Here is a 57,671-nt window from a genome sequence, read left to right as displayed (position 1 = left end):
ACAAGGCGCTGTTCCCAATCTGTTACAGCAATTAAAACGGGTAGCACAAGCGGATTATGATGTTTTGATTATTGGGCGGGGTGGTGGTTCGATTGAAGACCTCTGGGCCTTTAATGATGAACAATTAGCACGGCAATTAGTACAAATGCCCATGCCAGTAATTAGCTCGGTGGGGCATGAAACAGACACGACGATTGCTGATTTTATTGCCGATCAGCGTGCTGCGACACCGACCGCTGCAGCTGAAATTGCGACGCCGGTCTTATTACAGGATCTCTGGAATGACTTAAACCAGATACAGGTGCGTATGATTAATAGTTTAAGCAATCGGTTAAATTATTTGGATGAACGTTTAACTCGTGTACAACAGAGTGCGGTCTTACAACAACCAACGCGTTTATATGAAGGTTTAAGTCGGCGAGTTGATTTAGCCCAAGATCGTTTGGAGCAAGTATTTAAGACACAATTAACGCAAAATCAGCATCATTTGGCCTTAATAACGCCACGTTTAAATAATGCGATGCAACGGCAACTCGAACAAAAGCAAACACGTTACGCCCGAGCAGTCCATGGTTTAGAACTAATGAGCCCCTTAGCTGTTTTAGCCCGAGGTTATAGTGTTACAACCAATCAAAATCAGCAAGTGGTGCGACAGGTTAGCGATGTTGCGACTGGCGATCAGGTATATATTCAATTGAATGACGGACAAATCTTGGCCCAGGTTACGGAGACAAAAAAAGAAAATGACTAATGAAAAAGAACAAACATTTGAAGAAAAATTAACAACATTAGAATCAATTGTGACGCAATTAGAAAAAGGTGAAATTCCGCTTGAACAAGCAATTGAAGTCTTTCAAAAGGGGGTGACTTTGTCCAAAGATCTTCAAAAAAGTTTACAAACGGCTGAACAAAGCCTGACAAAGATTGTACAAGATGATGGTCAAATTCAAGATTTTCAATCTGAGGATAAATGAACATGAACTTTAATCAATTTACGAAAGAAATGCGTCCACAAATCGAGGAAACTTTAACCAAAGAGTTAGCGACAGTGGCGTCCAATCCTGAGCTGCAAGCGGCTTTGGAGTATTCAACCTTGGCTGGCGGGAAGCGGCTCCGTCCGTTATTAACATTGGCTGTCTTACAAAGTTATCATGTGGATTTGCAGGCATATTTAAAAGCGGTCAGCGCTGTGGAATTAATTCATAGCTATAGCTTGATTCACGATGATTTACCCATTATGGATGATGATGATTTACGACGGGGTAAACCCACAACTCATCGTAAATTTGGGGCTGCAGTCGCCTTGTTAGCAGGGGATGCTTTACAGCCTTTAGCTTTTGAATGGTTGTTAAGTGTGGGACCTTTAAGTTCTCGCCAAAAGCTCGCGTTAGCCCAGAATTTAGCGCAAGCAGCCGGAGCAGCTGGCATGGTGGGAGGCCAAGTTGAAGATTGGCAGATGACTGGTCGCACGCCCCAAGTTGCAGAATTAGACCAGATTCATCAAAAAAAGACGGGCGCTTTGATTATTTATGCATGTCAGTCTGGTGGCATTATGGTCGATGCCAGCCCAGATGAAATGCAAGCTTTAACTCGTTTTGGTCAAGCTTTTGGCTTTGCCTTTCAATTAAAAGATGATTTGCATGACTGGCGACAAGACCAAGGTGAAGATAAAAATGCTTATCCTGCTTTAATTGGTTTCAAAGCTACGCAAGAACGCCTAAAAGCAACGGTTGAGCAGGCACAACAGGCTGTCGCTGATTTAGAGCAAGTCAGTCGACTAGATTGGGAATTATTAGCAACGAGTTTGGCATATTTTGAAGATGTGATGGAGAGTTAGGAATTCATGGCGAAATTGGAAAAAGAGCGGGTTGATATTTTAGCGGTGCAACAAGGCTTATTTACTTCGCGGGAGCAAGCGAAGCGAGCCATTATGGCCGGAGAAATTTTAGGCGAAAATGAGCAACGCATGGATAAACCAGGTGAAAAAATTGCGGTTACCACCGAATTGCATTTAAAAGGGGCGCCGATGCCCTATGTGTCACGTGGCGGTTTTAAGTTAGAGAAAATGCGCGATGTTTTTAAGCTAGATTTTAGCGGTAAGACGGTGCTCGATATTGGCTCATCGACGGGCGGCTTTACTGATGTTGCCTTACAAAGTGGGGCTAAATTAGTCTATGCGTTGGATGTTGGGACAAACCAGCTCGTTTGGAAATTACGTTCAGATGAGCGCGTTGTAGTGATGGAGAACACTAACTTTCGGTATAGTAAGTTAGATGATTTTAAAATGGGACAGCCAGAATCGGCCACAATTGATGTTTCATTTATTTCCTTGAATTTAATTCTAGCGCCCTTGGCTCAAATTTTAGTGCCAGGGGGGTCAGTGGCGACCCTGATTAAGCCTCAATTTGAAGCTGGGCGGACTGCAGTAGGTAAGCATGGGATTGTGAAATCTGCTGAAACGCATCTTCAAGTGCTTAATCAAGTCGCTGAATATGCAAAACAAGCTGGCTTTAGCATGGTGGCGCTGGATTATTCTCCAATTAAAGGTGGATCTGGTAATATTGAATTTATTGCGCACTTGAAGTTAGATGGTGGGCAAGATACGATTGATTTAGCAGCGCGACAAGCCATGGTGCAAGCCGCACATGAGCAATTAAATGCACATCAGGAGTAGACGGATGGTCAGGAATAAAATGGCGCGGCAGGCCGAAATTAGGCAAATTATTAAACAACAGCGGGTTCAGACGCAAGAAGAGCTAGCGAGGATTTTAAATGATCGTGGTTGGAATGTGACCCAAGCAACCGTTTCACGCGATATTAGTAGTATGCAGTTGGTGAAAGTCCCCCTAAGTGAGGGCGGATTTGCGTATGACTTACTGCGGGATGCTGATTATGAAACGCAGGTTAAGGCGATTTTGCAAGAAGCCCAAACGCAGATGCAGGCGCAGGGTAATTTGATTATGGTAAAAGTGTTGCCAGGAACTGGTCCAGCCTTAAAAACTGCCTTAGAAGCCCTAGATTTAGATGAAATTTTTGGGATTGTCGGGGATGATAATGGCGCATTGATTATTGTCAAAGCCGGTTATCATGCTGCGGGATTGATGGATAAGTTGGCCCAACTACCATGAATAAGGAGTGAACAATGTTACAGGAATTATCAATTAAAGATTTTGCGATTATTTCAGAGCTGAATCTCAGCTTTGACGACGGGATGACCGTTTTAACAGGGGAGACTGGCGCGGGAAAGTCGATTATTATTGATGCTGTAGGATTGTTGGCTGGTGGGCGAAGTTCCACAGATTATCTGCGCGAAGGGACTAAAAAAGCCGTTTTACAAGGGCTTTTTACTTTAGAAAACACTGAGCTGATTACTCCAGTATTAGATAAATATAATATTGAATTAGATGAACAACAATTATTGATTCATCGTGAAATTCAGCAAAGTGGACGCAATGTCATCCGTGTGAATGGACAATTAGTTAATACGACCGGCCTACGCGAGATTGGGCAATACTTAGTTGACATTCATGGCCAAAATGAACATCAGGAATTAATGAAAGTTGAGCGGCATGAGGCCCTATTAGATCAGTATGCGGGGGTTGAGCTAGCACCAGCGCGGCAAGTATACACGGAAGCCTTTAAGCAGTATCAAAGTCTTGCTAAGCGCTATCGGCAACGTCAGGCTGATAAACAAGCTTTTGCGCAGCGCTTAGATATGTTGACTTTTCAGGTAAATGAGTTACAAGAAGCTCAGTTGAAGACTGGGGAAGAAGAGGAATTAGATCGTGAGTATCAGGAATTATCTAATTTCCAAGATGTTTTAGAAGCGTTGTCAGGCGCTTACACTTCCCTTGACGGCGATTGGGAAGGGAACGGCTTAACGATTGTGGGCGAAGCTTTGAGTTCGATGGAGAGCATTGAAGAATTTGGAAGCCGTTATCAAAAATTGACGGAAACCATTCGTGATTCTTATTATGAGTTGCAAGAAGCGGCGTCAGAATTAGCCGCGGTTCGGGACGGGTTAGAATTTGATGGCGGTCGGCTACAAGAAGTAACTGATCGCTTGAATTTAATTCATACTTTGGAAAATAAATATGGTGCAACCGTTGAGGAAATCCTAAGTTATCAAAACCAGATTGAACAAGAATTGAGCTTGATGAAAGGCGAAGGCACGGAATTATCGGACTTGAAAGAACAAGTGGTTCAAGCCCAACATGCCACCCATGTTGCGGCTCAAAAACTAACTGATTTGCGCAAACAAACGGCGGGAAAATTGACCCAAGCGATTCATGAACAATTAGCTGATTTGTATATGGATAAAGCTGTTTTTTCAGTACATATGGAAAAAACAAAAACGTTGCATGCTACAGGACAAGATCAAATTGAATTTTATATTCAAACTAATCCGGGTGAAGCGGCCAAGCCCTTGGCCAAAATTGCGTCCGGAGGAGAATTGAGTCGGATGATGTTAGCGATGAAAACTATTTTTGCGCAAGATCAAGGGGTGACCGCCATTATTTTTGATGAAGTAGATACTGGTGTGTCAGGACGGGTCGCGCAGGCTATTGCCAATAAGATTTCGAAAATAGCTAAACACTCGCAAGTTTTGACGATTACGCATCTCCCACAAGTGGCTGCTATTGCAAAACATCAATTATATATTGAGAAAAAAATTGTTGATAATCGGACATTGACGACTGTGACACCATTGGCTGTAAAGGCGCGGATTGATGAAATTGCGCGGATGTTATCTGGAAATCAATTAACTGATGCCGCCCGACAGAATGCGCAGGATTTGCTCGCTCAAAATCAAGGTTAGGTGGAAGTACTTGCGTTGAATTATTTATAAAAATATAAGGGTGATTGCTGATGTTTTCTAAGTTCGGTATGCTTGGATTAGTGGTTGAATAAAACTTGAAAAACAGGTAAGATAAGAGTTATTATTACAAAGATGTAAAAGGGGTACATAGGACATGAAGCGTGGGGTTTTAATTGTTTTGTCTGGTCCATCTGGCGTTGGTAAAGGAACGGTACGGAAGGCCTTGTTTGAAGAGCCAGATATTGACTTCACGTATTCGATTTCAATGACGACACGTAAGCCACGGGATGGTGAAGTCCATGGTGAAGACTATTTTTTCGTGAGTCGTGATGAATTTGAAGCTAATATTAAAGCAAATAACATGTTAGAATATGCTGAATATGTTGGTAATTATTATGGAACTCCTAAAAGTTTTATCGATGAAACTTTGGCAGCCGGGCATGACGTTTTTTTGGAAATTGATGTCCAAGGAGCTTTGCAGGTCAAAGAAAAAATGCCTGAAGGAGCTTACATCTTTTTGACGCCACCTGATTTAAAGGCTTTAAAAGAGCGGCTTCAAGGTCGTGGTACTGACGCACCAGAGGTGATTGAGCGCCGGGTGGCTGCTGCTTCATCTGAGATTCGTATGATGGCTAATTATGATTATGCCGTGGTCAATGATGAAGTCGATGCTGCCGTGGCCCGGATTAAGAACATTGTGCAAGTTGAGCGGTTACGTGTGAACCATATTTTACCAGAATATATTGCTATGATTGAGGAGTTTGAGAAATGATTTTATATCCATCTGTTGATAAGTTATTAGAACAAGTAAATTCACGTTATAAGTTAATTGCGCTGGGTTCAAAGCGAGCACATGAATTGGAACAAGGAAGTTTACCAACCATCGCGAAATTTGATTCAGTTAAGCCAATTGGGCAAGCTTTGGAAGAAATTGAAGCCGGTAACGTGATTGTTGATCCAGATGAAACAGAAATGGATTAATTAAATGAGCACTTGAGTGGGTGACGGCAGCGTTTTCCCGCTTTTTTTAGAGCTAAAAAAGTGCCTCAATCAAAAATTTAGTATGATTGTTTAGGAGATAAGTGAGAACTGATGGAACAAGCAGCGACGAAGGTGACGATTTTAGTGGCAGCCCATAAGCCCTATTCGATGCCGGATAATTCAATCTATCGGCCAATTCTGGTGGGGGCAGCCCAGCATGTGAATGTGCTAAATGAACATTGGCTCAAAGATGATACAGGCCGTAATATTTCTCAAGAAAATGCTCATTATAATGAATTAACGGCGTTATATTGGGCTAAATATAATTTACAAGATCAAGATGTAATTGGATTAGCACATTATCGGCGCTTTTTAGGTCGCAAGATGAGTCATCAGTACACGGCTTTACTGACACAAAGTGAGATTGAGCAGGGCTTGGAGCAAACAGATATTTTGCTGCCTAGGGCGCGCAATTATTGGATTGAGACGCAAGCCCAACATTATTTAAATGCGCATGCCAAACGACCCTTTGAAGTGATGTCAGCTGTGATTGCTGAGGATTATCCTAAATACAAAGCGGCTTGGGAGCAGGTTCAAGCATCAAAAAAGGCTCATTTATTTAATATGAGTATTATGCGGCAAGCAGATTTTCAGGCTTATACTGATTTTATGTTTGGCGTGTTAAAATTAGTAGAAACCCAGTTAGATTATGCGCAATTAACTGGGGAAGATCAGCGGGCGCTCGGCTTTTTAGGTGAGCGTTTGATGGATGTTTGGTTGATTGCAAATGAGAAACAATATTTGGAATATCCATTGGTAACATTGGAAAAAACAAATTGGTTGAATAAAGGATGGCATTTTTTGAGCCGTCATTTTAGTGATTCTCAAAATAAAAAAACGCATTTCTAAGGAGAAAAATTTATGACGACGAGTGCGGTAGTCGTGACTTTTAACCGATTAACAATGTTAAAAGAAGTCATTGCGGCTTTGCAAAATTCACAAACAAAAGTGAATCATATTATTGTTGTTGATAATCATTCAGATCAGGATACATATGAGTATTTAACTGGTTTAGGATCGCAAATTGAATATGTGCGTTTAGATGAAAACTTAGGTGGCGCGGGTGGTTTTAATCGTGGAGTGCGTTATTTTATGGAACATACCCAAGATGAATTTGTTTGGTTGATGGACGATGACACCGTGCCACACCCAGAGACCCTGACTAATTTATTACGATTTGCGCAAAAAACACCCCAGTTTGGCTTTTTAGCTTCAGACGTACGTTGGACGGATGGCCATCGTGCGAAGATGAATAATCCGGCACCGAAAAACCGGCTGCATAAAATTCCCGAAAATACGACTAAAAATGAAGAATTGATGAACGCGACTTTTGTGAGCCTATTAATGGCCCGTCCTGTAATTGCACACATTGGGCTACCCATCACTGAATTCTTTATTTGGGGGGATGACATCGAGTATACCGAACGAGCTGGTCGCGTGGCACCCGGGTATTTTGTGGCTGATGCTCGCGTAACCCACAAGATGAAGAGCAATGTCGGATCTGATATCTTGACTGATACTTTGGATCGATTACCCCGTTATTTTTATTCATATCGGAATAAAGTGTATTACGGAGCGAAGCGGAATTTCTTGGGGCGGTTGAAATCAGACGCGCGTATCTTGTATGAATTTTTAAAATTATGTTTGAAACCAGGTATTCAAAATCGACGGCAACGAATTCATGTCTTAGTAAGCGGCGTGCAAGCTGGACGACACTTCCAGCCGGTGATTGAATATGTCAAAGAGATAAAATCTAAATAATTCAAACTTAATATTCAGGTCCCGGCGGATAATACAGATGATAAAAAATTTTAAATTTGGTATACAGGTGATTTATTATATTTTATAATGTGAAACAGAACTTACTTTGGTTGGAACCAAGGTGAGAGATAAAATGAGGAATAAGCAATGACATTAAATGATAAAAAATATGATTATTTGATTGTGGGGGCTGGGCCATACGGTTCAATTTTTGCGTATGAAGCAGCTAAGCGGGGTAAGCGTTCTCTTATCGTCGAGAAGCGACCACATATTGGTGGGAACATGTACACACATACTGAACACGGAATTACCGTGCATGATTTTGGAGCACATATTTTCCACACGGATAATAAAGAAGTTTGGGACTATATCCGTCAATTCGCTGATTTTAATGGTTACCAAAATCAAGTTGTTGCTAACTATAAAGGTTCACTTTATAATTTGCCCTTCAATATGAACACCTTTTATGAAATGTGGGGGACGAAGACGCCCGATGAAGCGAAGGCTAAAATTGATGAGCAAAAGGCTGAAGCAGTAGCTGCGATGGATGGAAAATCTCCGCGCAATTTGGAAGAACAAGCCATCTCTTTGATTGGGACTGAGATTTATGAAAAGCTCATTAAGGGGTACACTGAAAAGCAATGGGGCCGAAAAGCAACTGATTTGCCGGCCTTTATTATTAAGCGCTTGCCGGTTCGTTTTATTTATGATAATAATTATTTCAATCATCGTTACCAAGGAATTCCCGTTGGTGGTTATACCCAAATTTTTGAACGCTTGATTATGAATAATGATTTAATCGATGTTCAAGTTAATACTGACTTCTTTGCCCACCGGGATGAGTACTTAGACGAATTCCCACGGATTATTTATACGGGAATGATTGACCAGTTCTTTGATTATAAGTTTGGTGAATTAGAGTATCGTTCACTGCGTTTTGAAACAGAGACGGTTGATTCTGATAATTACCAAGGGAATGCGGTAATTAATTATACAGATGCCGAGACCCCATATACACGAGTAATGGAATGGCGGCATTTTGATGGCTTAGCAGATGAAGGTAAGTCTGTGATTACCCGTGAGTATCCACAAACCTGGGATCGCACTAAGGAAGCTTATTATCCAGTTAATGATGATAAGAATATGGCGATGTACAAGCAATATGCTAAAACTGCGCGTGAAGAGCATCCTGAAGTGCTCTTTGGGGGACGGCTAGGTCAATATCGCTACTTCGATATGGATCAAGTGATTAATGCGGTGTTTAATGATTTACGGCATGAATTTGATTTGTCCACCGACTTTAATTTTGCGCATGATGAAGCAAATTAATTAATCAATCTGTTAAAAGGACTTACACCTCATTGGCGTGGGTCCTTTTCTGATAAACTTTCTTTTCCGGGTTGATGTTGGCTAATATGAAGATGTAACGACTAATTTATGGATAGGTTAGCTTAGCTTTAGATTTTTTAGTATAATGGAGTATGGCTGTATTCGGTCAAACAAACCGGCTACAACATCTCAAAGAGCATAGTCTCTGGAGTAGGAGAGAATAAAATGATTGAAAATTGGCAGAATTTTTTACGCCCGTATGAACAAGCAGTGGCTGAATTAAAAGTTAAGTTTCGCGCTTTACGGGAAGAATATATTCAAACTGGGGTTGAAACGCCAATTGAATTTGTGACGGGACGCGTTAAAAGTGTCGATGCAATTAAAGAGAAATTAGTACGACGGCACGTTGATGAGAATCGAATTGAGCAAGATATGCAAGATTTAGCAGGAATTCGGATTATGACGCAGTTTACCAATGACATTTATACTGTGGTTGATTTAATTCGTGCGCGGAATGACATGGTGGTTTTGGAAGAGCGCGATTATGTAACTAATTCTAAGCCATCTGGTTATCGTTCATATCATATTGTGATTGAATATCCAATTGAAACGACACAGGGAGAACGGAAAATTTTAGCTGAAATTCAAATTCGGACCATGCAAATGAACGTTTGGGCTACGATTGAACATGCCATGAATTACAAATATGACGGGACCTATCCTGAAGATATGGAAGATAAATTACGTGAAGTCGCGGAATTGACCTTTAAGGTGGACGATTTATTCCAAGAAATGCATCAAGAAATTAGTGAATCACAACATGCTTTACGGAATCACACGAAACGAGATGATGTACAGGATGAGAATAACAATTTATAAGAATCAAGGTTCGCGGTCCAAAGCGGTCGGGAATATTTTGCAGATGTTATTAAAAAAGCATCCCCAGGAATTCATCTTTGATGATTACCACCCGGAAGTAGTAATTAGTGTTGGTGGGGATGGGACATTATTAGCTGCTTTTCAAAAATATAAAAATGAAGTGGAACAAGTTCGTTTTATTGGGGTGCATACAGGTCATCTCGGCTTTTATGCCGATTGGCAGGAATTTGAATTAGATCAATTAGTAACCTCTTTGTTAAACTCACAAGGTCAAACGGTCCAGTATCCATTATTGGCCACGCAAACGCATTATCATGATGGACATGAAGTCACGAATTTTGCTTTAAATGAAGCCTCGATTAAACAAGTGACGGGGACTTTGGCGGTTGATGTTTACCTGGATGGTGAACTGTTTGAACGCTTTCGGGGCGATGGTCTAACGGCTGCTACGCCAACAGGGTCGACGGCATATAATAAAGCGATTGGGGGCGCCGTGTTGCATCCCAGCTTAGCCAGTATTCAATTAGCTGAAATTGCCTCGATTAATAACCGGGTTTTTCGAACGTTAGGGTCGCCTTTAGTTGTAGGGCCGGACGAGACCATCCGGATTGTTCCGCTCAAAGCACAACAGTCAGTTATTCTTACACATGATCTTTTGAATGAAACAAGCGATCAGGTGGATTGGATTGAATTTAAAGTGGCAAGAGAACGCATATCGTTTGTGAGCTATCGTCATACCCCATTCTGGCATCGGGTGAGAAATAGTTTTATTGGAGATGAGGTCGTAGATTAATGGCAAGTTTTAGTTGGATTAAGCAAGAAGCAGGTCAAACCAAGCTCAAGACCTTTTTAGCTGAGCGTGGAGTATCTCATCGCATGTTTAGCATTATTAAGCGTGGTGGTGGTCGCCTTTTATTAGATGGTCGGCCCGTTAAGACGGTCGATTTAATTGATGAAGGTCAACGGGTGACGGTGATTATGCCCCCCGAGGTTAGTAATGAAACGTTAGAAGCTTCGAACTTACCACTGCCCATTCTTTTTGAAGATGATAACTTTTTGGTGGTGAATAAACCCGCTGGCGTAACTTCCGTGCCGGGGAAAGCTGACCGAGAAACGACGATGGTTAACCGAGTTAAGGGATATTTAATGCAGGGAGGGGCTCAAGATTTGGTGCCCCACGTCGTGACTCGACTGGACCGCTTTACATCAGGGGTAGCGTTGTTAGCTAAGCATCGGTTTGCTCATGGTTTGTTAGATAAAGCTTTGAAGGAACATACCGTTGATAAGCGTTATTTGGCCCTTGTGGATGGCAACTTAGCGGATGATCATGGCTTGGTTGATTTACCGATTGGGCGAATGGATGATGACTTTATTCGGCGGGAAGTACGTGATGATGGGAAGCCATCTATGACGGAATATTGGGTCGTGCGCAGGTATGGAAATCAAACTTTAGTCAAAGTGCAACTGCATACGGGAAGAACGCATCAAATTCGGGTGCATTTTAAAGCTTTAGGACATCCCTTGGTGGGGGATGAGATTTATGGTGGACCATTGGATCGAGGAATCAGTCGCCAAATGTTGCATGCTTATTGGCTTCAATGGTTTGATCCGTTTGCGCAACATCAACGGCATTGCCAAGCTGATATTCCAGAAGATATGCAAGCGGTCTTAGGGGATTTTAACTTGCAAGAAATCATGGATTAAATTCAGGTGAACGTTAAATCATTTTAAAAATGACTTAACGTTGGCATACATAATTTGATGATATAGAAATAGGGGTGAATGGCATGGAAACAACTGAATTACGTGATGAGATTATTCCAGTTTATCAACAATTGTTTCACGCTTTAGAACGTGGGCAAGAGCAGGCTTTTCACACGATTTTTGATGATTTGCATAACTATGACCAAGCGCAAATTTTCCAAGAATTAAGCGCCCAGCAACGACGCCAATTAATTGAGTGGGTCGATCCCGTGAGTTTGGCGGACGTCTTTGATTTGATTGAGCCCGAGACGATTGATGAACAGGATTATTTGTCAGAAATGACTCCGCAATATGCTGCGAAACTTTTAAATGCGATGTATGTCGATAATGCGGTTGATTTATTAGGAATTATGCCTGATGGGCAGCGCCAACGTTATTTGCAGCAATTGGCTCCGGATGATGCCAAAGAGATGCGCGAGTTGCTGGGCTATGCGGATCAAACGGCGGGATCGTTGATGTCGACGGAATATGTTGCCATTGATCTGGCTTTGACAATTGGCGAGGCCTTGGTGGAAGTTAAACGGCAGGCAGCGGAGTCAGAGCAGATTGTCTATATTTACGTGCTAAATCATAAAAAATTAGCGGGGGTTATTTCGTTAAAAAGTTTAATTGTGCATGCTGATGATGAGCAAGTCGCTGAAATTATGACGCAAAATTTGGTGACAGCTTTACCCAATGAAGATCAAGAAAAGGTCGCCCGTTTAATGGCAGATTATGACTTGGTGGCGCTACCTGTCGTGACTCAAGATGATCAGATGTTGGGAATTATTATGATTGATGACATTTTGGACGTGATTGAAGCAGAAAGCGCGGAAGATTATGAACGTTTTGCCGGAGTGCATAATGTTGACTTTGAGGAAAGCCCCTTTCAATCGGTGGCTAAACGGCTCCCTTGGTTGTTAATTTTAGTCTTTTTGGGCTTAGGAACGGCTTCAATCATCAAACATTATGATCTCGTTGTGCAACAATTACCGCTTTTAGCTGTTTTCATTACGTTGATTACTGGAACGGCTGGAAATGCAGGAACGCAAGCTTTAGCGGTGGCGATTCGACGGATTACCTTGCATGAGCACCCTGGTGTTTGGCGGATGATTGGGGTCGAATTATTTATTGGATTATTAATTGGATTATTAGCTGGTAGCACGATTTTTCTAGTGGTTTGGTTGTGGACTAAAATGTGGCTCTTTGGCTTAGCAGTTGGTTTAGCAATGGCCTGTGCGATTACGGTCGCTAATTTGGCTGGGACGGTGGTGCCTTGGTTGATGAGTAAGGTCAAGATTGATCCGGCAGTGGCTTCAGGACCTTTTATCTCAACGTTAAGTGATTTGACGTCGGTGATTATTTATTTTAGTATCGCAGAATGGTTGTTAGGCTTGTATTTTTAATGCTAGCTCGAAACAAATTAAAACAATTAAAAGGTTAGATTGAGTGACAGCTTTTGATGAAAGGGAGTATAACAAATTGTGGCAAACCAAAAGAAATTTAATTATTTTCAGATTATATTATTGGGGGTTCTGAGTGCCTTTGCTGTTTTTTCAATGGATTTTTATTTGCCAGGGCTCCCGGAGTTACAACGTGATTTTCACACCACGACTTCTTTGGCTCAGCTTACAATTACGTCATCTTTAATTGGTCTTGGGGTTGGACAATTATTTGTGGGCCCCTGGTCAGATAAAATTGGGCGGCGTCAACCACTTTTAATGGGAACTTTCATCTTTGCTTTAACCTCATTTTTAATCAGTATTACCACGAATGTTAGTTGGATGATTGCTTTACGTTTTTTGCAAGGTTTGTCAGGCTCAGTTGGCATTGTTTTATCATTAGCGATTATTACGGATTCGTTTAATGGTCCAAACTTAACACGCCAGATTGCCATTAATCAGGCCATTAATGGAACTTTTCCAATTATTGCGCCTGTGTTGGGTGGTATGGTAGTGGCACTGAGTGATTGGCAGATGACTTTTGTGATTATGATGACGATTGGGCTATTATTATTTGTGGCAGTACTGTTTGAGTTACCCGAAACGAAACAAAGAGTGCCGCAAGATCAGTCGGTAGCATTCGGGAAGTCCATTACGCTTAGCGCAGCTTTGAAGCATCAGGGACGTGAGTATTTGAAATTAGCGCACCAAAAAAACTTCATGACTTACTTGTGGGTTCAAACTTTTATGATGGCGGCTCTTTTTGCGTATATTTCTGGTTCGGCCTTCGTTTTGGAAAACATCTTTCATTTAAATGTCACCCTGTTCGGAATGGTATATGCCCTTAATGGGGTCGGGATGACGGTGATGACAGCCTTAGCTGGAAGCTTGGCACCAAAATATGGTGAACGGCGGGTTTTAGGTTGGTTTATCATTTACGGTCTGCTGGGGGGCATTATTTTGTTGGCAACGACCTTAGTAGGGGCCCGATTAAGTTGGGTGTTGCTAGCTTTTTTCATGATTACGTCGGCAGTCGGTGGAGTGCAGGGGATGGCTACTTCCCTATCGATGCAGGGGCAACAAGCTCATTCTGGTAGTGCATCAGCCTTGTTGGGGACTTCGCGCTATGCGATTGGCGGTTTGATGTCACCCCTTGTTGGTATGTTTGGGACGCAGACCATGTTGCCATTAGCAATTTTAATTTTTGGCGTCCAATTGTTGGCTGGTGTTTGTTTTTGGAGTTCACAAGAAAATCAAAAAGTTTGAAATAAAATTAAGAAGAAATATGTTATACTTTTATCAGGACATACGTTTTAAGTCAATGGTTTTAGAGACGTCATGGGTGGTGTAAGTGACGCTAAACTTAAAACGTGCTACCAGCATAATGATATTCAAGTTTTTGAATCGCGAGCCAGCGTTATCGGCCTTATGAGAGGTAATGGAGGTAGATCTGCATTGCAATCAGGGTGGTACCGCGAGGATTTCGTCCCTGACTGTAAGAGGTCTATTTTTTTATTGTGAAAATCATAAGCAATGATTATAGTATTAAGTAATTTTAATAAGAGGTGCAGAAGATGAAAGAACTATCATCGGCCGAGATTCGGTCAATGTTTTTACGTTTTTTTGAAAGTAAAGGACATAGTATTGAACCATCACAGTCATTAATTCCAAAAGACGATCCAACTTTATTGTGGATTAATTCTGGGGTTGCGACTTTAAAAAAGTACTTTGATGGAAGTGTAATTCCTGAAAATCACCGGATTACGAATGCGCAAAAATCAATTCGGACCAATGATATTGAAAATGTGGGTTATACGGCGCGCCACCATACTTTGTTTGAAATGTTGGGGAACTTTTCAATTGGTGATTACTTTAAAAAAGAAGTGATTCCTTGGGCGTGGGAGCTTTTGACTAGTCCGGAATGGTACGCCTTAGATCCTGATAATTTGTATATTACCGTTTATCCTGATGACCAAGAAGCTAAGGAATGTTGGTTGTCGGTTGGGGTAGCACCTGATCATTTGTACGAAGAGCCTGATAATTTTTGGGATATTGGTGAAGGACCTTCCGGACCTGATACAGAAATTTTCTACGATCGGGGTGCTAAATTTGATGCTGATGATTCAGCCGAAAATTATCCTGGGGGCGAAAATGAGCGTTATCTAGAAATTTGGAATATTGTCTTTTCACAATTTAACCATTTACCGGGCTTAACAAATCATGCGGATTATCCAGAATTACCCCATAAGAATATTGATACGGGGATGGGCTTGGAACGTTTGGTTTCAATTTTCCAACACGCGGATACTAATTTTGAAACGGATTTGTTTATGCCGTTGATTCGTGCGACTGAGCAATTGTCAGGACAATATCATTACGGGGAAAGTGCCGATAAGGATATTTCTTTTAAAGTGATTGCTGATCATGCTCGTGCAGTTACTTTTGCAATTGGGGATGGAGCATTGCCTTCTAATGAAGGGCGCGGTTATATTATCCGTCGTTTGCTCCGGCGTGCGGTTTTGCACGGTCGGAAGTTAGGTATTCAAAACGCTTTCTTAGCACAATTAGTACCAGTGGTCGGCGAAATTATGGTTGATTACTATCCTGAAGTCAAAGCCAATGCCGAGTACATTAGTTCGATTGTAGCCGCTGAAGAAGAGCGCTTTAGTAAAACCTTGTCTGATGGACTGGACTTATTGAATTCAGTCATGGCCAAGCAAAATCAAGGACAAGAAATTGATGGGGCAGTGGCCTTTAAATTGTATGATACCTATGGTTTCCCATATGAATTGACCGTGGAAGCCGCTGAGGATGCTGGTATGACGGTTGATCGAGATGGCTTTGATCAAGCAATGGCCGCGCAAAAAGAGCGTGCACGGGCCGCACGTTCGGATGCGGCTTCAATGGGAATTCAAAATGAACTTTTGACTGATTTGAAGGTTTCATCAGAATATGTTGGTTGGTCTGAATTGACGGTTGAAGCAACTGAATTGACGGCGTTAATTCAAAATAATACGCTGATTGATGCAGCGGATCACGGTCAGGTGCAAGCTTTGTTTGCTAAAACGCCATTCTATGCTGAAATGGGTGGTCAGGTTGCCGATCATGGAACCATCCAAAATGAGGCTGGTGAAGTGGTGGCACAAGTCGTGGACGTTCAAAATGCGCCCAATGGACAGCACTTGCATACGTTGCAGCTTTTAGCTCCAATTCAACAAGGCGGAATTTATCGCTTGGATGTGGATCGGGCGTATCATGCAGCGGTTTCAAAGAATCACACGGCTACACACATGTTGGATCAAGCTTTACGTAACATTTTGGGTGAGCACACTGCACAAGCTGGATCTTTGGTGAATGCGGATGAATTACGGTATGATTTCACTTACAATGGAGCGGTCGATACAGCTAAGTTACAAGAAATTGAAGATTTAGTGAACGCTAAAATCATTGAAAACTTACCAGTAACTTGGGTTGAAACAGATTTGGAGTCCGCCCAAAAGTTAGGCGCAGTCGCTGTCTTTACTGAAAAGTATGGTGAAAAGGTGCGAGTTGTTTCAATTGGCGACTTTAATGCTGAATTTGATGGTGGAACGCATGTGCATTCAACCGCTGAAATTGGAATGTTTAAAATTATCAGTGAATCTGGAACCGGGGCTGGCGTACGACGGATTGAAGCCGTGACCGGGGAAGGACTGATGAAATATGTCCAAAATCAAAACCAGTTGTTAACACAAGTTGCTAAAACGGTTAAGGCGCCTGAATTAGCAGATGTACCAAATAAGGTCGTGGCTTTGCAAGACAGTTTGAAAGATGCCCAACGTCAAATTAGTGGCTTGGAGAAGAAGTTGGCTAATCAAGCTGCGGCAAGTGCCTTTAATCAAGTACAAACTGCAGGCAATTGGAGTTATATTGCAACTGAAATGGCCGTTGAATCAATGGATGCTTTGCGTGAAACGGCAGATAGCTGGAAACAAAATACACCATCAGATATTTTGATTTTAGCTGCTAACTTAGGCGAGAAAGTTAACCTTTTGGTAGCGATGAGTCCCGCGGCGAATGCACAAGGTTTAAAGGCTGGTGATTTGATTAAAGCTATCGCTCCAGCCATTGGTGGTGGCGGTGGTGGCCGTCCTGATATGGCTCAAGCCGGTGGTAAGAACCCAGCTGGGATTTCTGATGCGTTTGCCGCTGCACAAAAATGGCTGACAACTAAATAATATAGTGTACAATATAGTTAAAGTATGGACAGAGCTGTAGCTTCTATGTTTAGAAGGGAGAACACTTATGGCAGTTAATGAAAATACAACCGTTTTTAAGATCAATGATAGTAATCAATTAGATGTACGCCAAACGCTAGAGATTGTTTATGCGGCGCTGGAGGAAAAAGGATATAATCCGATTAACCAAATTGTTGGTTACATCATTTCTGGTGATCCCGCCTATATTCCACGCAATAATGATGCTCGGAATTTAATCCGTCGTTATGAACGTGATGAAATTATTGAAGCGTTAGTAAAGGATTATTTGAAGAAATGAGTATTTTTGGATTAGATGTTGGATCAAAGACTGTGGGCGTAGCGGTTTCTGATCCATTGGGGTGGACGGCCCAAGGGTTGGAAATTATTGCAATTGACGAGGATGCCAAAGAATTTGGGATGGATCGTATGCAAGAATTGGTGAAAGAACATCAACCAACTGGCTTTTTGCTGGGCCTCCCTAAAAATATGAATAATACCTTGGGACCACGTGCAGAAGCGGCTCAGGCTTATGGTGAACTTTTACAAGAGAAGTTTCATTTACCTATCGATTTTCAAGATGAACGGTTGACAACCGTTGAAGCAGAACGGATGCTGGTTGAAAAGGCAGACGCATCGCGAGCAAAACGCAAGCAGGTCATTGATAAGTTAGCGGCAGCGTTGATTTTGCAAAATTATCTGGATCGTAAAGGTCCCTTAGTCAATTCCAGTGGGTCACGGATGACGTTTGATTAATACGGAGGAATTAATAATGGATGAAGAACAAGATTACATCACTTTGATTGATGAAGATGGAAATGAAGAGTTATTTGATATCTTATTCGCATTTGATGAAACTGAGAAGTATAACAAACGTTATATTTATGTTGTTGCCGCTGGTTCTGAGGATGAAGATGAAGTGGATATTCAAGCCTTTAGTTCTGATATCGCCGATACTGAAGTCACTGATGAAGGTACTTTGGATATGATTGAAGATGAAGACGAGTGGAAGATGGTCGAAGAACGTTTGAATCAGTGGTTGGAAGAAAATGAGGAAGACGAATAATGGATCAAAACCATGATAACCTGAGCTTTACCTTTATTGATGAAGCTGGTGAATATCAATTTAAGGAACTTTTCCGCTTTGAAGAAAACGAAAAGTTCAAGCGCACCTACATTATTTTATATAATGATGATGAAGTTAGTGATGACGAAGACTACGAAATTCAAGCCTTTGTTTATGCACCCCAAGCTGACAGATTACAGCCTGAAGATACGCTTTTGCCCATTGAAACTGATGAAGAATGGGATATGGTGACCGAAATGATTAATACTTATTTTGACGATCCACAGTTAAATGGTAATTTATAAGCTATTTTAACTATTAAAACGTCTGACATTACTCTGAATTTGAGGTAATGACAGGCGTTTTTTGATTAAATTTAAAAAAAGAGTTGACTATATGTTATATGTAATATATTATAGCTTTATAAGTTATGTTATATCGCATATAATTAAAAAATACGGAAAGGACCATAATTATGAATATACAGGTACCAACCGTTCTATTAGATGGGACGGTCTTGTCCTTGGTGAATGAGCAAGATTTATATGGCTATGCAATTACGAAACAGGTCCAAAACCATTTAAATATTAGTGAATCAACCATGTATCCAGTCATGCGACGGTTACAAAAAAATGGATATCTTGAAACGTATGATGAAGCTTTTGAAGGGCGACATCGGCGGTATTATCGAATCACCAAGAGTGGACGAGTCCATTTAGCAGAAATTAGAGCTGCGTGGGGTGACTTTAGAGTGGCTGTGGACAATTTATTAATTAAAGAAACATCAGCAAATGGAGGTGATGAAGATGAATCCAGAAATTAAGGAGTATTTGGCAACGTTTGATCATTATCTGGCCCCCTTGCCAGAAGGGGAACGTGAAACGACGTATCGGTATTATGAAGAACTCTTCTTAGATTCGGGGATGGGAATCGATCAAATTTATCAAGAATTTGGGCAACCGAAGAATTTAGCACGGCAAGTTAATGCGAATTATGCAATGGGGTGGACAGAAATGGATGCTGATGACACGGTCGTAGCTGAAGGGGTACTGCCACATCGGCAGACTACGAAGCAACGGAACCCTTGGAATGCAGCATGGTTAATTTTGTTGGGTGTATTTGCTTCACCCATCTTAATTCCGGTCGCGTTATTCTTAGTATTTATTTTCGCATTAGTGATTTTAGGCTTGATCTTTGGAATTTTTATTACGGCTGGTTTGATGATTGGAGCAGTCTTCTTGAGTGTTGTAGCGATTGTGTTCGGTGTAGGTGTGATGACACAAAACATCATGATGAGTTTGATGTTAATTGGTGGCGGGGTAGCACTTTTGGGTGGAATTGTATTAATCGTGCCAATTGTCGTTTGGATCGTGTACGGCATTGGATGGATTGGTTATCGCATCGCACGATGGATTGGAAATCTAACTTTGAAGCGTCGACCAGAATTAGCTAAGGAGGACCGTCAAAATGAACAATAAAAAATTAAAAATTACAGCCTTAATCGGATTAGCTGCTATTTTAGTTGGTTCAATCATGGGCCTCATTGGTTGGTATGGAAATGATGGTAAATTTGATACATTAACTTATGATCATGGGTTTCATATTGAAAAATATGTGACACGGCAAGATTACGACGTGAAAGATGTTAAAAATTTAGAACTTGATACGCATGGTTCTGATGTCATAATTAAACGAGGCAATGATTTTGGCTTGAAGACGCGAATGCTAAGTCAAGATCGAGTGACGGTCAAGCGAGATGGTAATCATGTGACGATTAAAAACCAGGGTGTTGAATTGAAAAATGTCATGACTGGATATGATCAACCTACGATTACGTTAACCGTGCCAGTTGATTATCCATTGGATGAATTAAATATTAAGGTTCAAGATGGAACTTTAGATATTAGTAAATTAAAGGTGGAACAAAAAACCGAAATTCAAAATATCGATGGTGGCATTATTTTGAACCATGTTGATTTTAAAAATGGAAGTATTCGCAATGATGGCAATGGAACCCGCTTAGAGGGTGGTAATTTCCAACAAATGGAATTTATTAATAACGCGCCATTCCGAGCAATTAAGACCAATTTTATGGGTGATAATACTGTGAAGGTGCAAGATGATGAAGCTGTTTTGATTCAACCACAGAGCAATTTAGCGATGGATTTGACGGCACATGACGGGAATGTGGATGTGCAAAATCAAAAAGAATTACAGACACAACGGCATGAGGACGGTGATTTTAGCACGGAGAAGGTTACCTTTGGTCAAGATGATGAAAATAAGTTACATGTCATTGCCACGAACGGTGACATCCATGTTAGCGATGACGAAGAGTAATAAAAAAAATTACTAATTTCATTTTGGTAATTAATTTAAAAAGCTCACAATTTCTGTGAGCTTTTTTAGTGTCATTGTGTTGTGTATTATACAATGATGTGATATATTCAGCACATCATCTTAGAATAAAGGGGGGCAATTAATGAATTCATATATTACATTTATTCCATGTGCCACCGTAAATGATTTGGGACGTTTTTCATAAAATTTATACTATTTCTATTAATATAGAGGAGAAAAGATGAATAACGTCCTAAAAAAACAACCGTCAATTTTAATTATTATTGCCTTAATTGGTTTTCCGCAAATAAGCGAATCAATATTTACACCTATTCTTCCGGCTTTAAGTTCTGGTATGCATGTTTCAGCCCAAGAAGCACAGTTGACCATGAGCACGTATTTTTTTATGTTTGCTTTTGGTGTTCTATTTTTTGGTTGGCTCTCTGATAAACAAGGGCGTAAACCAGCTATGTTGTTTGGTTTGGTCATTTACTTATTAGGTAACATTGGGTTATTTTATACTGAGAATTTTGTTTATATTTTGATCTTCCGAATGGTCCAAGCATTTGGTGCATCGGCGGGCTCAGTTATAACACAGACAATTATGCGAGAATCATTTGATGGCATTGCAGGAGAGAAAGTATTTGCCAAAGTAGGTGCGGCATTGGCTCTGTCTCCAGCATTAGGCCCGTTGATTGGTGGATACTTACAATCAAATTATGGATATCGCAGTATCTTTTCCGCGCTGGTTATCATGGCCGTTTCGCTCTTACTATACACAGGGGCACGGTTACCTGAAACACGAAACGTAGATACAATAGAAAAACATGTTAGTTGGGTTGTTGCGATTAAAGAATTGGCCAAAAGTCCTAAGGTATGGGGATATGCGGTTTTAATAAGCGGAGTTAATGGAATTTTATTCAGTTACTATGCTGAAGCCCCATTTGTATTTATACAAGGATTTCAATTATCACCTGTGCAATATGGATGGACGGGGCTCATCATAGCTGGGGCTATTTTGTCAGGTTCAATAATTACGAATTACTTAGCTAACGTTTTTACAGGATTTCAGTTAATTGAAATTAGTTTAGTTGTATCATTGTTAGGCGGTTTAGTTATGTTTTACGGTGCAAATGGGCACTTAAATTTGATGTTGGTGGCAATTCTGCTGGTATTCATTGGGTTAAATATGATGTTACCAATCGTGCTGAGTCAAGCTTTGATTGGGTTTGAACATATTATCGGAACGGCAAGTGGAATATTTAGTTTTACCTATTATATGCTAATTAGTGCATTAACGTACCTTATGACTATAATGCACAACGGTAGTCTGTTTGCGTTACCGACTTATGTGATCATTTTATTAACTACTATGGCGCTGAGTTTGATATTGATTAAAGATCGAAAATAAAAATTAATTTTACACTCCTGAAAAAGGGGTGTTTTTTAGATAACGAAAAAAGAACTTTTGGAAAAGTTATAGCATATTCATAAAATATATTAAGAGGTAAAAATTAAATATCAAGAAGTTAATGTATAGGCACAGATGGTCTGAATGAATTAGAAGGTTTTACTGATGAAATAGCGCTTTTAGTGAAGGATAATAGCAATGCATTAGTACGCATGATGATACGCATCGCACGATGATGTTTTTTAAAGCTCACAGTTTAATTTCCGTGAGCTTTTTTAGTACTTTTAGTTTGTTATTATATGAGGCTTAAAAAGGGGGTGCCGCAATGCAATGGATTAAACAAAAGCGGTTATTGATTGGAATCTTGGTAATTTTAATGCTGAGTAGTGGTATCTTTTTGGCAGTGCAAGGCTCACGACAGCAAGCCACTGTGCCTGTTTTGGATCAGAAGGCGATGCTTGTTAGTGAACAGGGGACTTTGGAACAATCTAGTTTGGGGGCGGCGACTGCTAAAGCGGATGAAAGATTGTGGCGGATTGATGTTAAAGGGGGTGTGCAGAGCCCTGATGTTTATATTTTTAAAACCCAACCCGTGGTTAAAGATGTTTTACGGCGCGCTGGTGGACCTTTGGATGAAGTGGACTTAAAACGGCTTAATTTAGCGGCGCCAGTGGCTAATGGGCAAGTTGTATATGTTCCTTTAGGCGATGAAGCAGTTCCTACTGAATATCCGTTACCAGGCTTTAATATTGAAGGAACATTGCCAAAATCAGAAATGCGGAATGCAGAACATAATCAAATAAATATTAATCAGGCAACGCAAGCGGAACTAGAAAAATTACCGGGGATTGGTGCTAAACGGGCGCAAGATATTACAACCTTCCGGCAAAGTCATGGTCTGTTTAGGCAGGTGGATGATTTGAAAAATATTGCGGGAATCGGTGAGAAAACGCTAGAAAAATTGAAAGGTAGTATTACGCTTTAATGAAAACGGGGTATTGGTTTACGTGTGGTGTAGGATACGTATGTCTTTATAATTATGTATGGTGGCAAATTTGGTGGTTAATTTTCCCTATTTTATGGAGCGGATGGATTTTATATCAGCAATATCGCCCGCAAATGGGACTGAGCTTTGTCGGTGGGGCATTGCTTTTAAGCAGTGGTTGTTTACATCAGCAAGTCTTTCCGATAGCAATTAAGGAAGAACAACCGCTTACCGTTGAAATATATTTAGATAACTTGCGTCAAACGAGTCACGGTTGGCGGGGATCGGGTTGGGTTGGACGACAAGAAGTTATCGTTTATTTGTCACAGGAACAGGTTGCAGTAGCCAATTGGCGGAACCGAGGGATTAATGGCTTGCGAATTAATGGGGTAGGAGAAATTAGGCAACCTCGTGAAGCGCGAAACCGTTTTAGTTTTGATGAACGAAAAAATTTATGGCAACAAGGTATTGTACACCAGGTATGGCTTCGAAAAATTACGAATATTCAACAAGTCCAGCGGTTGGATACACGTCCTTGGTATGAAAATAGCTTACGGTTTTGGCATATGAAATTAGTGGATTGGTTTGAGCATTTACCACCAGCGTTAAGAGATTATGGCGAAACGTTATTTTTAGGTTACGTACGGCCTTATTTTTATCACGAAAATGTAGGGTTGCAAAAATTAGGGTTAGTCCATTTATTTAGTATTTCAGGATTTCAAGTGATGTTATTTTATCAAGCTTGGCGGTATGTGGGGCGCTATCTATGGATACCGCGGGGGTTGAACCTATTTGGTCTTCAATTTGGTCTTTTAGGGGTGTGGAGTTTTGCGGGCAATGTTTTATCTTTAATCCGACCAATTGGTTTAGCTAGTTTAATGTTGTGGCGTGAAGCGGGCTTGATTCGCTTGAATGGTTATGATGCGTGGGGGATAACTGCAATTTTGGGAGTCACGTTTCAACCCGGAATTTTTCAGACATTGGGCGGACAGTTATCCTATCTTTTAGCTTTAGGATTACTGACCGTTCAACAACGCCCTTGGTGGCAGCAAAGTCTTTGGCTAGGGCTTTTGATTATGCCATTGTTAGCCAATTATACAGGCTGGTGGCATCCTTTAGCATTAATTGTAAATATTATCGCGGTTCCCATTTTTACCTGGGTGATTATTCCAGTTATTATCATGGGGGTGATGGCAGCACTTTTCCATAGTACTAAGGTGTTAGCTGGTATGAATCAAATTGTCGAAAGTTTTCGAACGGTGCTTAAAATCTTAGATCAAGCGCCGCTGAATCTTAATTTTATGACATTGCCTAATATTTTGATTGGTATTTTGATATATCTACTATTAATTCTATTAGTGACTCAGCATAAAATATTGGGTTGGGTTTTAGGAATCTTAATTGTCATCTGGTGGGGATTTTCGGCGTACCCGGTTTATGGGAAGGTCGTCTTCTTTGATGTTGGTCAAGGGGATGCAACTTTGATTCGTCCACCCTTTGGTCAAGCGGTGACATTAGTTGATGTCGGCGGTAAAATGCAGTGGGGACGACCGAAAAAACAACTGCAGATCAATTATCAGGCTCAAGAATTAGCTAGTAATTTGAGTGCGTTGGGTGTGGCTAAAATCGATTATTTGGTGTTAACGCATCAAGACTTTGACCATATTGGAAATTTACCGGCTTTGAGTCGCCTAATCAAAATCGAACAAATTATTATTCCGGCAGGGATGGAACAGACACCGGCCTTTAATAAGATGATTGCTCCCTTACAGATTCCGGTGCAACTGGCTATAGTACCCCAAGCTATGGCAAACGGAGCAACGTTATTGCACCCATATCAGCCAGGCCGAGGACGTAATGAGGATTCCCTTGCTTTGTTAATCCCCTGTGGACCGGAAAATTTAATTTTAACGGGTGATTTAGATCGGACAGGCGAGCATGCGATTTTACAACGGTTTAAATTACCTGAGCACAGCTTACTTAAGTTGGGACACCATGGTTCTAAAACCAGTACCGCACAGGAATGGTTGCAAATTTTAAGGCCTAAAGTGGGGATTATATCGGCGGGAGTGAATAATCGGTATCAACATCCGAGTTTAGAAACTTTAATGAATCTGCAACAAGCGCAAATTCCTGTTTGGAACACACAGGTTCATGGTATGATTGAGTATACTTGGTTTTTGAATTGGACGTGGTGGAGGAGCTTTTTAAATGACAGTTAAATTTCAGCAATTACAAGAGGAAATTGTGCAGCAAAAGATTGCTCCTGTGTATTTAATGCAAGGGACAGATGCGTACTTGTTACAACAAGCTGAGCAACTATTTATTCAATTAGTGCCAGAGGATCAGCGGGCAATGAATTTGGCTCGCTATGACATGCAAGAGCAAGCTTTGGCGGTTGCTTTAGATGATGCTCGCTCCATTCCATTTTTTGGTGAGCGCCGCGTGGTAATAATTGAAAATGCATATTTTTTAACGGGTGAGCGCGTTAAGAGCAAATTAGAACAACATCCTGAGGAATTGATTGATTACTTAAACCAGCCTGAACCACAAACAGTGTTGGTGATTATGGCACCGTATGAAAAGCTTGACCGAAGAAAGAAATTGACGAAAATGATGCAAGAGCAAAGTGAGCACGTAGCTTTTGGTAATTTAACGGAACGTGATTTACAAAGCTTTGTGCAAACTAAATTGTCAGAGCAGCATATGGAAATTGATGCGGAGGGGATGGAGACTTTGATTCGCTTAACTGGGGCTAATTTAAGTACCATGATGAGTGAAATTGATAAATTGGTATTATATGTTTTGCCAGCCCAGCAGATTACTGCGGCAGATGTAGCACAAGTAGTTATCAAGAATTTAACGGATAATGTATTTGATTTAATCGATGATGTTTTGAGATTAAATTTTAAGGCGGCATTGGAACTTTATCACCAGTTGCTATTGAATGGGGAAGAGCCCCTACGCGTGCAGGGAGCCTTAACTAGTCAATTTCGGTTGTTGTTGCAAGTGAAGGCGGCTAAGACCAGTGAAAAAGGAACTGCAACGGCACTCAAGGTTCACCCATACCGAGTAAAATTGGCCCGTCAGACAGTGCGTCGTTTTAGTTATGGACAGTTGGCTAAAGCTTTTTTGGGTCTGGTTAAGATGGAACAACAATTAAAAACCACTAGGCGGGACCCTAATTTATTATTTGAATTATTTATTTTAGAGTATCAGTACGCTTTAAAACCACGGCGTTAAAGGCCTTATTTTACTAGTTGGGTGGGTTGTTAATTTGAAGTAAGAGGCCATTAATCCTGATGGTTTAAAAGAAAAGCTTGAAAGTTAGTACTAAATCAGGTAGTATAGGTAAGTGCAATTGATGCATGGACCTAATGCTGTGTCTTCACGGGTCACCGTCGGATTACTCGGCATTAGGCGACATTTTATTTATGAAAGGTGGATATTCCAATGGCAATTTCTGCAGAAAAGAAAACAGAAATCATGAAGGAGTTCGCACGTCACGAAGGTGATACTGGTTCAGTTGAAGTACAAGTCGCAGTTTTAACTGCTGATATTAACTCATTGAACGAGCACATGTCTGAACACAAGCATGATTTCCACTCACAACGTGGATTGATGAAGAAGATCGGTCGTCGTCGTAACTTGTTACGTTACTTGCGTAATACTGACGTTTCACGTTACCGTGATTTGATTTCTAAGCTTGGTTTGCGTCGTTAATCTTTAGTTTTCGATGTAAATGATTGTAAGACATAATTCATCAAAGGAGAATTGACATGCCAATTATCGAAGGATCAATTAAGCGTGCTCGTTTGAACAAAGTACAACGCGAGCACAACATTGCCCAAAATTCAGCATACCGGACTGAAGTTAAGAAGTTCCGTAAAGCTGTAGAAGCTGGAGCAGACAATTTGGAAGAATTGTATGTGAATGCATCATCAGCTTTGGATCGGGCCGTTTCAAAGGGCTTGATTGCAAAGAACAAGGCTTCACGTGATAAGTCACGTTTGGCTGCTTTGCTTAACAAATAATAATTAAAAAGGACCTCAATTTTTAATTGGGGTCCTTTTTTGTGGAATGCTAACTTGTGGTTTTATCGCGATATTTAATCTGATTTAGTCATGGTTAGCCATTGGCATTTAGGTTATAACTCATTTAAATAACTTGGTGAAATATATGCATGTTTTGGTAGAGGTTTGCGTTATCTTTATGTAAAAACGTATGAATGATGCCCATTATGGTGTTTAAAAAAATCTATATTCGTTATAATGTGTAGCGACAGACGGGTTATTATTGTGTCTAACGTGATGAAAGAGATATCTTTCTTATTTATCGACGAGTAACTATATTGATAACCGCTTAACGAGTGATGATAATTACAGAATAGAATCCAATTTATCAATAGGTCAAGATAGGCGTAAGGTGATGAGAATTAAGATAGCTGAAACAAATAATAGCTATGTACGCTCATTAATTAATTTTTGTTAAATCGCTGTAATTATTATTCAATTGCAGCTTTTTTCTTTTGAGAAAAACGTAGAATTGAAGCTTTCTTTTGAAGATAACGTTTCTATTGAGAACTTAAACGAAGAACCGATTAACATAGCTGCAAAAGAAAACGCAGCTTTTTTTATTATGTGAAATTGCATGATGAATGGATTCAAGAGAGATCGAGTATAAATTAATCAAAGATATGTTATAAAATACTTGACATAATATTGTTTCGAATATAATATACTATATGAAAGTTGTTATACGGCGTATATGTTATTTTTTAATCAATATTAAAGGGAGTATAGTAATGAATATTTTAGATGTAAAAAATCTGACTAAAGTATATGGTAAAGGGTCAGAACAAAAATTTGTCGCATTAGAGAACTTAAACTTATCTGTCGCTAAGGGGGAATTTGTGGCAATCATGGGCGCCTCTGGTTCTGGTAAATCGACTTTGTTGAATAATATATCGACTTTAGATGTTCCAACTTCGGGTGAAATTTTAATTGATGGTGAAACGTTAACTGGCTTAAAAGGAAAAGCATTAGCTGATTTTAGGGCCCGCAAGATTGGTTTTATTTTCCAAGAATTTAACTTATTAGATAGTTTGACGGTTTATGAAAATATTGCATTGCCGCTTTCGCTCCAAAGAGTACGGTCTAAGGATATCCGAGTGGCAGTAAAACGCGTGGCTAAGTTATTAAATATTGAAGATCTATTGCAGAAATATCCGAATCAATTATCAGGGGGACAAAAACAGCGCACAGCTTCGGCACGTGCTTTGATCCATGAACCAGCTTTGATTTTGGGGGATGAGCCAACGGGAGCCTTGGATTCTAAGAATGCTGTAGATTTGTTGGAGACGATGCAGGCTATGAATCAACAACAAGGAGTTTCGATTTTAATGGTGACGCATGATGCTATGAGTGCTAGTTATGCTGACCGGATTTTATTTATTAAAGATGGTCAAGTACATCAAGAATTGATTAAAGCCCAAAATGAGACTAACCAGGACTTTTATCAAGAAGCCTTACGTACGGTCGCTCAAGAAAATTAAGCAAGGAGCAAAGAGATGTTATTCAAATTATCATTAGCGGGCTTTAAGGAGCGCCGTCAAGATTACCTAGTATTATTTTCAGGACTTGCGTTCGTAGTCGCTATTTTCTATATGTTTGAATCGATTGCTACGAATCAAGCATTCATTCATAGCACATCTGCGGCAGCAACTTTACCAGTGATCTTTAGAATTGGTTCAGTCTTATTAAGTTTAATTACGATCATCTATATTACGTATGCTAATTCATTTTTGTTGTCTTTACGACAGCGTGAATATGGAATGTATATGATGTTAGGGGCCCGCAAAAATAAAATTGCCCAAATTATGGCAGGAGAGACTTTGTGGTTGGGCTTGATTGCATGGGTCATTGGAATTGGATTAGGACTGGGCTTAACCGCTGGCGTTAGTCAGTTAATAATGAAAGTATTGGCTATCCATCATACTAAGTTTACGGTTTGGAGCGGTAAGGCTTTATTAGTGACATTAGTTTTGTTTTTTATCTTGTTTGTGATTGCGGCTATTTTTAATGCTGGTATTTTAAGTAAAAAACGCATAATTAATTTGTTGCGTGCAGATCAACAAGCGCAAACAGTACGTTTGTCAGGCTTGAAGCGCATTGGTTTGTTAGTAGTTGCTTTGATTTTATTAGGCCTTGGCTATTGGGGAATTTATCGTGTTGGAGGCGGGGATAAATCAGTTATTTTTGATTTAATTCTTGCTTTAATCACAGTTCCAGTTGGGACATATTTAGTTTATTTGGCAGCTGTGCCCCAGTTAATCCAATGGTTCAGATTACGTCCAGGAACGATTAGTCATGGCTTGCATACTTTTACGTTTGGACAAATTGAATTTCGGATGGGCCAATATGCCAAAATGTTGAGCGTAGTGACTATTTTATTGGCTTTGGCATTAGGAAGTATTACCTTTGGGTTTGGTTTTGCGCATCAGGTGCAAAAGGTCAATGATAAGTATAATTATTATGATACAATTTTGAATCAGCCTAATCGTCAAGAAATGAAAATGTTAGATCAAGTTAAGGGGTCTAAGCAATTAGTTGATTATCGTTATAAAGTTCAAGGCGAACAAGTTTATTTTTTAAAGGATGATTTGCAGCAACATAAGCCAGTTGATAAGCATTTAGAAAAAGGACAGAAATTATCAAATCAAGATTTAAACCGGCCGATTTTATCGGCTGCTTGGCAACAAACGTTATATGGTATTTATCCAGTTTATCAATTGAAAATTACCCCGGAAATTAAGGTGGCTGATCAAAAGGAATTTAATCAATTGGCGGGCGGAACGCAGCGCTTAATGACGGTTAAAACCGACCGTTTCCATGATTATCATCATTTATGGGGTGAATTAGATCGAATTGAAATGCAACGGCATCATGTTGAACGGCAGGATTATTTGAGTCGTTATGCGGAGCAACAACAAATCCAATCGGCTGCGAACGGCTTTGAATTTATGGGCTTCTTTTTAGGAATAGCATTTTTGGCAATGATGGCCAGCACGTTAATGTTTAAAGTCTTAAGTGGGGCGCAGGCGGACCGAAAACGTTATACGATGTTAATGAAGGTTGGTGCAACTCGTCTAGATATGCAACGCGCAATTTGGCGCGAAATCGGATGGTTGTTCGTTATCCCAGCCATAGTTGGTGCAGTACATGTAATTTTTGGTTTGCAGATGTTTAGGCCATTATTAGATAACCCATATGCTGATTTATGGATTCCATTTGGTATTTTTGCAATTTTATATGTGATGTATTATTTCATCACGGTAGGTTTATATCAAAAAATTGTGTTACCAAAACGGGCTTAATTGATTAAAAAATGAATGATGAAAAACTGTGACTTAGATCTTGTGAACTAAGTTGCGGTTTTTATATAGGATGATTTTCTACTTATTAATGGCAGAAATGGTAAAATAAAAGGATAAAAACCGCCATTGTAATAATTTTGTGGTATATTTAAAATTGATGATTGGTGTACGTTTAGATAGAATAAATGAGAACGTAAAGGGGATTCGCATGATTTTAAAAAAACGTGATCGACAAAATTTAATTTTGGATATTCTGACGCAAGAAGTAGTAGATTCACAAGAAGAATTGGTGCGTAAAATTCAAGAAGCAGGTTATGAAGTAACCCAAGCGACGATTTCTCGCGATATTAAAGAATTACGGATTGTGCGGCGAGCTGATAAAGATGGTCGTAATCGTTACCAGGTCATGCGCGAAGGCACAGACACAGCTTCGGATGGGTTAGTAAACGGTGTCCAATATATGTTGAGTGAAATCACGCGGGTTGCATTTATGATTTCGATTCAAACAACACCGGGAAGTGGCAATCGTTTAGCAGCCTTGATTGATGCAGGTCAACTTCCAGAAGTGGTATCGACAATCGCAGGACATGATACAATTCATGTTTTGTGTCATTCCGAGACTGCTGCACAAGAACTAGAGGAACGGTTAACAAGTTGGTTATAATTTATGGATATATTAAAAAAATTTTTAGAAATAATGCGTGGTGTACATGCAAAATGTCAAGAATGGTACCATAAGCTGCAAGCTAGATGGCGAAGGACATTAGGTCCCATTTGGCATCGTTTCCAAATTACTCGTTGGATTATTGTAGTTATTTTAACGTTAGCCTTGGTTATTAGTGCGCTGGGAACGTTTGAAGCTAAAACAACGGATGTTTCTAATTTAAAGGCGCGTTTAAAAAGTACGACGGAAATTTACGATGTCAGTGGTAATAAAGCTGGGTCAATCGCGGGTGAAAAAGGGACCTATGTTTCATACAAGCAAATTTCGCCGACAGTTGTTGACGCGGTGATTTCGACGGAGGACCGTAATTTCTATCATGAATATGGTTTTTCTATTACCGGAATTGTGCGCGCGGGCTTGACGATTATTTGGCATAAATTAACGTTTACGAGTACAAATGCGCTCTCAGGGGGTTCAACCTTGACGCAACAGTTGGTTAAGAATGCCTTTTTAACTCAGAATCAAACATTAACGCGTAAGATTCGGGAACTATTTTTGTCTGTTCAAGTTGAAAATGAATATAGTAAACATGATATCTTATCAATGTATTTGAATAATGCTTATTTTGGTGAAGGAATTTGGGGAGTTCAAGACGCGGCCCAAAAGTATTTTGGGGTTGATGCCATTGATTTAAATCAACAGCAAGGAGCAATGCTAGCTGGAATGTTGCAATCACCCAATGGATTTGATCCTTTGCAAAATCCGGAAGCGGCTAAAAATCGTCGTGATCAGGTTCTTTTGAATATGGTAGCCAATAAAAAGTTGACGCAAAACGCTGCGGACCAGTGGGCGGCCACGCCAATTGGGGCAACCTATCATAATATGACAAGCTCAAGTTACGAATACCCATATTATTTTGACTCGGTGATTGATGAAGCTATTAGTAAGTATCATTTAAAAGAGCAAGATGTAATGCAAAATGGTTATAAGATTTACACTTCAATGAATCAGACAGACCAAACTAATCTACAAAATGATTACCAAAATAGCTATTTGAACCCAATTGGCCCCAGTTCACAAGCAGCTTCAATTGTTTTGGATGCCAAGACAGGTGGGGTGCGCGCAGTGGTTGGTGGTCGTGGTGAACATCAATTCCGAGGCTTTAATCGAGCTACGCAAATGAAGCGTCAACCGGGGTCAACAATCAAGCCGATTGTCGACTATGCACCGGCGTTGAGTCATGGTTATGCGTATGATTCGATGCTGCCTAATCATGCGATGACCTTTGGAACGAATAAGTATGCCCCTAATAATGCGGGGGATGTGACAACTGAGGACATACCAATGTATGTTGCTTTGGAACGTTCATATAATATTCCAGCAGTTTGGATTAGTGAAAAGCTGGGGATTGATACTTCTTATCAAGCCGGGTTGAAAGCTGGCTTGCCATTAACGAAGGATGATAAGAACTACGCAATGACAATTGGGGGCTTGAGCAAGGGAGTTTCTCCTATGCAGATGGCGCAAGCTTACACTAGTTTTGCTAATGAAGGTAAGATGTCAGATGCCCATTTTATTACAAAAATTGTGGATGCGAGTGGTCGAACCGTGGTTGATACGGTTAAAACTAAGCAAACACGGTTATGGTCAGCGAAAGTGGCGAATGAAATGACGAGTATGATGCTTGGCGTTTATACTAATGGAACAGGAGTCCCAGCGGATCCGAGCGGTTATACAGTTGCTGGGAAGACGGGAACTACTGAATTTACCGCCAATGAAGACAATCCCAATGCAGCTACTGATTCTTGGGCGATTGCATATACGCCAGATATTGTGAACGTAACGTGGACTGGAAATGATAACGGTGAGATTATTCCGTCAAGCTTGGCGTCAACGGCGGCACCGTTGATGAAAACTTCGTTGGAGCAGATTATTCCAAATACAAATCAAACGGCCTTTACAGTGAAGAGTATTCGCGAACGAAATAGTGCCGAAAGTTGGAATTCAAGTAGTACAAATAGCTCAATTTCTGATAATATTAATGGGGTAGCTGGCGGATTACGTTCAGCTGGTCAAACTATTGTTAAGGGCGCCCAAGCTGTTTGGAATGGGGTCCGTGGAGCTATTGGATTTTAGAGGAGCCATGAAATGATTAATATTTATGATAATGTGAATGCAACTGCTAAGGATTTAGCACAAACGGAGCAATATTTAGCTTTAAAGGATGCTTTGGTAGCCGTACATGCTGATGCTGATGCTGAATCAGTCTTCAAGCGTTTTCAATCAGAACAACAAGCGATTCAAGCAGCGGTTCAAGCTGGTCAAGAACCTACGCAAGATCAAATTAAGACTTGGCAAGAAGTTGCGGCTGATATGGATAAGTCAGAAGTATTGCAGACCTTAATGCAGGCTGAAGGGGCGATGAATAATCTTTTGCAAGATATTAATAGTATTATTACTAAGCCGATCGCAGATTTATATGAATAATTTCAATTAAACTGTGGAGTATAAGCATTTTAAAGAAAGGGGGAGGAGATCATGTTGATGATCAATGCCCTCTTTTTAAGTACATATTAAAGAGATGTTAAATTTCTGATAGTAAAAGGAAAGGGTTGATTCAGTCTGGCGAGGATTATGAATATATTTGGCGCAAACCGAATGGAGGTTAAAAATGAAATTCATTCATGCAGGTGATTTACATTTAGGAAATGCTTTTTTGGATTTACCCCAGCTCCCTGAGTGGGTCTTAGAACATGTCCAGTCCGCATCGATGTGGGCTTTGGAGAGCTTAATTGACACTGCCATCCGCGCGCAAGTGGATGTAGTTTTGTTTCCAGGAGATATTTACGATACGCATATGCCTAATCCGCACGTCCAGTGGCTTTTTCAGCAACAAATGGAGCGGTTATCGGCAGCGCATATTCCAGTCGTCCTTGGTTTTGGAAATCATGATTATACAGATACGATGGATGGACCGCTGCATTTCCCAAAGAATGTGACAGTATTGACCAATCAAGTGCAGACAGTACGTTTGGTAATGCAAAATGGGGAAAACGTGGCTGTTTCGGGCTTTAGTTATCCAAAACGGCATCTGAAAAAAAGTCTGGTTGCAGCCTTCCCAGTTCGTCAAGCTGATGAGGACTTTCATATTGGAATGTATCATGGTGCGCAAGACCATGGAGATTATGCGCAATTCACTTTAGCTGATTTAAATCGTAAACATTATCAATATTGGGCTTTGGGGCACATTCATGTACGGCAAACCCTGCAAGCTGAGCCTTTTATTGGATACTCTGGAAATTTGCAAGGCCTCAATCGGACAGAAATAGGGCTAAAAGGTTTTTATTTGGTACAAAGCAATCAACAGGGGCAACTGATTCCTGAATTTCAAGCGTGTGCGCCGGTAATTTGGACGCAGGTGCATGTACAATTGACCGAGCAGATGAACTGGTCGGAAGTGATTGACCGAATCCGACACCAAATTCAACGACAAAATAAATTTCAATTGGTGGAAATTGATGTGGAGCAGGTACCGCATAAGTTGGCGGCAGGGTTGCAATCGGTGGCATTTATGAATCAATTAAGCGAACGAGCTCAGGCGACGGATAATTTTTGGATTCATCGAGTTGAAGTACGAATAGCGGGGCAAGGAAGTCAACTAATGGAATTAGGCACAGAAAATTGGCAAGCACAAAAGCAGGGGTTAGTGACGACCGCGCATTTGGAAGATTTGGGCTTAAAGTTGGTTGATGATTTAGAATTGTATGATTATTTTCAAAAATCGCAAACGCAACAAGACATTGGGCGAGCGATGGACGAGGTCATCCAAGCAATCCAACGGGGGCAGTGGCATGCAGATTAAGCGAATTGAAATTCAATATTTTGGATGTTTTCAAAATGAAATATTTAATTTACAAGCGGGCTTACAAGTTATTTATGGGTTGAATGAGACGGGTAAGACGACTTTGCATCGATTTATCAGTGGAGTTTTGTTTGGCTTCCCGAAAGCGCGGGATACACAAGGGAATGACTTAAACGATGGCGGGGCTTTGATATTGGAATTTGATAATCAACTATATCGAGTAGCACGACGGTGTGTTAATAAGGCGAGTCAATTATCGGTCGAAAATTTGACAACTGGTGAACAAGCCGTAGATGCAGAAAAACAATTGAAAACTTTGCTACAGCCGCTTAACCAACAGTTGTATCAGGCAATTTATAGTTTTAATCAAGATGATTTATTGAAAATTTATACATTAGACACAGCGGAATTAAATGAAGTTTTACGTAGCGTCGGTTATCCCGGAACGGATGAGTGGTTGAAAGCCGCGAAACAACTGCAACGGCAGGCAAGCCAACAATTGGGGAAAACCAAAACGGCTAAACGACCATTGAATCAGGCTTTACGTCAATTGCGAGTATTGCAGCAACAATGGAATCAGCTAATGCAAAAGGTGCCCGATGTGAAGCGATTACAGCAACGGCAGGTTCAACTTCGTGCGGATTTAGTTAATTTACACCAAAGTCAAGTGCAAGAACAGGTAGATTTACAGGAACAAAATCAGTTGACATTACAAATGCCGCTGTGGGAAAAGATTCAGCGTCTGAAAAAAGAAATTCAAGCGAATCCGGACTTGTTGGACGCTAAGCAGCAAGCAGACGTTGAAACGACGCTGCAAAAATTACAGTTATTAGCTGAATCATCAGACGGGCGACCGGAAGAATTTAAGCAATTTCAACAGGCAATGCAAACATTGCGCCAAATTCAGCAACGGGGGCAGACGGTACATGAAAATATCCGACAATTGGAAGCGATGTTGCATCAATTGCATGAAAAATGGCAACCAGATGCTTTACCAGCACCATTGACCGTTGCGCAGTTAAAAAGTCTGCATGCCTATCAATCAGGGGATCAGCATGGTACAGCATCAGGTGAGACCAATATACAAAAAGGTTTTGGCTTGATAGGCCTGTTGGGACTGCTTTTGATTTTGGCTGATCAGTGGTCACTTTTAGGCGGGGGGTTAATGGTAAGTGCCGGTTTGTATTTGGGATGGTATTATTGGAAGTATAGGACAATAGCTGATCAAAAAATAAGTTTGTCAGGTTATGAAAATTGGGATGCAGCAACCATCGAGTTGGCGCAACCTGATGCTCAACAACAAGCCCTATGGCAACAACAGTTGCAGCAATTAAAGAGAGAAGAAGAACAGCTTATTTTCCGTCAGCAAAAGACATTGATGGAATTACGTAATTTAAGTCAGCAACCACAGGCTGATGTGGCGCAGTTGCAAAAGACTTATGCTAAGTGGCAGTTGCAGCTGCAAGTTCAGCAAACGACGCAAGCACAACGGCAGGAATATCAGGCACTTTTGCAAAGACAGCTGCACCAATTAGGTTTAGACGATGTGGCAGCTTATCAAAAACGTAAACTGGTTGATCAACATACACGAGCATTACAAGTACAGCTGGAAGCATTGGAGCAACAATTAGGGGATGTCGACCAGCTGGCGCTAGCACAGTTTTCAGCCATACATTCATCGGATACTGATACAGCTGCGGAACAAAAAGTTGGTAAAATCGAGGCGCCGGATAAGCAAGCACAACAATTGCAAGCGGAATTAGCTCGTGTAAATTATGAGCTAACAGCTTTTGAAACTGATACTAATTTAGAGACGTTAAATCAAAAAATTGCCACGCAGCGTAGTTTATTACAAAATGAATTTCAAAAATATTTTGTAGAGCAACTGAGTGCGAATTGGATTCAACAGACCGTCGCGCACTTAACGCAGGTGCAGTTACCGCATTTGTTAAAAACAGCGAGTGACTATCTGCAACGTTTGACCCAACAGAAATACATTCAAATTGTGGATCAACAAGGACAATTAAAGTTAAAGGATCAGTCAGAACACTTTTGGAAGTTGGATGAAGTCTCGCGAGGGACGGCAGAATTAATTTATGTCACTTTGCGTTTAGCATATGCATGGCAATTAAAAGCGCAGTGGATTGGACCTCTCTTGATTGATGATGCGTTTGTTGACTTTGATGAACCACGACGTCAAATTTTGTTTGAAATTTTAACTGAATTTGCGACGGCGGGGTATCAAATTTTATATTTTACAGCGCATGATAACTTGACGCTGAAACCAGCTTTAGATTTAAATTAAGAAGAATTGAGGAGCAAGATGATGCAAGTACGAAAATTGAGTGATTATAAAAATGATGAAAATGTTCAAACGTACGCTGTTTTAAAACAAGTTGAATTACGTAAAACTAATGCGGGAAAGTTATATTTGGCGGTGATTTTAGAAGACAGTTCGATGGAATTAGCCGGTATGAAGTGGGAGATTAATGAACAAGATGCCCGCGCTTTTCAGGCGGGGATGGTGGTTGCAGTAAGCGGAGTGCGGCAGACATATCGGGATAAGCCTCAGTTAAAAATTTTTGAAATTCGGCCAACCCGGATTGATGAACCGCAAAATCCAAATGATTTTATGCCGCATGGTCCGATGAAAGCCGATGAAATGGAAACTGAGGTTAATCGGTTAATTTTAAAAATTTTAAATCCTAAATGGCAACGCATTGTCCGGTATTTATTAGCAAAATATCATGATGAGTTTTATCGTTATCCAGCGGCTAAAACTAATCACCATGCCTTTGCTGGCGGATTAGGTTACCATACGGTTTCAATAGCACGGTTGGCCGATCAAGTGGCGAATCTATATCCGGCAATTGATCGAAGTCTTTTGTTGGCAGGAGCGTTATTACATGATTTAGGTAAAGTAATTGAGCTATCTGGACCAGTCGCGACAAAATATACCCGAGCTGGAAATTTGATTGGGCATATTGTTTTGATGGATGAACAAATTGTTTTGGCAGCTCAAGAGTTAAAACTTGATTTGTTCGATGAAGATTTAATTTTATTACGCCATGTTGTTTTAGCGCATCATGGGCAATTAGAATATGGGTCACCGGTTCAACCACTAGTCCGTGAAGCAAATGTTTTACATCAGTTGGACGAGCTAGATGCTAATATGCAAAGTTTTGATCAAGTGCTTAGCCAAACTGAACCGGGTGATTTTGCGGCACGGAATTGGGCATTAGATAACCGAGCCGTTTATCGCCCTGAGCATGATCAAAATTAATTCATGAAAATCCAGCTTTACAAAGCTAAAAATCCAGTGTAATATTTGAATTATAAACTTATTAAAAGTAAGTTGTTTTACAGACTAAGGGTAATAGGAGATTTTTTAATATGACAAAGTATGGAATATTAGTTGGTTCATTACGTAAGGGTTCGTATAGTGCCGGAGTGGCTGAAGCATTAGTTAAGGGGCTACCCGCAGATGCTGAAGTGACACAATTACGCATTGATAATTTGCCTTTATACAATCAAGATTATGATGATGCCGATACACCAGTTGTTTATACTGAGTTCCGGCAGTTAGTGGCTCAACAAGATGCATTTATTATCGTTACGCCAGAGCATAACCGGAGTATTCCGGCTGCTTTAAAGAACGCCTTAGATATCGCATCACGTCCATATGGTGAGAATGTTTGGGATGGCAAGCCTGTTTTACCAGCTTCACAATCAATTGGTGGAATCGGTGGAATTATGGCTAATCATACTTTGCGACAAAGCTTAGAATTTTTGAATATGACAATGATGACTCAACCTGAACTATATATCGGGGGAACGCCAGCATTGAGTGATGAGAATGGACACATCACGAATAAAGCTACCTTGAATTTCTTAGCTACCACAGCTGGACAATTTGATCAATTCGTTAAAGCCCACAAATAAGATTACTTGAGATAAAATCACTTGTATTATAGGTGGTTTTTTGTTATATTAGTTATTGGCTGTGAATGCCATATCAACGATATTCCGCTGGTCGGATGATGTAAGAATGTCGATTAGGAGATTTGTTATGCGTCAAAATGCATTGTTAGAAAAGTTAACTGAATCACAATTGCGGTCAGATATTCCTGATTTCCGTGCCGGTGATACAATTAAGGTTTATGCTCGAATCGTCGAAGGTTCACGTGAGCGTATCCAATTGTTCGAAGGTGTGGTTATCAAGCGGAAAGGTAGCGGAATTCAAGCTACTTATACTGTTCGTAAGATGTCAAGCGGGGTTGGTGTGGAACGGACTTATCCTGTTCACTCACCACGTGTTGATAAAATCGAAGTAGTTCGTCATGGTCGCGTTCGTCGTGCTAAGTTGTACTACTTGCGTGCTTTGCACGGTAAGGCTGCTCGTATTAAGGAAGCCCGTCGCGGTTAATTTTAATATTAGTAGACCAAAAGCTCGTATCCATTTGTGATGCGGGCTTTTTGTTTATCCGCATTTGGGAAGTTTCGCTGATAATCTGCGGTGCATGAAGTTCAATTATCTTGTATAATAGAAGAGACAATTAAACGAAAGTGAGCGCATTTAAATGGATTTAAAAGAATTAGAAGAGCGCCAAAAACATATTCGAAATTTTAGCATTGTGGCCCATATTGATCATGGAAAATCAACCATTTCCGATCGTATCTTAGAAGCAACCCACACGGTGGCTTCACGAGATATGCAAGCTCAACTGTTAGATACGATGGATTTGGAACGAGAACGTGGAATTACGATTAAGATGAATGCCGTTGAAGTGCATTATGTGGCCAATGATGGTGAAACTTATATTTTTCACTTAGTTGATACACCGGGGCATGTGGACTTTTCATACGAAGTGTCACGCTCATTAGCTGCTGCGGATGGGGCCATCTTAGTCGTTGATGCTGCCCAAGGGGTAGAGGCTCAAACTTTAGCGAATGTTTATTTGGCCTTAGATAATGATTTGGAAATTTTGCCTTTAATTAATAAAATTGATTTGCCTGCAGCTGAGCCAGAAAAGGTTCGTGCGGAGATTGAAGATGTAATTGGGTTAGATGCTTCAGATGCCGTTTTAGCTTCGGCCAAAAAAGGGATTGGGATTCCAGAGCTATTGGAACAAATTGTGACGAAACTACCAGCTCCAGAGGGTGATTTGGAAGGGCCGTTGAAGGCTTTAATTTTTGATTCGGCCTATGATGCTTACAAGGGAGTCATTTTAACGATTCGGGTTAAAGACGGAATACTTAAGCCGGGTGATAAAATCAAGTTTATGAATTCTGGTGCTGAATATGAGGTGACAGAAGTTGGTGTTAATTCTCCGCATCCGATTAAACGCGAATATTTGATGGCAGGGGACATTGGGTATGTTGCCGCTTCAATTAAAAATATTCGCGATGCGCGTCCGGGTGATACAATTACGACGATTCAAAACGGGGCAGATGAACCGCTAGCCGGTTATCAGCCGATGACGCCGATGGTCTATTCGGGATTGTATCCGTCTGATAATGCCAAATATAATTATCTGCGCGAAGCCTTGGAAAAGTTACAGTTGAATGATGCTTCTTTGGAATTTGAGCCTGAGACTTCGCAAGCTTTGGGATTTGGTTTCCGGACAGGTTTCTTAGGGATGTTGCACATGGATGTGATTCAAGAACGCCTAGAACGCGAATTTGATTTAGATTTGATTACCACGGCACCTTCTGTGACGTACCATGCCTTTTTGAAGGACGGGACGATGGTAGATGTGGCTAATCCATCCGAATTGCCAGAAGTAGGTGAGATTGAGCATATTGAAGAACCCTTTGTGTATGCGCAAATCATGGTGCCAAATGATTATGTTGGGGCGGTGATGGAGTTGGCGCAGCGTAAACGTGGGGAATTCGATACGATGGATTATCTTGATGCTAATCGGGTGAATGTGAAATATTATCTACCGTTGTCAGAAATTATTTTTGAATTTTTTGATACCTTGAAGTCAACTACGCGGGGTTATGCTTCATTGGATTATGAAATATCAGGTTATCGGCCCTCAGATTTGGTTAAAATCGATATTCTATTAAATGGAGATAAGGTTGATGCCTTGAGCTTTATTGTGCATCGAGACTTTGCACAAGAGCGGGGACGTTTAATTACGGCTAAGTTGAAAGACTTAATTCCACGGCGTAATTTTGAAATTCCTGTGCAAGCAGCAATTGGTTCCAAGATTATTGCGCGGTCAACGATTAAAGCTTATCGGAAAGACGTTACCTCAAAGATTCATACTGGTGATCCAGATCGGCGTGCTAAGCTGTTGGACAAGCAAAAGCGTGGAAAAGCACGCATGAAGTCAGTCGGGACAGTTGATGTACCGCAGGAAGCCTTTATGGCCGTTTTGAAAACGGGTGATGACGAAGGTAAAAAATAATTTGATGTATAGTAAGCCCTTGCGTTATTTTGAAAAATAGTGCCTTTTAGGTATTTTTTGCAAATAATTCGTGATGGGGTACTGTATTCTAAAATTGGATATGTTATACTAGTTTAGTTAATAAAACTGACTCTGGTCGACCAAGTTTTGATCAGGGCTATAAGGAGACTATTATGCAAGCAGGAATTCACCCAGAATACCGTGATGTTGTATTCGTTGATACCACTACTGGCGCAAAGTTCTTGGCAGGCTCAACTGTTAAGACTGACGCTACTGTTGAATTTGAAGGCGAGACTTACCCAATGGTTCGTATCGAAACTTCATCAGACTCACACCCATTCTACACTGGGAAGGCTAAGTTTACACAAGCCGACGGAGCCGTTGATAAGTTCAACAAAAAATATGGTCTTAAGTAATCATATTTTTACTTTAAATCCTGATATGCCAGCAAATCCGTTGGTATGTCAGGATTTTTTGTTTGCTGAAAAGGTTTTGATTGTCTGTGATTTGTAGTTAATTTTGGGCACCTTTTTTAAATAATTTGGGCACCTTTTAAAAAAATTATTTTATTTGGGCACCCAGTATTTTTATCGCAATATATCTAATGTTTTATCTGCTTCTAGACCTCTTTTTGTATCTAACAGATGAGTATATACAGTTTGTGTTATTGATACATTTGAATGTCCTAGTCGCTCAGATACATATTGAATATCGACACCGTGGTTGATTAAAACAGAAGCGTGCGTATGTCTGAGGCCGTGGGGAGAAATAATTTTAGATGAACCGATTGATTCTAATAACGCTTGTAGTTTTTTATTAATTATTTTTGTGTCTGTTGTTTCTCCAAAAATATGTTCATCTAGCGGTGAACACTCTTCGATATATCTATTTAATTGTGTAAAAAATTTATCGGGCATTTCAATTTCACGGATAGATGATTTAGTTTTAGTATTTGAATATACAAAAGGACGATGTGCTGATTTGCTTTTTGTAAAGATTGGTTGGATAAATTCTGAAAGGTGGGGGGAGATAGTTAATGAATTTTTAATTGGCGCATTATTATTTAGTGCAATAATAGTGTGTGCATCATACGCCAATGTTATTTCAATGTATCTGTACGTATGTACTACTTGTAATTTGCCTTGTTTTTGGAGTCTTGTTAGTTGGGTTCAAAGTAAATTAACTGGTATATTTATGACCGTACTTAATCTATCTTTATTTATCCTAGTAATTTGCAGGGCTGATTAAAAAAACGGTATAGAGAAAGTAATTTGTTTAAGATCATGAATGCAGAAAAATTTTTATGAGGACACACATATTTTGGAAATTTATTGTAACGTTCTTAATGAAGTGTATATGTCGATACGACATAATAAAACTAAACAATATGAGTAGTGCTAAATCTACATTGTTAAATAAGGTATTACATCGTAGTAAGAAGATTTGGTAAAGTATATAAGATTATCTGGTATTGGACATGGACATATTTTTCTAAAATAAATTGTTTATATATATTCTTCTTTTTTAAAATATTAGTGGATGCTACAAAGACAGTATATATAATGTTATAATTGATAGATGTTTTAGATAGATTAATTGGTGAGGTATATATTATGAAAATTGTTTCTGAATTCAAAGAGTTTATTATGCGTGGAAACGTCTTGGACTTAGCAGTAGGGGTTATTATTGGGGGTGCCTTTACTAGCTTGGTTAAGTCATTAACTGTTAATTTGATTAATCCAATTATTGGCTTATTTACAGGACAGGTTTCAAGTTTGGATAATTTAAAATTTGTGGTATCGGATCAATTAACGTTTAACTATGGCGCCTTTTTAGGAGATGTGATTAATTTCTTGATTGTAGCCTTTGTTTTGTTCATCATTATTAAGATGATAAATAAATTGTCAATTAAAAAGGATAAGGAAGAAGAGTCAGAAATGACTGAAATTTCAGTGCTAACTGATATCCGTGATATGTTGGCAAAACAAGAAGCAAATCAAAAGTGATTTTGATTTACCTTAAATAATTAAATATTAAAAGCAATAATCAGTACTAATTTATGCAAAATAAAGATACTGGTTATTTTTTTGAGCAAAAAAATTTGGCATAACTTTTTGAAAAATGTAATTTAGATGATATTTTAAAATATTTCATCGAATCCGGTTGGAATTATTCATAATGAAGATGATAAACAAGGCTTGCAAAAGGTCTTTGAGAGTATGAAAGAAAGGATTGACGCTAACAAAATGGGGTCTTAAAGTGAGGCAGGATTCTACACGTATCCAAATTAAAAATTTAATTATCCTAATTTTTGTAAGCCTTAGGTGACTACGTAAGTTTTTGGCGATATAAAAAAAGCATAGTTAGGAGTAAATCTTAAGTGCGCTTTTTGCTAATTTTATTTTTAAAGTGTATTGTAAATAAAAAAGTAGAACCAGGAGAAAGACAATGGAAAATGGTTTAGCGTTGGTTCTTGCGCTAATAGTAGCACTCATATGGCGGATTTTTTTAGCAGAGGATAGTAATTTATTAGTCTTAACAGGGTTATTCATTATTTTATTTATAATATTTAAGGTGTTAATTTATATATATAGCAGGGTTGTTAGCAAAAAAGAGCGTTAAGCGAATCTGATAGAATTATAAAGGTTAAAAGAGTATATGGATGTTACTAATAAATAAATGATGGAAAATATATCATGGCATGTTCAAAGATGAAGATGTTGCGTGAATTGAAAATTTACATTTAAGTACTTAAGGAGACTTACTATGGTAAAACGGTCAAATTCATCGTGTGCACGTGACGATTGCCGATGGAAGTGGCAAAGATATCCGAAAAAATTGAAAAGAAGGTCTAATCCGAAGTTGACAATCATATGAAGAATCAAGATGATTCTGGATTCTTGGCATACCTATAGGTGACCAATGATAAGCCATAAGATTAAATATTTTAGAATATATAAAAGACGAATTAACTATCCCATAATTCTTGGTAGTTAATTCGTCTTTTTTAATAACTAGTTCCAACCCATAAATTTTAATAACGTAAAAATAAGCATTAAGATTAAAAATAAAATGGCAAAATATTTATTTGAATTTTTATGATCAATTTTGTATAAGTAAATTTCATATAAAAAGAATACGCCACTCATAACCAAGTATAACCAATCAGCATCATAAAACAGGTTTAAGATCATGGTTAATAATAAGAATCCAAGCATTGTGTAAGTAATGATATTTTTCAAAATATAATTCCTCCCGAATAAAACTAATAATAACATATTAGTATGTATTAAATTGATATTTTATTAGGAGCAATAGCAATTAGTTTGATAATTAGAAACAACGAGAGGATTAGTTGAACATTATATAATTGTATTTTATAACAAATTTTAAAGTGTCGTTTAGTTTTAACAAAAGTTGATAAATTATTAAAATAATCGTATTCTTAAAAGTACGGTAATTAGATTAAAAGAGGAGATTAAGCATGCTATCTGAAAATGAAGTGATGGAAAAGTTATTTGAACTAGAAAAAACGGTTGTTCAGCCAGAAAAATTACCTGGAGCTCGTTCAATTTATTTTGCACATTCATGGTGGACTGAGACACAAATTGAAGCTACATTGGCAACGTATGAAGCTCTTTTGAAGAACCCGATGGTGGCCCACATTCATGTCCCATTGATGTATCAATATAAAGGTTTGGTAGTCGCCGAAGATAGCGATTTTGAACCAGATTTTGAGTGGGCGACGATGACATATCGTGCCGATATTCGAGCTATTGATAATTCTGATTTAATTGTAGCAACATATCCTGCTGATGCTCCGGATATGGGAGAGGCATTAGAAATTGGGTACGCTATTGGGACTAATAAGCCCGTTGTGATGGGTTACTATGGTGATATTAATGCAAACCCGGTTAACTTAATGATTAGTTTTGGAACGGATAGTTATGTCTATACTCCAGCCGAATTTGAAACTTTTGATTTTTTGGATATTGAATCAAAGGCGTTCGAAGCTAAAATTATTTAGTAGACAATTTAATTAATAATAAGTCAATTAACGGTGGTAGTAGCGTTTAATTGACTTTTTTATTGGACTAATTTGATATACGTGTATATGAACGATATTCTTATATTTTAAATTATATTAAATTATTCATAGATACAAAACAAATGGAGTCTGTTTAGATTTGGCAATGATTTTAAAGTTTGATAAAATTAAATGTAAGCGTTCTATTTTTAGTAGGTTAAGTAAGGAGAAGTAAATGGAAAAAGGTGAAGGATACGCAATTGGGTTAGATATTGGGACTGGTTCAGTGGGGTGGTCAGCGATATCCATGGATAATTATCAATTGATTCGACAAAAGGGTAAAAATTTAATTGGGGTGCGGTTATTTAATAGTGCTGAAACGGCTGAAGAACGACGTGGATTTCGGACTACCCGACGTCGCCTGTCAAGGCGGCGGTGGCGAATGAATTTGCTAAATGATATTTTCAGGCCAGAGTTAAATGAAATTGATGAAAATTTTTTGGCACGTTTAAAGTATTCATGGGTTAGTCCACTTGATCAGCAAAATCCGCAATTAAATGAACAAGGAACGAATGCTAGTTTATATGGTGATATAGAAGCGGATAAGGTCTTTCATCAAGCTTATCCTACGATTTATCATTTGCGTAAAACATTGATGGAAGATGATCAACAGCATGATTTACGAGAAGTTTATCTAGCCATTCATCATATTGTAAAATATCGAGGCCATTTTTTAACACCAGATTTTGATGCGACTAGTCAGAGTATTGCTATTGAGGGCGTATTTAAGCAATTGAGTGAGGCTAGTGGTAGTGGCTTTGAGTTCCCAGCTAATCAAACAGCAGCAACAATGGCGGCTTTTCAGTCGATTTTGTTAGACTTCACTAAAACACCTACTGAGAGTGGACAATTAGCAGGGCAACTCTTTAGTGAGCAAAATAAGAATAAGCAGGCTAAGAAGCAAGTTGAAAATTTGTTTAAGTTATTAAGAGGTGGAAAGGTTTCGCTGGCAGATATATTTGCGTTGACCGATTGGGATAAGGCCTCGAAAAATCAATTGAACTTTGTTTTTGATGATGCAGTTGATGAAAATCTAAATCTTATTTCCAATCTGATTAACGAAGAACAATATGAATTTTTATTAAATATCCATAAATTACACGGGACTATTATTTTAAAGCAAATTTTAGGTGATGATGCGACAGTGAGTGTTTCTAAAGTGCGAAGCTATGAGGAACATGCTTATCAACTTAAGAAGCTAAAAGCACAAGTACGGACGAAAGATAATAAAAATGAATTTGAACAAGCTTATCAACAAATTCGACAAGGGGACGCACCACGTACTACTGGTCTTAATAAATTGAAGACGTTAATTAACCAAGAGCAAGAAGCTTTACGATTAGATAAAGATGAGGCCGATAAACTTTTAAAATTAATTGAGCTCGATCAATTATTACCAGTGCAACGCTCCAAGCAAAATGGCGAAATTCCGCATCAATTACATGCATTTGAATTAAGCAAAATAATTGAAAAGCAAGGCCAATATTATCCTTTCTTGCGAGAAACTTTTGAACGTGATGATCAAGAATACAATAAGATAGAACAATTGGTTGATTTTAGGATTCCTTATTATGTAGGGCCTTTGGTTGATCCGAAGTTGGCTGATGCTCAAGCGGGTGATCAAACGAATCATTGGATGACGCAAAAGAAAGCAGGGAAAATTACACCGTGGAATTATACGGAACTGATTGATATTGATAAGTCGGCGTCTGATTTTATTAAACGTATGACGGGGACTGATACGTACCTTTTAGGTGAGCCAGCATTACATAAAGCCAGTTTAATTTATCAAAACTACAATGTTTTGCAGGAACTAAATAATTTACGTTATGACGGTAAGCCCTTGCCGGTTAAAGCTAAGCAGGCGATTTATTCAAATTTGAAAGTATCGTTAAAGAATGCGACAAAGAATAAAATCACTAATTTTCTTATTGCTGAGGGTTATTTGCAGAACGGAGACGAATTAACTGGTTTCTCAGGGAAAGAATTGAAGAATAAATTAAGCTCGTTCCATTATTTTAAAAATACTTTAGGCCTTGAACGGATGCATATTTTAGGAGTAGATAATTTAGAAACCATTACTGAATTACAGACTGTGTTTGAAGATCGACAAATGTTAAAACGACAAATGCAAAAATTAGAATTTTTAGATGATGATGAGTGTGAAAAGTTAGCGGGGAAGCATTTTACTGGTTGGGGGAACTTATCAAAGAAATTGTTGGACACTCCAGCAATTATAGACTCAGAGATTAATGAAAATAAACTTAGTTTACTTGATGCTTTATATAAAGGACAACGAAATCTTAGTTTTTATGTTAATAATATGGACGATAAGTATCAATTCCGTGATTGGGTTGAAAGCGAAAATCAGAGTCAACAGATTGAAATTAATTTAGACGAAAAAATTAAAAATTTAGCAGGATCGCCGGCTATTAAACGTGGAATTACGCAAAGTATGGCAGTCATTCAAGACATTATCCGAGCTAACGGTGGAATTTCACCAAAAAGAATTTATTTGGAGTTTGCGCGTGAATCGCAGAATTCGTATCAACCTAATTCACGGATGCAACAGATTAAGAAAATTTATGACCAAAATAAGAAAGAATTAATCGAGGCATATCCGGATAATTTTAAAAATGTACAAGGTACATTGAAGAATATTGATTCTTTATCAGAAAAAGAATTTTTATATTTCATGCAATTAGGTAAGGATATGTATACCGGAGAATCTTTGGACTTTGACAAGTTATATACTTATGATGTTGATCATATCATTCCACAAGCTATGACTAAAGATAATTCATGGGATAACAAGGTGTTGGTGAAAGCAATTAAAAATCGTGAAAAGTCTAATCAAGTCTTAGATAACGCTATCCAAGCTAAGATGCATAACTTTTGGCTGCAATTAAAGAAAGCGAATTTATTAAGCCAACGTAAATATGATACATTAATGAAGACAAACTTCAGTAAAGGAGACGAAAAGAAATTCATCGCGCGTTCGTTAGTGGAAACACGTCAGATTATTAAGAATGTTGCTGAATTAATTAAGAGTGAGTTTGGGAATGTTGAGGCAATCCCGATTCGACAAGAGTTAACAAGCGATATGCGTCATTTGATGGATTATAAAAAGAATCGATTAGTGAATGATTACCATCATGCTCATGATGCTCTGCTTATTGCGACAGTAGGAGAATTTATGCAGAAACGTGGATTTATGCAGGGGATGAATCCAGCTCAAAATGTTTATCATGGTTATACGCAATATGTTAAAAAGTGGTTGAGCATGGCTAAAAAGGCAAAGTCCGCTGAACAACCTGAGCGAATTTTCCCATTACAATTCGTAGTTGGATCAATGCGGATGGCTGTACGTGATGATCAAGTTGATAAGGTCACTAATCCAGATACCGGAGAGATTTGTTGGACAGATGATAATGAGGCGTACTTGAGAAAAGTCTTGGGTTATAAAAACATTTTGGTGACACGTATGATTAAAAATACTGGCAAATTATATCGTAAAATTACGGTGAAACCCAAAGGCAGTGGTGAAGCACCAGTTAATCAGCAAAAATCAGATATTAACATTTATGGTGGGGTTACTAGTGAGCAGGCAGCAGAATTGGTTTTGATTCGGATGAAATCAAAAAAGAAGCCTGAAAATATGGTGATTAAAATTCCAACAGCTATTGTTAATCAGGTTAAAAATAAGGTCACTACGTACGATGCGTACATTCAAAGTCTAAGTATTAAAAATTATGCTGGAATTATTTTGGAGCAAATTCCTTTAGGACAACTGGTTTTTGATGAAGGAACAAGTTTTTATCTGGCTTCTGCAGAGTATAAGCATAATGCTCGTCAACTATGGGTGAATCAACACGTTAATAACGTTTTAACTGAAAAGAATATTAGTGGCGAAGAAAGAGATAATATTTTTAATTTATTGACCAATGAAAAGAATTTAGAGCGATTTAAACTACTAGAACCTGATTTGAAACGGGTTAAGGGTGATAAGCAACAGTGGGATAGTTGCGACGATCAAGAACAAATGCAAATATTGAAGATTATTATCAGTAAAATGCAGGATGATGTTGATCCGAAAATACCGAAAAAAATGGATCCATTTAAGAATTACTTAGATAAGCAAGGTGTGGGATGGCATGGTTTAAGAACTCAAAGTGGAATCAAGCTTAGTGATAATGCAGAATTTATTTACCAGTCACCAACTGGATTATACCAACGGAAAGTATCAATCAACGAGTTATTAAAACAAAAACAATTAGAGTAGTTGTTTTAATAAAAAATAAGCAATCGGGCACCGTCCCGATTGCTTATATACATAATATGTATTGGTCATATAAGACCCAATAGAATTAAACTCAGTGATATAGTATCACGTTGTGTTACTTCAACTCTCTCTGTCAAATTAATGAGTTGTTTGTCAAATTAGACAAATGTTGAGGTGATGACTCAACGAATATATTATAGCACAGGAGAAGTTATATGTCATTTAGAACTATATATATTACTAAACATAGTAAGGTTAGTTATAAAATGAATCTGATTTTAGTGAAGACTAATGAAGATATTATTAAGATACCAGTTGATGATATCAACGTACTTATTTTTGAAACTCCACAAATTGTTATTACGGGAGTAGCAATTATGGAAATGGTTAAAAGGAATATTCGTATTATCTTTAGTAATAATAAAGGTCTGCCAGTAGGTGAGGTTAATTCATACTATGGTAATGCTAAAAGAAATTTGAACATAAAAAAGCAAATCAATTGGAGAGAAAAAACAAAAGGTAGATTATGGCAGTTTGTTGTAAAAGAGAAGTTATTACAACAAAAGTTAAATTTGCAGAAGTGTAATTTAGATATAACAGGATTTGATGATCTTATTAATGACACACAGTTGGGTGACCAGACTAATCGGGAAGCTATCGGAGCTAGAATATATTTTCGAAGGTTATATGGAAATAATTTTGTTCGGCAAGATATGAATAATGACCTAAATATTAAACTTAATTATGGTTATCAGATTTTATTGTCAGCTGTTGTCAGAGAAATTAATCATTTTGGCTATCTAACTGAGTTAGGGATACATCATGATAATACAACTAATGAATATAATTTAGCTAGTGATTTGATGGAACCTTTACGTCCATTAATTGATAAAGTCGTCTACGATGATTTAGAAATCGAATTTAATACCGCGTCTAAAATTAAAATGGTTAATGTTTTAAATCAAGAGATTAAATTTAACCATAAATCAATGTTAGTGGCGACTGCTATTCATGATATGGTTCGATTGGAGTTACAGGCATTATCGGGGAATGATGAGATAGAATTAGGATTTGAACTATGAGGTATAGGATGATGAGATTGATTGTTTTTTTCGATTTACCTGTAATAACAGATAAAAATAGAAGAGATTATCGTCAATTTAGAAAAAGTTTGTTGAACGAAGGTTTTTTGATGATACAAGAAAGTGTTTATGTCAGAGTAGCAGTAAATAAACAATCCGCAGAATTTTTAGAAAAAAGAGTGGGGGAGTTTGCTCCTTCGCAAGGTTTAATTCAAACTTTAATTGTTACGGAAAAGCAATACACTAGTATGCATTTTTTAAGTGGCGAAGCTAAAAAAGATGTTAGAAATACGAATGATAGGCTAGTGGTAATATGAAAAAATTAACAATATATCCCTTGTCACCTATTGAATTATCTTCAGGAATCACTATCTTAAAAATTGCTTCTACAAAGTTAATGCTGCAGGTTAATCAGTCTTTACAATGCGCTAATGAAGGAGTTGTTTTAAGCCAAGATGGTGAGATTATTACAGCTAAAAGTGTTAATTATATTGGTGATATTTTGCAGCCAATAGATTTTAATAAAATTTTTGGAAAAATTCTTATAAAGAACCTTTTAAAGCAAATAGATGACTTTGAATTAAACGAATTACACGAATTAAATAGCACGCTTCAATCAAAAGTTAATTTGATGTTATTTGAGTCGGATTTACCAGGGACGGTATTAGATAATTGGGACTTGAGTAGGTTATTAAAGTACTTGGATTTCCAAATAGAAGAGCCAATTTATGACGATTTATATGGTATAATAGAAGGCATAGTTAGTGTTGCGTCCAAGTTGGGCGACACTAGATTAATTGCATTTTGTAATGCCGCTTTATATTTGAGTGATGATCAAATTAAAGCATTAGATTGTGAGATGAAAATTAACAATATTGAAGCACTATTCTTTGAATCTGCTACTTTACGAGAAAGTGTAGGTGAGAGGACACTAAATGTTGTTGAAATTGATGATGATTTTGTAAAATTCGAAGACGACTCGATTGATTAACAGAATATAGAAGCGAACATGTGTACAGCTTCAGATCTCTGTCAAATTAATGAGTTGTTTAGCTTACTTTTACAGTTCCGCCACCAATCCAAGGCTTCAGATCTCTGTCAAATTAATGAGTTGTTTAGCTTACTTTTACAGTTCCGCCACCATTCCAAGGCTTCAGATCTCTGTCAAATTAATGAGTTGTTTAGCATTAGTTTTAATCGCTTACGTGCCGTTTATGCTTCAGATCTCTGTCAAATTAATGAGTTGTTTAGCTAAAAATTGAAGAATTATACCCAGATATTTGCTTCAGATCTCTGTCAAATTAATGAGTTGTTTAGCTACTTTGATGCATACGATATGGAACCTAGGGCTTCAGATCTCTGTCAAATTAATGAGTTGTTTAGCGAATACACTGGCATGACGTCATTACAACCAGCTTCAGATCTCTGTCAAATTAATGAGTTGTTTAGCGACTTGGTGATTAAGCAGACGGGTATTGCTTCTTCAGATATCTGTCAAATTAATGAGTTGTTTAGCAGCATCATACAAATCCCAGTTATAACCTAAGCTTCAGATCACTGTCAAATTAATGAGTTGTTTAGCTTAAATTGACAGTATTACTCAGTTCTTCCAGCTTCAGATCTCTGTCAAATTAAAGAGTTGTTTAGCGAATACACTGGCATGACGTCATTACACCCAGCTTCAGATCTCTGTCAAATTAATGAGTTGTTTAGCTTAAATTGACAGGATTAATAAGTTCTTCCAGCTTCAGATCTCTGTCAAATTAATGAGTTGTTTAGCCAGATTTTTGAATTTGACTATCTCTAGCAGAGCTTCAGATCTCTGTCAAATTAATGAGTTGTTTAGCATTTGATAGGTAATAGTACAAAAAGNAGTTGTTTAGCTTAAATTGACAGGATTAATAAGTTCTTCCAGCTTCAGATCTCTGTCAAATTAATGAGTTGTTTAGCCAGATTTTTGAATTTGACTATCTCTAGCAGAGCTTCAGATCTCTGTCAAATTAATGAGTTGTTTAGCATTTGATAGGTAATAGTACAAAAAGTTCATGCTTCAGATCTCTGTCAAATTAATGAGTTGTTTAGCAGGATTGAAGATGACAAAGGCAAAGGTAGCGCTTCAGATCTCTGTCAAATTAATGAGTTGTTTAGCTTACTGAAGCGCGTTCATCACCAACAACGTGCTTCAGATCTCTGTCAAATTATTGAGTTGTTTAGCAGGATTGAAGATGACAAAGGCAAAGGTAGCGCTTTAGATCTCTGTCAAATTAATGAGTTGTTTAGCAGGCTTGAAGATGACAAAGGCAAAGGTCGCGCTTCAGATCTCTGTCAAATTAATGAGTTGTTTAGCTTACTGAAGCGCGTTCAACACCAACAACGTGCTTCAGATCTCTGTCAAATTAATGAGTTGTTTAGCGTGCGCTCCAGACAGTTTATCGAATGGACGGCTTCAGATCTCTGTCAAATTAATGAGTTGTTTAGCAGGATTGAAGATGACACAGGCAAAGGTAGCGCTTCAGATCTCTGTCTAATTAATGAGTTGTTTAGCGTGCGCTCCAGACAGTTTATCGAATGGACGGCTACAGATCTCTGTCAAATTAATGAGTTGTTTAGCAGGCTTGAAGATGACAAAGGCAAAGGTCGCGCTTCAGATCTCTGTCAAATTAATGAGTTGTTTAGCCAGGATAATTCCGCCACACGAGAACTACCTGCTTCAGATCTCTGTCAAATTAATGAGTTGTTTAGCGTTTATTTTATGGTTACTAACAAATCCCAAGCTTCAGATCTCTGTCAAATTAATGAGTTGGTTAGCCAGGATAATTCCGCCACACGAGAACTACCTGCTGCAGATCTCTGTCAAATTAATGAGTTGTTTAGCCAGGTTAATTCCGCCACACGAGATCTACCTGCTTCAGATCTCTGTCAAATTAATGAGTTGTTTAGCGTTAATTTTATGGTTACTAACAAATCCCAAGCTTCAGATCTCTGTCAAATTAATGAGTTGTTTAGCTCTTTTCATCGTATTTAATTCCATTTAATTGCTTCAGATCTCTGTCAAATTAATGAGTTGTTTAGCTTGTTTCAAAGGGTTCACGAGTAGCGGTGGGCTTCAGATCTCTGTCAAATTAATGAGTTGTTTAGCTGTTAATCAAAAATAATATTGTTAATTTTCGCTTCAGATCTCTGTCAAATTAATGAGTTGTTTAGCAAGTCAATTTAAATGAAGCTCTATCCGATTGCTTCAGATCTCTGTCAAATTAATGAGTTGTTTAGCATCAATATACTAGATGATACAAAGATTATAGCTTCAGATCTCTGTCAAATTAATGAGTTGTTTAGCATCTATATACTAGATGATACAAAGATTATAGCTTCAGTTCTCTGTCAAATTAATGAGTTGTTTAGCATCTATATACTAGATGATACAAAGATTATAGCTTCAGTTCTCTGTCAAATTAATGAGTTGTTTAGCATCAATATACTATATGATACAAAGATAATAGCTTCAGATCTCTGTCAAATTAATGAGTTGTTTAGCATCCTTACGAGCTTGAACAACGTCTTCACGGCTTCAGATCTCTGTCAAATTAATGAGTTGTTTAGCCACGTGTTAAAATTTCTAAATTAAAAAATTGCTTCAGATCTCTGTCAAATTAATGAGTTGTTTAGCATGACGGCGATATGTTCGGAGCTGTTAGCTAGCTTCAGATCTCTGTCAAATTAATGAGTTGTATAGCATCAATATACTAGATGATAAAAAGATTATAGCTTCAGATCTCTGTCATATTAATGAGTTGTTTAGCCACGTGTTAAAATTTCTAAATTAATAAATTGCTTCAGATCTCTGTCAAATTAATGAGTTGTTTAGCGTAAACGATACATTAAACCATTAGAAAAGTGCTTCAGATCTCTGTCAAATTAATGAGTTGTTTAGCATGACGGCGATATGTTCGGAGCTGTTAGCTAGCTTCAGATCTCTGTCAAATTAATGAGTTGTTTAGCATGACGGCGATATGTTCGGAGCGGTTAGCTAGCTTCAGATCTCTGTCAAATTAATGAGATGTTTAGCGTAAACGATACATTAAACCATTAGAAAAGTGCTGCAGATCTCTGTCAAATTAATGAGTTGTTGAGCATGACGGCGATATGTTCGGAGCGGTTAGCTAGCTTCAGATCTCTGTCAAATTAATGAGTTGTTTAGCATTGTAATCCATCATAACGCAACAACTAGTGCTTCAGATCTCTGTCAAATTAATGAGTTGTTTAGCTGATGTATTCATCTAACCCAATGATATTTTGCTTCAGATCTCTGTCAAATTAATGAGTTGTTTAGCTGATGTATTCATCTAACCCAATGATATTTTGCTTCAGATCTCTGTCGAATTAATGAGTTGTTTAGCACGGCCACACAAAACGCATGAACGATATTTGGCTTCAGTTCTCTGTCAAATTAATGAGTTGTTTAGCAATGTAATCCATCATAACGCAACAACTAGTGCTTCAGATCTCTGTCAAAATAATGAGTTGTTTATCTGAAATGGCTTCGATGTTAGTTAGTGGCTCGCTTCAGATCTCTGTCAAATTAATGAGTTGTTTAGCACGGCCACACAAAACGCATGAACGATATTTTGCTTCAGATCTCTGTCAAATTAATGAGTTGTTTAGCTGAAATGGCTTCGATGTTTGTTAGTGGCTCGCTTCAGATCTCTGTCAAATTAATGAGTTGTTTAGCCAGCGGGAGATACAGCCGGAGCTGTCGGAGGCTTCAGATCTCTGTCAAATTAATGAGTTGTTTAGCACGGCTAACTTTGCATTAGTCGTTTTTATTGCTTCAGATCTCTGTCTAATTAATGAGTTGTTTAGCCTTCTGAATTAGCGGTATCTTTTTCCTTATGCGTCAGATCTCTGTCAAATTAATGAGTTGTTTAGCTGAAATGGCTTCGATGTTTGGTAGTGGCTCGCTTCAGATCTCTGTCAAATTAATGAGTTGTTTAGCACGGCTAACTTTGCATTAGTCGTTTTTATTGCTTCAGATCTCTGTCAAATTAATGAGTTGTTTAGCCTTCTGAATTAGCGGTATCTTTTTCCTTATGCCTCAGATCTCTGTCAAATTAATGAGTTGTTTAGCCAGAGGGAGATACATCCGGAGCTGTCGGAGGCTTCAGATCTCTGTCATATTAATGAGTTGTTTAGCACGGCTAACTTTGCATTAGTCGTATTTATTGCTTCAGATCTCTGTCAAATTAATGAGTTGTTTAGCCTTCTGAATTAGCGGTATCTTTTTCCTTATGCTTCAGATCTCTGTCAAATTAATGAGTTGTTTAGCAAAGAGAAAATATATGTAAGCAGGCGTATTGCTTCAGATCTCTGTCAAATTAATGAGTTGTTTAGCAAATAATAAATAATTTCTTAATGATTTTGAGCTTCAGATCTCTGTCAAATTAATGAGTTGTTTAGCAAATAATAAATAATTTCTTAATGATTTTGAGCTTCAGATCTCTGTCAAATTAATGAGTTGTTTAGCATCTTATACAAAAATAATGATCCATATATTGCTTCAGATCTCTGTCAAATTAATGAGTTGTTTAGCATCTTATACAAAAAGAATGATCCATATAGTGCTTCAGATCTCTGTCAAATTAATGAGTTGTTTAGCGCTTAATCTAATTTAATATACCAGTCATATGCTTCAGACCTCCGTCAAATTAATGAGTTGTTTAGCATCTTATACAAAAAGTATGATCCTTATAGTGCTTCAGATCTCTGTCAAATTAATGAGTTGTTTAGCGCTTAATCTCTTTTAATATACCAGTCATATGCTTCAGACCTCTGTCAAATTAATGAGTTGTTTAGCTAATTATATAGAATTTCATCAGGAATGGTAGCTTCAGATCTCTGTCAAATTAATGAGTTGTTTAGCACATCAACTTTTATTTCTTTATGCTGTTGAGCTTCAGATCTCTGTCAAATTAATGAGTTGTTTAGCTTGCTGGTCCCTGATATTTACGATCGAGTTGTTTCAGATCTCTGTCAAATTAATGAGTTGTTTAGCAGGAGGTGGTGATATGACATGACAGAGAAAGCTTCAGATCTCTGTCAAATTAATGAGTTATTTAGTGAATAAAGTCAGTATTTTCACACCTTTATACCGTAATTAAATGTTAGAGAGGCCAACTTATCTCAGGTTGATAAATTATAGAAGCTAATACTTGTGAAAAGTGATGTTGATATAGGTGTCAATTTTCTGAAAAGATGAGTGTTTTTTTGTATGGTTAGTATAATTTATCTGTGTAAGAGAATATTAATATGTTTAAATTAGTATCTATATCTAAAAACATTAATTATGTTAAATAAATTGGTGTACAGTATTTCAAAGTATTTATGTTGAAGAGTATATTTTTTCTTGTTGGTTCCGATCCAGAATTTTAAGACGCATATGTAATTATTGTAGTTTGGAAATCATCTAAGATGATATTGATTAAAACGATTATTAATCAGGTAATAAAATTTAAACCATTCGCATTATGGATTTGAAAGATATTTTAATTAAAAATTTTAAATTAATTTTGTTTATTGTTAAATAACTTTCGATTATTTTATTGGATTAGTGCTATTCGTTAATTTCGATATATCGTCATTTATTTATACGCTTGTAATTCATAAAAATAGCGATAACCATTTTTCTGCAATAGTAGATTTTTAATTACTTATAATAAAACATAAAATTAACGCTTATTGAACTGAACCCCATGAGTTGGAGCAAATCCAACTCATGGGGTTTTATTATGTTCTCAAAAAAGATTCAATTAGAAGCCGTTGAAATGTACCTAAAAGGCGTTTCGACCGGTGAAATAC

Annotated in this window: 50 protein-coding genes and 1 CRISPR repeat array (1 of these 51 running past the window's edge); of the genes, 49 read left to right on the top strand and 1 reads right to left on the bottom strand. The window is 38.5% G+C overall.

The genetic code is table 11. From position 1 onward, the window contains the following. The 42 genes from xseA to ACJQWY_RS03570 all read left to right on the top strand — a co-directional run. A protein-coding gene (xseA, locus tag ACJQWY_RS03775; protein WP_407076426.1) for an exodeoxyribonuclease VII large subunit crosses the window boundary here: on the top strand, positions 1–751 show its 3' portion. Its footprint begins 518 nt before the window's first position; 751 of the gene's 1,269 nt are visible here — the last part of the coding sequence; the start codon falls outside the window, past its left edge; the stop codon is at positions 749–751. Further along, positions 744–974 (top strand): exodeoxyribonuclease VII small subunit, encoded by a 231-nt coding sequence (locus tag ACJQWY_RS03770; RefSeq protein ID WP_407076425.1) that lies wholly within the window; start codon positions 744–746, stop codon positions 972–974. Before xseA ends, ACJQWY_RS03770 begins: the two co-directional genes overlap by 8 nt. 2 nt (positions 975–976) lie before the next feature. After that, complete coding sequence (locus ACJQWY_RS03765; RefSeq protein ID WP_407076424.1) at positions 977–1,837, top strand: polyprenyl synthetase family protein; 861 nt, start codon at positions 977–979, stop codon at positions 1,835–1,837. A gap of 6 nt (positions 1,838–1,843) precedes the next feature. Next, the gene (locus tag ACJQWY_RS03760) at positions 1,844–2,674 is read left to right on the top strand and encodes a TlyA family RNA methyltransferase (protein ID WP_407076423.1); all 831 of its coding nucleotides are present in this window, start codon (positions 1,844–1,846) and stop codon (positions 2,672–2,674) included. Between the two features lie 4 nt (positions 2,675–2,678). After that, on the top strand, positions 2,679–3,128 hold the full coding sequence (locus ACJQWY_RS03755; protein WP_407076422.1) for an arginine repressor: 450 nt from the start codon (positions 2,679–2,681) through the stop codon (positions 3,126–3,128). A gap of 14 nt (positions 3,129–3,142) precedes the next feature. Continuing rightward, positions 3,143–4,819: a DNA repair protein RecN gene (gene recN, locus ACJQWY_RS03750; RefSeq protein ID WP_407076421.1), complete on the top strand. Its 1,677-nt coding sequence runs from the start codon at positions 3,143–3,145 to the stop codon at positions 4,817–4,819. A gap of 154 nt (positions 4,820–4,973) precedes the next feature. Beyond that, complete coding sequence (gene gmk, locus ACJQWY_RS03745; protein WP_407076420.1) at positions 4,974–5,591, top strand: guanylate kinase; 618 nt, start codon at positions 4,974–4,976, stop codon at positions 5,589–5,591. Next, on the top strand, positions 5,588–5,800 hold the full coding sequence (gene rpoZ / locus ACJQWY_RS03740) for a DNA-directed RNA polymerase subunit omega (protein WP_407076419.1): 213 nt from the start codon (positions 5,588–5,590) through the stop codon (positions 5,798–5,800). The genes gmk and rpoZ overlap by 4 nt, the downstream gene beginning before the upstream one ends. A 111-nt stretch (positions 5,801–5,911) precedes the next feature. Next, complete coding sequence (locus ACJQWY_RS03735; RefSeq protein ID WP_407076418.1) at positions 5,912–6,709, top strand: DUF4422 domain-containing protein; 798 nt, start codon at positions 5,912–5,914, stop codon at positions 6,707–6,709. Positions 6,710–6,721: 12 nt separating this feature from the next. After that, entirely contained in the window at positions 6,722–7,621 is a 900-nt protein-coding gene (locus tag ACJQWY_RS03730; protein WP_407076417.1) for a glycosyltransferase family 2 protein, read from the top strand. A 147-nt stretch (positions 7,622–7,768) separates the two neighbouring features. Then, positions 7,769–8,950, top strand: a complete 1,182-nt coding sequence (glf, locus tag ACJQWY_RS03725) for a UDP-galactopyranose mutase (protein ID WP_407076416.1) — start codon at positions 7,769–7,771, stop codon at positions 8,948–8,950. Positions 8,951–9,175: 225 nt separating this feature from the next. Next, a complete protein-coding gene (locus ACJQWY_RS03720; protein WP_407076415.1) occupies positions 9,176–9,829 on the top strand; it encodes a GTP pyrophosphokinase in 654 nt (217 codons plus the stop codon). Beyond that, on the top strand, positions 9,810–10,622 hold the full coding sequence (locus tag ACJQWY_RS03715) for an NAD kinase (protein ID WP_407076413.1): 813 nt from the start codon (positions 9,810–9,812) through the stop codon (positions 10,620–10,622). Before ACJQWY_RS03720 ends, ACJQWY_RS03715 begins: the two co-directional genes overlap by 20 nt. Further along, positions 10,622–11,533, top strand: a complete 912-nt coding sequence (locus ACJQWY_RS03710) for an RluA family pseudouridine synthase (RefSeq protein ID WP_407076412.1) — start codon at positions 10,622–10,624, stop codon at positions 11,531–11,533. The genes ACJQWY_RS03715 and ACJQWY_RS03710 overlap by 1 nt, the downstream gene beginning before the upstream one ends. Before the next feature lie 83 nt (positions 11,534–11,616). Next, positions 11,617–12,978 (top strand): magnesium transporter, encoded by a 1,362-nt coding sequence (mgtE, locus tag ACJQWY_RS03705; protein WP_407076411.1) that lies wholly within the window; start codon positions 11,617–11,619, stop codon positions 12,976–12,978. Positions 12,979–13,056: 78 nt separating this feature from the next. Further along, entirely contained in the window at positions 13,057–14,280 is a 1,224-nt protein-coding gene (locus tag ACJQWY_RS03700) for a multidrug effflux MFS transporter (RefSeq protein WP_407076410.1), read from the top strand. Positions 14,281–14,588: 308 nt separating this feature from the next. Continuing rightward, positions 14,589–17,231 (top strand): alanine--tRNA ligase, encoded by a 2,643-nt coding sequence (gene alaS / locus ACJQWY_RS03695; protein ID WP_407076409.1) that lies wholly within the window; start codon positions 14,589–14,591, stop codon positions 17,229–17,231. 67 nt (positions 17,232–17,298) lie between these two features. Beyond that, entirely contained in the window at positions 17,299–17,550 is a 252-nt protein-coding gene (locus ACJQWY_RS03690; protein WP_407076408.1) for an IreB family regulatory phosphoprotein, read from the top strand. Further along, the gene (ruvX, locus tag ACJQWY_RS03685) at positions 17,547–18,005 is read left to right on the top strand and encodes a Holliday junction resolvase RuvX (RefSeq protein ID WP_407076407.1); all 459 of its coding nucleotides are present in this window, start codon (positions 17,547–17,549) and stop codon (positions 18,003–18,005) included. The genes ACJQWY_RS03690 and ruvX overlap by 4 nt, the downstream gene beginning before the upstream one ends. A 16-nt stretch (positions 18,006–18,021) precedes the next feature. Next, positions 18,022–18,315 carry a DUF1292 domain-containing protein gene (locus tag ACJQWY_RS03680; RefSeq protein WP_407076406.1) on the top strand — a complete coding sequence of 98 codons (294 nt, stop codon included), beginning with the start codon at positions 18,022–18,024 and terminating at the stop codon, positions 18,313–18,315. After that, on the top strand, positions 18,315–18,620 hold the full coding sequence (locus ACJQWY_RS03675; RefSeq protein ID WP_407076405.1) for a DUF1292 domain-containing protein: 306 nt from the start codon (positions 18,315–18,317) through the stop codon (positions 18,618–18,620). Before ACJQWY_RS03680 ends, ACJQWY_RS03675 begins: the two co-directional genes overlap by 1 nt. Before the next feature lie 170 nt (positions 18,621–18,790). Further along, complete coding sequence (locus tag ACJQWY_RS03670; RefSeq protein WP_407076404.1) at positions 18,791–19,138, top strand: PadR family transcriptional regulator; 348 nt, start codon at positions 18,791–18,793, stop codon at positions 19,136–19,138. Then, on the top strand, positions 19,122–19,793 hold the full coding sequence (locus ACJQWY_RS03665; RefSeq protein WP_407076403.1) for a DUF1700 domain-containing protein: 672 nt from the start codon (positions 19,122–19,124) through the stop codon (positions 19,791–19,793). Before ACJQWY_RS03670 ends, ACJQWY_RS03665 begins: the two co-directional genes overlap by 17 nt. Then, positions 19,783–20,655, top strand: a complete 873-nt coding sequence (locus ACJQWY_RS03660; RefSeq protein ID WP_407076402.1) for a DUF4097 family beta strand repeat-containing protein — start codon at positions 19,783–19,785, stop codon at positions 20,653–20,655. Before ACJQWY_RS03665 ends, ACJQWY_RS03660 begins: the two co-directional genes overlap by 11 nt. A gap of 241 nt (positions 20,656–20,896) precedes the next feature. Beyond that, positions 20,897–22,066: a multidrug effflux MFS transporter gene (locus ACJQWY_RS03655; protein WP_407076401.1), complete on the top strand. Its 1,170-nt coding sequence runs from the start codon at positions 20,897–20,899 to the stop codon at positions 22,064–22,066. A gap of 325 nt (positions 22,067–22,391) precedes the next feature. Further along, on the top strand, positions 22,392–23,051 hold the full coding sequence (locus tag ACJQWY_RS03650) for a helix-hairpin-helix domain-containing protein (protein ID WP_407076400.1): 660 nt from the start codon (positions 22,392–22,394) through the stop codon (positions 23,049–23,051). Beyond that, complete coding sequence (locus ACJQWY_RS03645; protein ID WP_407076399.1) at positions 23,051–25,273, top strand: ComEC/Rec2 family competence protein; 2,223 nt, start codon at positions 23,051–23,053, stop codon at positions 25,271–25,273. The genes ACJQWY_RS03650 and ACJQWY_RS03645 overlap by 1 nt, the downstream gene beginning before the upstream one ends. Next, entirely contained in the window at positions 25,263–26,294 is a 1,032-nt protein-coding gene (gene holA / locus ACJQWY_RS03640) for a DNA polymerase III subunit delta (protein WP_407076398.1), read from the top strand. Before ACJQWY_RS03645 ends, holA begins: the two co-directional genes overlap by 11 nt. Before the next feature lie 210 nt (positions 26,295–26,504). Continuing rightward, on the top strand, positions 26,505–26,774 hold the full coding sequence (gene rpsO / locus ACJQWY_RS03635; protein WP_407076397.1) for a 30S ribosomal protein S15: 270 nt from the start codon (positions 26,505–26,507) through the stop codon (positions 26,772–26,774). A gap of 56 nt (positions 26,775–26,830) precedes the next feature. Further along, a complete protein-coding gene (rpsT, locus tag ACJQWY_RS03630; protein ID WP_407076396.1) occupies positions 26,831–27,085 on the top strand; it encodes a 30S ribosomal protein S20 in 255 nt (84 codons plus the stop codon). Positions 27,086–27,855: 770 nt separating this feature from the next. Beyond that, the gene (locus ACJQWY_RS03625; RefSeq protein ID WP_407076395.1) at positions 27,856–28,605 is read left to right on the top strand and encodes an ABC transporter ATP-binding protein; all 750 of its coding nucleotides are present in this window, start codon (positions 27,856–27,858) and stop codon (positions 28,603–28,605) included. Positions 28,606–28,620: 15 nt separating this feature from the next. Beyond that, a complete protein-coding gene (locus ACJQWY_RS03620; protein WP_407076394.1) occupies positions 28,621–30,426 on the top strand; it encodes an FtsX-like permease family protein in 1,806 nt (601 codons plus the stop codon). A gap of 208 nt (positions 30,427–30,634) precedes the next feature. Next, positions 30,635–31,090 (top strand): arginine repressor, encoded by a 456-nt coding sequence (gene argR / locus ACJQWY_RS03615; RefSeq protein WP_407076393.1) that lies wholly within the window; start codon positions 30,635–30,637, stop codon positions 31,088–31,090. Between the two features lie 3 nt (positions 31,091–31,093). After that, the gene (locus ACJQWY_RS03610) at positions 31,094–33,226 is read left to right on the top strand and encodes a transglycosylase domain-containing protein (RefSeq protein ID WP_407076392.1); all 2,133 of its coding nucleotides are present in this window, start codon (positions 31,094–31,096) and stop codon (positions 33,224–33,226) included. A gap of 12 nt (positions 33,227–33,238) precedes the next feature. Next, entirely contained in the window at positions 33,239–33,577 is a 339-nt protein-coding gene (locus ACJQWY_RS03605; protein WP_407076391.1) for a YlbF family regulator, read from the top strand. Positions 33,578–33,761: 184 nt separating this feature from the next. Further along, positions 33,762–34,952 carry a metallophosphoesterase family protein gene (locus ACJQWY_RS03600; RefSeq protein ID WP_407076390.1) on the top strand — a complete coding sequence of 397 codons (1,191 nt, stop codon included), beginning with the start codon at positions 33,762–33,764 and terminating at the stop codon, positions 34,950–34,952. Then, a complete protein-coding gene (locus tag ACJQWY_RS03595; RefSeq protein ID WP_407076389.1) occupies positions 34,942–37,257 on the top strand; it encodes an ATP-binding protein in 2,316 nt (771 codons plus the stop codon). The genes ACJQWY_RS03600 and ACJQWY_RS03595 overlap by 11 nt, the downstream gene beginning before the upstream one ends. 18 nt (positions 37,258–37,275) lie before the next feature. Beyond that, complete coding sequence (locus ACJQWY_RS03590) at positions 37,276–38,235, top strand: 3'-5' exoribonuclease YhaM family protein (RefSeq protein WP_407076388.1); 960 nt, start codon at positions 37,276–37,278, stop codon at positions 38,233–38,235. A gap of 110 nt (positions 38,236–38,345) precedes the next feature. After that, a complete protein-coding gene (locus ACJQWY_RS03585; RefSeq protein WP_407076387.1) occupies positions 38,346–38,894 on the top strand; it encodes an NADPH-dependent FMN reductase in 549 nt (182 codons plus the stop codon). Between the two features lie 127 nt (positions 38,895–39,021). Beyond that, positions 39,022–39,378, top strand: a complete 357-nt coding sequence (gene rplS, locus ACJQWY_RS03580; protein WP_057753298.1) for a 50S ribosomal protein L19 — start codon at positions 39,022–39,024, stop codon at positions 39,376–39,378. Positions 39,379–39,532: 154 nt separating this feature from the next. Beyond that, the gene (gene lepA / locus ACJQWY_RS03575) at positions 39,533–41,368 is read left to right on the top strand and encodes a translation elongation factor 4 (protein WP_407076386.1); all 1,836 of its coding nucleotides are present in this window, start codon (positions 39,533–39,535) and stop codon (positions 41,366–41,368) included. A gap of 173 nt (positions 41,369–41,541) precedes the next feature. Continuing rightward, complete coding sequence (locus ACJQWY_RS03570) at positions 41,542–41,784, top strand: type B 50S ribosomal protein L31 (RefSeq protein ID WP_407076385.1); 243 nt, start codon at positions 41,542–41,544, stop codon at positions 41,782–41,784. A 171-nt stretch (positions 41,785–41,955) separates the two neighbouring features. Here ACJQWY_RS03570 and ACJQWY_RS03565 read toward each other — a convergent pair whose 3' ends face one another. Next, a complete protein-coding gene (locus ACJQWY_RS03565) occupies positions 41,956–42,465 on the bottom strand; it encodes a site-specific integrase (RefSeq protein ID WP_407076384.1) in 510 nt (169 codons plus the stop codon). A gap of 522 nt (positions 42,466–42,987) precedes the next feature. Between ACJQWY_RS03565 and mscL the strand changes: the two genes are divergently transcribed. From mscL to csn2, 7 genes are all read left to right on the top strand, one after another. Continuing rightward, entirely contained in the window at positions 42,988–43,374 is a 387-nt protein-coding gene (gene mscL, locus ACJQWY_RS03560) for a large-conductance mechanosensitive channel protein MscL (RefSeq protein ID WP_407076470.1), read from the top strand. Between the two features lie 442 nt (positions 43,375–43,816). Then, a complete protein-coding gene (locus tag ACJQWY_RS03555) occupies positions 43,817–43,990 on the top strand; it encodes a hypothetical protein (protein ID WP_407076383.1) in 174 nt (57 codons plus the stop codon). Between the two features lie 862 nt (positions 43,991–44,852). Continuing rightward, positions 44,853–45,395, top strand: coding sequence for a nucleoside 2-deoxyribosyltransferase (locus ACJQWY_RS03550; protein ID WP_407076382.1), 543 nt, complete (start codon positions 44,853–44,855; stop codon positions 45,393–45,395). A gap of 235 nt (positions 45,396–45,630) precedes the next feature. Next, entirely contained in the window at positions 45,631–49,737 is a 4,107-nt protein-coding gene (cas9, locus tag ACJQWY_RS03545; RefSeq protein WP_407076381.1) for a type II CRISPR RNA-guided endonuclease Cas9, read from the top strand. A gap of 215 nt (positions 49,738–49,952) precedes the next feature. Then, positions 49,953–50,819, top strand: coding sequence for a type II CRISPR-associated endonuclease Cas1 (gene cas1, locus ACJQWY_RS03540; RefSeq protein ID WP_407076380.1), 867 nt, complete (start codon positions 49,953–49,955; stop codon positions 50,817–50,819). Between the two features lie 11 nt (positions 50,820–50,830). Next, positions 50,831–51,136 (top strand): CRISPR-associated endonuclease Cas2, encoded by a 306-nt coding sequence (gene cas2, locus ACJQWY_RS03535; protein ID WP_407076469.1) that lies wholly within the window; start codon positions 50,831–50,833, stop codon positions 51,134–51,136. Further along, on the top strand, positions 51,133–51,810 hold the full coding sequence (gene csn2 / locus ACJQWY_RS03530) for a type II-A CRISPR-associated protein Csn2 (protein WP_407076379.1): 678 nt from the start codon (positions 51,133–51,135) through the stop codon (positions 51,808–51,810). The genes cas2 and csn2 overlap by 4 nt, the downstream gene beginning before the upstream one ends. Positions 51,811–51,837: 27 nt before the next feature. After that, a CRISPR array of direct repeats spans positions 51,838–56,934; the repeat unit is 36 nt; unit sequence GCTTCAGATCTCTGTCAAATTAATGAGTTGTTTAGC. Between the last annotated feature and the right edge of the window lie 737 nt (positions 56,935–57,671).

The organism is Weissella kandleri (genome assembly GCF_045504165.1).
Taxonomy (GTDB): domain Bacteria; phylum Bacillota; class Bacilli; order Lactobacillales; family Lactobacillaceae; genus Weissella; species Weissella kandleri_A.
Note: the sequence above shows the minus strand (reverse complement) of the source record. Positions and strands in the feature narration are given on the sequence as shown.

Excerpts from the sequence above, each read along its gene's own strand:
- gmk (WP_407076420.1), top strand. The coding sequence starts at position 4,974 with ATGAAGCGTGGGGTTTTAATTGTTTTGTCTGGTCCATCTGGCGTTGGT.
- ACJQWY_RS03600 (WP_407076390.1), top strand. The coding sequence starts at position 33,762 with ATGAAATTCATTCATGCAGGTGATTTACATTTAGGAAATGCTTTTTTG.
- ACJQWY_RS03605 (WP_407076391.1), top strand. The coding sequence starts at position 33,239 with ATGATTAATATTTATGATAATGTGAATGCAACTGCTAAGGATTTAGCA.
- glf (WP_407076416.1), top strand. The coding sequence starts at position 7,769 with ATGACATTAAATGATAAAAAATATGATTATTTGATTGTGGGGGCTGGG.
- argR (WP_407076393.1), top strand. The coding sequence starts at position 30,635 with ATGATTTTAAAAAAACGTGATCGACAAAATTTAATTTTGGATATTCTG.
- csn2 (WP_407076379.1), top strand. The coding sequence starts at position 51,133 with ATGAAAAAATTAACAATATATCCCTTGTCACCTATTGAATTATCTTCA.
- ACJQWY_RS03690 (WP_407076408.1), top strand. The coding sequence starts at position 17,299 with ATGGCAGTTAATGAAAATACAACCGTTTTTAAGATCAATGATAGTAAT.
- ACJQWY_RS03650 (WP_407076400.1), top strand. The coding sequence starts at position 22,392 with ATGCAATGGATTAAACAAAAGCGGTTATTGATTGGAATCTTGGTAATT.
- ACJQWY_RS03660 (WP_407076402.1), top strand. The coding sequence starts at position 19,783 with ATGAACAATAAAAAATTAAAAATTACAGCCTTAATCGGATTAGCTGCT.
- rplS (WP_057753298.1), top strand. The coding sequence starts at position 39,022 with ATGCGTCAAAATGCATTGTTAGAAAAGTTAACTGAATCACAATTGCGG.
- lepA (WP_407076386.1), top strand. The coding sequence starts at position 39,533 with ATGGATTTAAAAGAATTAGAAGAGCGCCAAAAACATATTCGAAATTTT.
- rpoZ (WP_407076419.1), top strand. The coding sequence starts at position 5,588 with ATGATTTTATATCCATCTGTTGATAAGTTATTAGAACAAGTAAATTCA.
- ACJQWY_RS03645 (WP_407076399.1), top strand. The coding sequence starts at position 23,051 with ATGAAAACGGGGTATTGGTTTACGTGTGGTGTAGGATACGTATGTCTT.
- ACJQWY_RS03715 (WP_407076413.1), top strand. The coding sequence starts at position 9,810 with ATGAGAATAACAATTTATAAGAATCAAGGTTCGCGGTCCAAAGCGGTC.
- recN (WP_407076421.1), top strand. The coding sequence starts at position 3,143 with ATGTTACAGGAATTATCAATTAAAGATTTTGCGATTATTTCAGAGCTG.
- ACJQWY_RS03730 (WP_407076417.1), top strand. The coding sequence starts at position 6,722 with ATGACGACGAGTGCGGTAGTCGTGACTTTTAACCGATTAACAATGTTA.
- rpsT (WP_407076396.1), top strand. The coding sequence starts at position 26,831 with ATGCCAATTATCGAAGGATCAATTAAGCGTGCTCGTTTGAACAAAGTA.
- ACJQWY_RS03610 (WP_407076392.1), top strand. The coding sequence starts at position 31,094 with ATGGATATATTAAAAAAATTTTTAGAAATAATGCGTGGTGTACATGCA.
- cas2 (WP_407076469.1), top strand. The coding sequence starts at position 50,831 with ATGAGATTGATTGTTTTTTTCGATTTACCTGTAATAACAGATAAAAAT.
- ACJQWY_RS03550 (WP_407076382.1), top strand. The coding sequence starts at position 44,853 with ATGCTATCTGAAAATGAAGTGATGGAAAAGTTATTTGAACTAGAAAAA.
- ACJQWY_RS03735 (WP_407076418.1), top strand. The coding sequence starts at position 5,912 with ATGGAACAAGCAGCGACGAAGGTGACGATTTTAGTGGCAGCCCATAAG.
- ACJQWY_RS03770 (WP_407076425.1), top strand. The coding sequence starts at position 744 with ATGACTAATGAAAAAGAACAAACATTTGAAGAAAAATTAACAACATTA.
- alaS (WP_407076409.1), top strand. The coding sequence starts at position 14,589 with ATGAAAGAACTATCATCGGCCGAGATTCGGTCAATGTTTTTACGTTTT.
- cas1 (WP_407076380.1), top strand. The coding sequence starts at position 49,953 with ATGTCATTTAGAACTATATATATTACTAAACATAGTAAGGTTAGTTAT.
- cas9 (WP_407076381.1), top strand. The coding sequence starts at position 45,631 with ATGGAAAAAGGTGAAGGATACGCAATTGGGTTAGATATTGGGACTGGT.
- mgtE (WP_407076411.1), top strand. The coding sequence starts at position 11,617 with ATGGAAACAACTGAATTACGTGATGAGATTATTCCAGTTTATCAACAA.
- ACJQWY_RS03655 (WP_407076401.1), top strand. The coding sequence starts at position 20,897 with ATGAATAACGTCCTAAAAAAACAACCGTCAATTTTAATTATTATTGCC.
- ACJQWY_RS03595 (WP_407076389.1), top strand. The coding sequence starts at position 34,942 with ATGCAGATTAAGCGAATTGAAATTCAATATTTTGGATGTTTTCAAAAT.
- ACJQWY_RS03620 (WP_407076394.1), top strand. The coding sequence starts at position 28,621 with ATGTTATTCAAATTATCATTAGCGGGCTTTAAGGAGCGCCGTCAAGAT.
- ACJQWY_RS03720 (WP_407076415.1), top strand. The coding sequence starts at position 9,176 with ATGATTGAAAATTGGCAGAATTTTTTACGCCCGTATGAACAAGCAGTG.
- ACJQWY_RS03570 (WP_407076385.1), top strand. The coding sequence starts at position 41,542 with ATGCAAGCAGGAATTCACCCAGAATACCGTGATGTTGTATTCGTTGAT.
- ACJQWY_RS03755 (WP_407076422.1), top strand. The coding sequence starts at position 2,679 with ATGGTCAGGAATAAAATGGCGCGGCAGGCCGAAATTAGGCAAATTATT.
- ACJQWY_RS03680 (WP_407076406.1), top strand. The coding sequence starts at position 18,022 with ATGGATGAAGAACAAGATTACATCACTTTGATTGATGAAGATGGAAAT.
- ACJQWY_RS03710 (WP_407076412.1), top strand. The coding sequence starts at position 10,622 with ATGGCAAGTTTTAGTTGGATTAAGCAAGAAGCAGGTCAAACCAAGCTC.
- ACJQWY_RS03590 (WP_407076388.1), top strand. The coding sequence starts at position 37,276 with ATGATGCAAGTACGAAAATTGAGTGATTATAAAAATGATGAAAATGTT.
- ACJQWY_RS03625 (WP_407076395.1), top strand. The coding sequence starts at position 27,856 with ATGAATATTTTAGATGTAAAAAATCTGACTAAAGTATATGGTAAAGGG.
- ACJQWY_RS03765 (WP_407076424.1), top strand. The coding sequence starts at position 977 with ATGAACTTTAATCAATTTACGAAAGAAATGCGTCCACAAATCGAGGAA.
- ACJQWY_RS03665 (WP_407076403.1), top strand. The coding sequence starts at position 19,122 with ATGAATCCAGAAATTAAGGAGTATTTGGCAACGTTTGATCATTATCTG.
- ACJQWY_RS03585 (WP_407076387.1), top strand. The coding sequence starts at position 38,346 with ATGACAAAGTATGGAATATTAGTTGGTTCATTACGTAAGGGTTCGTAT.
- rpsO (WP_407076397.1), top strand. The coding sequence starts at position 26,505 with ATGGCAATTTCTGCAGAAAAGAAAACAGAAATCATGAAGGAGTTCGCA.
- ACJQWY_RS03675 (WP_407076405.1), top strand. The coding sequence starts at position 18,315 with ATGGATCAAAACCATGATAACCTGAGCTTTACCTTTATTGATGAAGCT.
- ACJQWY_RS03555 (WP_407076383.1), top strand. The coding sequence starts at position 43,817 with ATGGAAAATGGTTTAGCGTTGGTTCTTGCGCTAATAGTAGCACTCATA.
- ruvX (WP_407076407.1), top strand. The coding sequence starts at position 17,547 with ATGAGTATTTTTGGATTAGATGTTGGATCAAAGACTGTGGGCGTAGCG.
- ACJQWY_RS03760 (WP_407076423.1), top strand. The coding sequence starts at position 1,844 with ATGGCGAAATTGGAAAAAGAGCGGGTTGATATTTTAGCGGTGCAACAA.
- holA (WP_407076398.1), top strand. The coding sequence starts at position 25,263 with ATGACAGTTAAATTTCAGCAATTACAAGAGGAAATTGTGCAGCAAAAG.
- ACJQWY_RS03670 (WP_407076404.1), top strand. The coding sequence starts at position 18,791 with ATGAATATACAGGTACCAACCGTTCTATTAGATGGGACGGTCTTGTCC.